Origin of the sequence: Mesorhizobium huakuii, from assembly GCF_030160235.1 — a bacterium.
GTDB lineage: Bacteria > Pseudomonadota > Alphaproteobacteria > Rhizobiales > Rhizobiaceae > Mesorhizobium > Mesorhizobium huakuii.
The window spans coordinates 1-57,671 of sequence record NZ_BSNY01000026.1 but is presented as its reverse complement, the minus strand read 5'-3'; the positions used below and the strand labels follow the sequence as shown (position 1 = coordinate 57,671).

Sequence of the window (57,671 nt, the reverse complement as noted above, 5' to 3'; positions counted from 1 at the left end):
CATCCTTTTTGAAGTAATCTGATTTTTCAGCATCCATTATGGCCGCGCGGGCCTCGGCAACGTCCACGGGCTGCCGCCACAACGCTCGCTGCGCTCGTACGATCTCGGAATTGGCCGCCAGCATTTCCTCAAACAGCGACGCGTCGTAGAACTGGTCCTCGTCGATCAGGCGAAGCAATTGATAGAGATTATCGCTTTTGATCTGGATCGGAGTCGCGGTCAGCAGCACCAGATGGCGGGACGCTTCGCGCAACAAGCGGCCAAGGCGATTGTTCGCTGTCGATGGATTGCGCAGATAGTGAGCCTCGTCGATGATGACATGGTCGAAGAGCGCGAACTCCTCGGTCGCCGTATTCTGGTCAAGCAGCCTGGCAAACCGCGCCCGCGTGCCACCAACGCTTTCATCGAGGAATCTCGCAGGCGGCCGAAGGCCTTCCAAGCTCGTAATGTAGACGAACGCATCGGAAGACCGACGACCGGCGATATCCTCTCCCTTCTCTAGGAGATCCTTTGCAGAGATAATCTCTCCGGTGATGTTGAACCGCTTGCGCAGATCGCCACGCCACTTTTGCCTCAACATGGCCGGACAGACTATCAGCAGCCGCCGTGCTGAATGTCGTGCCTGGATTTCCTTCCATATGTATATTGCTTCAATGGTCTTCCCGAGACCAACCTCGTCGGCGATCAGCATGCGGCCAACGGGCGATTCGATGAACCGCATCACCGGCTTGAACTGGTGCGGATAGAAATCGGTATTGCTGGCCTCCATCGAATAGAAGACGTTGGTCAGGTCCCCCTTGATCTTCTCGAATGTCAGGACCCGCCGCAGATCGCTTGGGGTTCCGAACCTTCCAGCCTTCAGAACGTCGATGAGATCCGTCTCCTCGACGACGGGCTCCAGTTGCAAATAGCGTTTGAACTGTTTTTCGTTTGGGCCGAAATCCACTTCGACCATTAGGAAAGTTCCGGCCATCCTTGTCCGGCCCGTCGTGGCGCCCTGGCGGCCCGGATTGTCCCGCAGGCAAACCTTCACTCCGCCTTTTTCCGGATCCCAGCCGGTTGGAGATTCCGCAGCCGTCGTTTCCACGTCGCTACTCCACCTTCTTATCGACGAACCCCAACGTCGTTGCGTTCTCCATCAAGGTCCGGATCTTGCCGCGGTCCAATCCGGAAGGAACCTCGGCGTCGATCTCGAGCTTCAGGGACACGTCGCTCCCCGGCAACGTTGTCAGCTGCTCGATGATGCCCTCGACGATCTGGCGGAATTCATGTGCTGGTCGTCCCGGCGAGATCATCACAGTACCGATGAAGCGTGTCGGCTTCCGCACCTCGGTGACCGTGGGCGCTGTCGCCCCTGCGCCCAAGGCTCCAGGAGCCTCTTCCATCCCGCCGGCGCCGCCTCCACCAGCAGGCTGCACAACGGTTTCATCCTTCGGCTTGGGTCGATTTGCCTCGGCCACGTCGGGCTTGATGATGACGCTGTCGCTGTCGATCACAACCGCGGAATTCGCCGCGTTCTCGATCGCCAGCCCCACATAGGACTGCGTCGCGTCGTCGAACCGCTCGGCGTAGGCGAAAGGACCTGGAATCATGTTCGAGATAGCGGCCCTTACCGCGTTGACTAGCACTGTGCGGTTTTTGACGCGGGGGAGGTAGGTATAGCGATTCAAGTACTCCCACAGGTCCTTCAGGGAGAGGTGCGGCTTGCCGTTCCAGATGTATTTCTGCAGGTCGCGATCGAGCCGACCGGGCCCCAATTCGGGCATCAGTCCTTCCTCGCTCACCAGTTTTTTGCTGGCGCGCGACAGGACTCCGTCCTGTGCCGCTATACGGCCGGTCATCCATTCGATGTCCTTCGTCGCGTCCTCCTGAATCGGGTAGATCACGTAGCACCAGGTTTCGCGCAGGCGCGTTTTCATCGTCTCCTGCGCCTCGGCTAGCTTGGCTTTGGCCAACGCTTCGTCGCTCTGCGTCAGGTTGAGCCGATCGGTGTCCCGCACTATCTCGCCCCAGGCCAACGCCGAACGCATGGCTTCCTTCAATCCGTCGATCTGCTTGGTCTCGGCCGCCAGGAACACGAGCGTGTTGCGATAGACGCGAGGCACGGAGCCGCGCTGCAATAGAACATCCTTGGCCTCGGCCATAGCCTCGGAACCTTCGCGTCCCGAATGAGGGTGCGCCACGCCCAGCACTACGCATCGCACGCCCCCTGCTTCGTCCGGGACGTCGCCCGAACTAGCCGGAGCAACCTGCACGGCATCGAAGAGGCCGCGATCGGCGATGCCGTTGATGTATTTCGTCAGTTCCTTATCGATGGTGACCAGAACCAGTGCCTCTTCTATCTGTCCGGCGCGATCGGCCGCGATACGGTTGAGGCTCGCCGACATCGAGTACCAATGCTTGCCAAGATCCGAGTGCATGAACTTGGACTGGTTGGTTAGCCGCCGCAGCGCATCGCCGAAGATCGCCGGGCGTTCGCCGGGCTGTACTACGCCGAGATTGATCTGGCGATCGTCCAGCCCCTTGTTCTGCTGGCCGTGCATGGGCGCGGAGCCCATGAAGATGGTCCGTGCCACGCGTCGCGTCGCCGAGTAGCGATTTAGATTCGGAGCGGACTGGTCGATCTTGTAGGGTGTGGACATTGTGCCATCGACGTCTCCCGCGATGATCGCCTGCCAGGACGGCTCCAGATAGTGCAGCAGCTCGGGTTCAACGCGTGCCGAACTGATCGCCACGCTGCCTGGCATGATCATCACGGACGGGTCATTGTTCATCCACAGTTCGTGGATCGCCTGAGCCATCAGCCGCAGCACGCCGCGGGTACGCTGGAATTTTTCCAGCGATCCCCAACTGACATAGAGCTGGTCGAACAGTTCGGGATGAATCGGATATGCCTTCTCCAGCTTGCGGCGATAATCCTCGTCGGCAACGCCCTGTGGGAAGTCGTTCGCGTTCTCGCGATAGAGCTTGGCGAACTGCTTCAGCGTGTTGTCACGGTGATGGAAGCGATCGCCGGGGATTTCCTTGAACAGGCGCCGTCGCACGATCTCATAGCTCTCCTCCTGGCTGGCCGGCCGCCATGAGGATTCGACGCGGGAAAAGGTCTGCTTGAGCCGCGCGAGCGCTTCCTGTCCGCCTTCGCCGCCGACCTCGATCTGGCTCGCTGGTAGTGAGGCGACCAGCAGCGTACCGGGGCTGGTCTTCACCGCCTCCGTCAAGGATTGCACGAAGGACAGGTTCGCGTCGAACGAGCCGGACGGGAGCCCCTCGACCTTGTAGATCTGGCGCAGATACGCGACCCACTCGTCGATCAGGATCAGGCAGGGCGAGAACGTCTTGAACAGGGATTCGAGCAGGTTCGAGCCAGGCGCGATTCCTTTGGCGTCATTGTCGGCGACCATGGCGAAGCCTTGGGCGCCGCCGAGCTGGTACGCGAGTTCGCCCCAGGTCGTCTTGATTTCCAGCCCGTCCTTAGTCTTCAGCACGTCCTGTGGACCGCGCGAGGTACCGACGAGCACGGCGCGGCTGATCTTTTCGGGAACGGTCAGCCCTTCCTTCTGGAGGAGTTGGTCGAGACCTGGCAAATCGCGCGCCGGCGTGCCGCCCGCCATGTGATAGAGGGCGAGCATGGAGTGTGTCTTGCCGCCGCCGAAATTGGTCTGCAACTCGACGACGGGGTCGCCGCCCGTTCCTGAAAGCCGTTTGGCGGCGCCGACCAGAAGCGCGGAGAGCCCGTCGGTCAGATAGGTTCGGGCGAAGAATTCCTTCGGGTTGGAATATTCCGACGGTGCCGAGCCGTTGTGGACCTTGCCGAGATCGGCGGCGAACTCGGCTTGGGTAAACTCGCCAGTGGCGACATCCTGATGAGGCTCGACCACCTCCCGCCATGGCAGGAGTCCTGCGACGGTCTCCACCGAGATGTCGGAGCGTTGCGTCTTCCGGCGCTCCTCGTTGCGCTGCAGTTCCGTGAACTTGGTGCGCAGAATCGAGTTGCGCATTAGGTCTAGCTTGTCGGCGGTCTCGCCGGCGCTGATTGCGGTCATCATCCGCCGCATCGAATCTAATGCACGCTCGGCATCGTCATAGGTAAAATCGCCGTTGTGCGAAAGTTTGTTGCGGACATCGACGAGTTCGTTGACGATCGACCGCTCGGCACGACCGAGAACGGTCTTAAACGCTTCTCCCCAGAAGCGGTCCATCACGTTGAACAGGGCTGTCTGATCCCATCCGACCTCGCCTTTGCTGTTCGGTCTGAGGTTGGGGTAGCGTTCCAGAACCTGCAGTTGCCAGTGCCCGGTCAGCGAGGTTTCGAGCCGCTTCTCCACGAACGGGATTAGGGCTTCGGGCAGAAGTTCCATTCCCTCGAAAACATGCTGTCTTGCGCTTTTCGCCATTGTTCTTGCCCCTCGGATCATCGTTTTCAAGTTACGGCAGGACCGCCAGTCCTGCCGAGGAATCAGACGGCCAACGTGAACTGGCCGCCACGCCCTGCCGTTTCGGAACTAGCCGCGAGACGCGTCAAATCTGACCACACAGCGATCAGTGCGTTGTAGGAAGTCGCCTCCTTGGCGTCTTTGCGCTTCTCGCAAATATTGTAGAGGCAGTAGGCAAGATCCTTGACGTTCTCGGACATAGCTGGACCGAGTGCGCGGATGAGAACCGCCGCCTCGTATTCGCCACCTGTTTCCAGCGCGCGCACAACGTGTTGGCAGCTTTCCCATACCGTCAGATGCTTATCGGCAACAGGATCCCAGCCTTCGGGCAGTTCCTCACGCTTTAGGATGCGTACCTTCCCGGCTGAGGTTTCTAGAATGCCGGCATGCCTTCCGCTTTCGACGGAGATGCCGCGTGCAGTGGCGATATTATTGGCGGTGCCGTAATCGCCCGCCTTCAATCCGTTCTGCTCGAACCAGGTGATGGCAAAACGGGTATCAGCGTCGAACTCGCCCTGAATGCCGCTGAGGTATTCGTCTAGCTCGCGGTTGATTAGTTGCAGCGCGGCCTTCACGCTCATCGGGCTGTCATCCGATTCTAGCACGGCGCGGTAGCGGGAGAACACACCCATACCGGGGCCGATGGCTGATTGCGGCATGTCGGCAGGGGCGATGTTGGCGGCCTGAAGTTCAGCAATTGCCGGAGGCAGCTCGCGTTTTAGCGTACGGATGAACTCCGCGCGAGTAATGACTTCGGCCGTGGCTTCTCTCTTGCGGCAGACGAGAACGACAGAGTTTGCGAGCGCGTTGGTGCCAACTGCAACCATTCGGCCCGGCTTTTCAGTGCGGACCGGCCACGTGGCAACCACGGAAAAGCCTGCGTTGAACACTGCCTGCAGGAAAGTCGCCCAACCGGTCGATGCAATCCCATCGCTTTCAACCTCACTCTGTTTGAAAGCATAGTAGATGGTTGCAGGGTAGCTCGTGGAGGTCTGCGCAACCATATTTGAAATGGCCTTCGACATACCGTTCAAGAAAAATTCCTCAGCAGCCTGATGACTACCGTGACGGTAGACCGTGGCCACCAATTCGTCTGCCTTTGGAACTGTTAGGGTGCTAAGTATATCAGGATAGAAAATTCCTATATTCTTACGAAGCCAGACATAAAAAAAATCAGAAAGATCAGAGTAAAGTATATTGTCGTAGTAAGGTGGATCTGTTGAAAGAACGCAACCTGCAGGTGTTTTAACAGTTTGAGCGTCTGCCTGAATTATTTTACCTTTAGATCCTGGTGAGAAGGCCAGAAGTGATTTATAGACCCATTCTAGGCAAGCATCATTCCAGTTTCCATTCTTTTCACTGAATGGATTTACCTCAACGTAATCCCAAACCATAGCAATACCCTGCCGGGCATAGGTGCTACGTGTCGCCTCAACCGTGTTTCGCCAACTTACTAGGCTGCTCCACGCGTCGGCCGCTCTATCAACCGCAAACGCAAGATATGTGGCTACGGCCAGTGCATAATCGTTGGAAGACGAGCGTTCCTTATCAGTGCCAGATTTTTGCGACTCTGCATCAGAAGCGATCGCATCGTGCACCTCTCGGATGAGATTCGAGAATGTGCCTAACGCTACAAGCTGCCTCGGGCTGAAATAGTCGCGGAATGTGTTAAAGCCATATCGTCTGCCGAGCGCATTGCTGGCGTAGGTCCCTCTACATGGAACCTCAACGGAAGAAAGATCGATAGATGATAATTCGCCGGCGGCCTGAATTGCAGCAGATTGTTGAAGATCGTCATGAGGAGGTAGATAGACGCGCCCGTTTTTTCCCTCGACGGCGATAGCCAAGAGCGTCGCCGCCATCGTGCCTTCGGTCGCACACTTATCGATGTACTCTCCTGAGATGGGAGAATTGGAAAATATGCACCGGAACACGGCTCTGCCAGCCTTTGTCCCCTCATTCGCATGCTCGATCTCAGCTTTTGTACCGCCCTTTCGAACACGGAACTGCAAGGTCTTGTTCTTTTTATCTACAATCGGATCAAGCCATGTTTCTTTCCCCACCTTCGCAGAAAGCAAGAAACTTGAAGCGATGGGTACGTTTACTTCCGCGAATGCTGGGTCCGGGCTTGGCACCGTCCGCGCCCAAAACCAGCCAATTACCCTTCCGTTGCCGCTCCCGTATTCTTTCGGTAGCTGCACTTGCGGATAGAGGTGTCCTATACGGTCCCAAGCCTTCTGACGCATCCATTCGCCGTAGTATTTCACATCCTCCGCCAACCCCTCGGCGTTACGATAGTGGTTGCGCTCCTTGCCGCCCGGATGGATCGGCGGCATATCCTTGAACATCGGCGGGATCTCGATCATCGCCTTGCCGATCATCACGGCGACAGGATTCAAATCGCTGCCATAAGCTGGGAGGCCGAGCCTCTGCGCCTCTAGCGGAATCGAGCCGCCTCCTGAGAACGGGTCGTAGATTGGCGGCAGCTCGGTGCCGCAGCTTCTTCGGATTTCCGTCCGCGCGCGCTCCAGCACCTCCTCATTGGTTGAATTTTCCCAGATCACAAGTTCCTCGATGATGTCGAACAGCCGCTTGCGCTCGATCTCGATGGCAACCTCCTCCAACGTGATCTCCTTGTCGTCCGCCGGAAGAGCCTTGCCCTCCTGGCGCCTCTTCTCGCGGTCGCTCAGGCGTGCGTTCAGTTCCCGCTCCGCGGCGGTCCTGGTCTCTGTCTCATTGAGGAGGTCGTTGACATAACCCGAGGGGTCATCGACCAACTGCGCAAACAGCACCGCCCGGCACGCCGCCAGCGGCCTCCGTGCCCACCACAAATGTAGTGTCGAGGGATGGCCGTGCCGGATCGACTTCTCCCGCGCCGACGCCTCGTTGATCTTTTCCAACGGGATCGCGACTTCGATAAGTTTCTTCTTGTAGGTCATGGCTGTACCGGAAATTGGATGGTTGAGGGTACGGCGACCAGTTCCGGTCCCCGTGGCGGCGCATTCTTGCGCCAGCCGCCCTTGACGGTCTTGATGGCCGAGATCGGCAAATGCTGCGCCTTCGGCAGTTCGAAGAGGCCCTTTACGTGCCAGAACACTGCCCAATAGCCCTGGTTGTCGGCGGCGTACTGTTCGGTCGTCGGCGGACGATGGGCCATGCCGAGCGGGTGCTCGCCGCTGTTGCTCTCCTCGCAGCCGATATACCATCCGCCCCAGCAGACCTTGAACGAAACCTTGGCAGGCAGGTGCTCATCAGAGGGATAGATCAGCACGCGCACGGGCGTGCCACCGCGCATTTCTTCTACATTCCGGAACAGCTCCCATTTCCGCGAGCCGAAAGCGACGAACCCTTGCTTCTCGGCGATACCTTTTCCTGATTGCAGGTGCTCCAAGGGCACTGGCGCCAGGATGGCAAAATCTCCCGTGACGGTCATAAATTCTCCCCTGCCGGCTACCTTACTAGGCTGATGCAATATCGGTAGGCCGCTGCCTCTTCGATCCGCACCTTGTCACCAGCTTTGGCACGATTGAGCTTATAAAAGTCGCCAACCCAACCCCTACGGCGAAAGAATTTTTTCTGTCCGTCGAGGTCTGTTCGAACCAGCTCCGGCCCGCCCCAGTCCACGATCAGTTCGCGCCTTGCAGTTGTCGAGTCGTTGCTACCACCGATTGCATCACGTGGAAACTTGTCCATCAGCTTGGTCAGCCGGATATAGCTATTCTTCAGTGCGCCATCGGTGACCTCGCACTCGCCAATCAGCCGACCACCGCCATTGTGGAACTTGGGAGGAGCCACATTGGCCGGAAACACTTTTTTCGGTGCGGGAGCAGGTTGAACAGGCGCGTTCGACTTCGAAACCCAGTTCCCGGCAGCAGCCGTGCTGGCTGGCTGAGGTTTCCCAATGTCTACAGAACGGTCTGCCAACTGGCGGGCAATCCCATCCGATGTCTCAGCGTCCAAGTCCACCTGGGTCACAGCGCCAGACTTGTGACGATACGGAACAGGCGACGAGAGTTTGCGGACATCAGCCAGCTTCCACGGCGTGGTCCACTTCGCGACGGCGCCGCTGCGGATCATGTCAGGAGGGATTCGGTGCTTGTCAAAGGATGCAATCATTTCCTCCTCCGACAACGGGGCGCCCACGTCCACCAGACGGGCAACAGCCCATACTGCTCCAGTTCCCTTCCGGATCAGTCCGATCCAGCCACGGTGTCCCCATGTCCTGGACCGCATCTCCCAAGTCTTGGATCCATCCAGGATGTAGCCGATCCAAGGATCGTCAATGATCAGCCCCTTGGTGACATTCACGATGGTCTTTCCCCCCTCTCGAGCAATTTCTTCAGGTCGACCTGGATTGCGGTGATGCCGAACTCAGGCTCCTGGCTGAACGGTCTGCGTACGTAGATCGGTTCGCGCGCGAATCCTGCTTCGACCTGCACGACGGCCAGGATGAATTTCTCGGGCTCGTGCAGCGAAGTGATCACCTCCTGCCGCGTAATCATGACATTGTCGGCACCGTCGATCCGCCCCTTTACTTCGATGAACCGCATATGGTTCGCGCCGCGCGAGGCGATGTCGTACCCAAGCTTCTGCGCGGATACGTCATCCGGTTCGTTACCGAGCGCGCGTTCGGCGACCATCACGGCATTCATCGCAGCGATCTCGATCTCGCGGCGAGCGACTGGGTCTTCAGAAAAGCCCTTGCCCACACCCGACGCTGGCTGCAGCGACCCCAGCAGCCCGCGCGGGATGACCACCATGCCACCGCGAATCCTTGGCGGCTGTGCGCCGATAAACTTTTCCTGCTCCAACAGAACTTCCCGACGTTTGCGTCGCTCGGCGAGATCCTCGGCGCGGCGCTGGGCGTTCTGCCAGTTCAGTCGCGTCTTCTTTCCAGCCCGCTCTTCCTCGCGCAATTCCGCGGCCCGGTTGTCCCAGTAGTTGATCTCCTTCGCCAGCCGGGCCTTCACTTCCTGCTCGACCTTGGCAATTTCCGGAAGCCGCCGTGCCTTCACCTCGCCGACGTGGCGCTGCGCCATGTCTACGGTGGCGAATCGAAGCGCGGTCTTTTCAAGATCGGAACTCAACCAGTCCTGTTCGAGAACATTCTTCACCAGCGCCGATTCCTCTGCCGAGGCGGCGCGCAGGTTCAGATGTGGCGCGATGCCTGCATCGTGTGCTTCCCCGTTCTTACGAACGGCAGTGAACTGGAGTTTCTGCGACACGATATGCGGCTTGCCGAGACTCGTCTGGCGTCCGTCCTGCACACTGTGTTCCAGCAGGAAGATTGCCGTTACGTCCTGGCTGTCGTCGGTCTCGTCGACGAGCACGGCGCCTTGCTTCAGGACATGGTCGTACTCTTCGCGGATCAGTGAAATGACTGCCTCCAACAACGGGTGTCCTGGGCACACGAAGCTGGCGACCGGCTGCTGATTGATCCGCCCCTTTTCGAAACAGATACGCTCATATTTCTTCTGGAGCGGAGCGCCCATACCGATCTGGCGATCACGCTCGCGTACGCGAAGTGGGACATGAGTTATCTCGAAACGCCCTTCCTCACGCTTTCTGATCTGGCCCCCGAGCCGCTGGAAGGCTTCGATGAAGAAGCTCTGTATATGATGCGGCTGCAGGCGCTGAGCGCCTGCGCGTTCCATCTCCAACCGAAGTTCATGGACCTGCGCCTCGGGCATCGTGTCGTTCGTCAAAGCCCGACGTTGCAGCAACTCGAGAAGATGCTTTTGATCGACGGCACCGTCGACCTGCCTGAACAACCGCGCCTTCACGTCATCCTGCTCTCCATATTGGATCGCCTCGAAGAGGAGGTCTTTCAGCGCAACACCTTGGAACAATTCGCCAAGCACGTCATAGACCCTACCGCCAAGGGCCTCGCGAGCAGCCTCGAGCTTCTCCAAGAGTCGGCCATAGACCTCGCCCTCGCGCGTATCCGCCGCAACGAGATTCCAGAGATGGCAGACTTCCGTCTGGCCGATGCGGTGGATTCGGCCGAAGCGCTGCTCGATCTTGTTGGGATTCCACGGCAGGTCGTAGTTGACCATCAGATGACCGCGCTGAAGGTTCACACCTTCGCCGGCTGCATCGTTGGCCACCAGGACGAGCAGGTCGCGGTCCTGCATGAACCTTTCGATGACCTTCCTACGCTCGTCACGAGACACGCCGCCATGGATCACTTCGACTGCCTCTGGATTGCCCAGGCGGCCGCGGATCTTGTCGGCAAGATAGTGGAGCGTGTCCTTGGGCTCGGTGAAGATGATCAGCTTGCGGCGGTTGCCGGCGGCATCCGTCATCAGGTCGTCGTCAAGGATTCGATTGAGCTGCGACCATTTCGTGTCGACGCCGGACTGGACGACGGACAGCGCCATCTGCTCCAGCCTTTTGAGCGTGCCGACCTCCATGCCGAGCTGCTCGACCGTTTCTGCCGTGGTCGCGCCGGTGGAAATCAAATCCTCGAATTCGTCTATCTCCTCCTGGCTAAGCTCCTCCAAGTTTCGGAGGGTGTCGCCGTTCCCTTCAATGCTTGCGAATCCTCCGCCGCGCCCCTTCGAGGTCAGGCGGGCTTCGGCGAGATCGTTCTCCAGCCGCTCCCGCCGACGCTTCAATGATTGGTAGATCGCGGCGGGTGACGAAGCGAGCCGTCGCTGCAGGATCTGGAGCGCGAAGCCGACATTGTTGCGTTTCCTCCCATCGTCAGCAAAGCGCTGCACGCGGTTCATCTCGGTCCGGACATACTCGGTCACGGCCGAGTAAAGTGCGGTCTCGCCCTCCGAAAGCTCGTATTTGACCGTTCGGGCGCGTCGCTCCGGGAACAGAGGACGACCGTCAAAGCGAAGGAGTTCTTCCTTGGTCAACCGCCTCATCATGTCGCCCGTGTCGGCATAATGCACGCCGTCGCGGAACCGGCCTTCGAAACGATCGCCGTCGAGGAGCGCCATGAAGAGCTGGAAGTCCTCTTCCTTTCCGTTGTGTGGTGTGGCCGACATCAGGAGAAAATGCCGGCAGAGTTCACCGAGCTTTTGTCCGATCTGGTACCGTTTTGTGTATTTGACCTCGCCTCCGAAATAGGTCGCCGACATCCGATGGGCCTCATCACAGATAATGAGGTCCCACTCCGTCGCCTTCGTCAGTTTCTCCTGCAGGTCTTCATTGCGGGCGAGCACGTCGAGGCGAACGATCAGCCTGTTGCGATCTTCGAAAGGATTCCCGGACCGGGAGTTCTCAATCATGTCCCGGGTGAGGATGTCGAACTCAAGATTGAACTTTTCGCCCAACTCGTCCTGCCATTGCTCGACTAAACTGCCAGGGGCAACCACGAGACAGCGCTCGAGATCGCTGCGCGCGATCAATTCCTTGATGAGCAGCCCAGCCATGATGGTCTTCCCGGCGCCGGGATCATCGGCCAGCAAGAATCGCAAGGGTTGGCGCGGTAGCATTTCACCGTAGACAGCGGAAATCTGGTGCGGCAGCGGATCGATGAGACTGGTGTGAATGGCAAGATAGGGATCGAAGTAGTGGGCGAGCTTGATGCGATTTGCCTCTGTCACCAGTCGCAACTGGCCACCATCCGCGTCGAACGACCAAGCTCGTCCGCGCTCATCCACCTCCAGGCGGTGCTCGTCGTCCCGGTACAGCGTGCTTTCGGCGACGGTGCCTTCCGGATCGCGGAAGACCACATTGATCGCCTGATCGCCGATCCAGTCCACCGATACGATTTGGACGCCGCGGCCCGGAGCAATTCCGCGCACGTGCGCGCCACCGCGAATGTCTTCAAGCCTGGTCATCCGGCCGTCTCCCGCCCCACCGCAGCATCCCTAACGATACGACCAGAATTTGCGAGTTCTAAAACCCGCTTTGCATCGGCCTCGTTCAACAGGACGATGTGTTGTCTTCTTGGATCTTCGTTGACAGCGTCATTCAATAGCCCGAGTCTTTTCATGACATAAAAGAGCATCGCGACGCGGACCCGAAGAACACATTTGCGCCCTTTCATGCCGTAATCCTTGGCCACGACTTCCTGTTGCGAACTCGTAAGCGCAGGATGGGGCGCGATTTCCAACGGATAGTATTCATGCCAGAAGTGATCGGCCTCACCCGACGCACCGGGCTCATCCTCACGGCGTGATTTCAGGATGCGCGGCAGGAGGAAGTCCTTAAACGTTTCCTCCAGATGACAGAAGGCACGGGCGTGCCACCGAAATCCGTCATAGCCGAAAGCGTGTGGTGTTATGCGCCGCCATTTCGGATCGGGGCGCAGGGGGTTCATCGATTGATACATGATCTCGATTGAACGCTGATTTCGGATGGCGTTCAAAACCGCCCGTAACACATCACCGTCGACATCACGCTTCGGCGTCAGGGCGACATCTGCGTCTGGTGCTGCTGATATCCATGAGTCCCGTTGCCAGTCCGCTCCTTCAACCACGGCCTGTAACCTAGACAGGAATGCATCAGGATCGGGATTGAGGAACTGCGGCTTGAATCCATCGGCCGCAATGTAGCGCTTGGCGCTCTTGTCATACGCCACATTTCCGGGGGCTCGCTCTTGATAGAGCGTCAGATCCTTCGATGCCTGCGGGACGGAAACTCCGAAAGAGTTAATGATATCGGACCGATTGACGCCACCTTCCCACAGGAGCCGGAACTCGATGAATTCGAGGCGGCGCTCCACGCCCCACTTCAATCCCGCCACCGCTTCCGTCATCCAGTTTCTCCACATGCAGATAAAAAGTATATGGACATATCTATAATACCCGTGTAATTTCTATCCTCATCATGGAGTCGCGTCAAGCGGAACCATGACCGGCAACAGGAGAATGCGATGACAAAGCGTGGTTCCAGGGGCGAAGTGACCAGCAAGAAGGCGGCGACCGCCGCTTCTCAGGTGCTGCGCGACCCGAAATCGAGCAAGGCGGCCAAGTCCGCAGCCGCTTCGGCGCTCACCCAGCGTCCCAACAAGAAGTAACTGGGGGAAGATCGGCCATGAGCATGTCAGATCGACGGACCATCGTCGCCCATGGCCGAATCGCGGCGCGCGAGATTCGCCTCGACGCCGCGCGGCGTCGCCAACATGGCATGCAGATTATGTCGTTCGAACAATTGGCGGTTCGCCTCGCCGGCGGGTTCGCCAGGCCGATCGACGATGAGAGTTTGCGCGGCGCGATACAGGCTGTCTTGCCATCCACCCCGCTCGGCGAATTGGAAAGCATCAAACTGCTTCCCGGGATGGTCGATGCATCGGCCGACACCCTTCACAAGGTGTGGCGGGCGGGAATCGACCTGGCGGCGCGCGCGGGGGATCATCCCCGCCTCGACTCCATCGCGCGGCTTGAAACCGCGGTACTGGCGCAACTGCCACCGGGGATGATGCGCCCGATCGATCTCGTCGCTGCGGCCATTCTGCACCTTGGTCACGCCAAGGCCGTAATTGGTCCGGTCGAGATCGTGGGTATCACCGAGCTTTCGCCCTGCTGGCGACCGCTCCTTCAGGCGCTGACCGCGCATACTGCGGTGACCTGGAGAGCGGGACCGCGTCCCACGCCCGCGTGGCTCGAAGCAACGGACGTGGCCGTCAACCGGACGGGTCCCCAAACGCCCGCCATCAACGCCGTCAGCGCGGCCACGGCCTATCATGAGGCCATTGAAGCCGTCCGCTGGGCGCGCAGCCTGTTGGCCACCGGCGAGGCCCAGCCGGCGGACATCGCCATCGCAGGCGCCTCGACGGCCGAATATGATGACCACTTCCTCTCACTTCGCGCCGAGGCCAATCTCGATCTGCACTTCGTTCACGGGATCAAGGTTACGACATCGCGCGAGGGCCAAGCCGCCGCTGCGCTCGCCGACATCCTCATCCGAGGCCTGTCGCAGACCCGTATGCGCCGTCTGGCTGCGCTTTGCGGATCGGAGGCGGGCCCGTTCCAGACCTTGCCCCAGGGCTGGATGCGCATCCTGCCCTCGGACGCGCCGCTGGCCTCTGCCACCGCCTGGATGCGCTTACTCGATCGCTTAACGCCGGCTGACTGGCCCGACGCGCAGGATCACGCTGCGACACTGCGCACCGTCGTCGCGCTCCTCGCCAAGGGTCACGTCGCCGCCGAGGAAATCGGCGCCGCGCTTCTCAACGGTCGTGCGCTGGCGATCTGGCGCAAGGCGCTTTTGGCCGGTCCCTCCGGATCGCTCGACTCGACACTTGAAACCTTGAAACAGGATGACGGCCTCGAGGCTTGCGTCTCCGTCGCCTGGATGCCGGCCAGCGCGTTGGCTGCGTCGCCGCGCCGGTTCGTTCGGCTGGTCGGTCTCAACTCGGCGCGTTGGCCGCGCGGCATTTCGGAAGATCGCCTGATCTCCGATCACATCATTCCGACCGTCGAACTCGATCCGCTCCCGGTCGGCGCGGCCGACCGGCGGGATTTCGAAACCATTCTCGCGACGACCGAGCGCCAGATCATTCTCTCGCGGTCTCGCCGCGACAGCGAAGGCAGACTTCTCGGGCGCAGTTCTCTGCTTGGCGATCACGCTGGCGAGACCTACATCCGGCGCAATGCGGTCCCGCTCCACGCTTTCAGCGAAACCGACCGGCTGATGGCGCGTCCGCAAGAGTTTGCGCATGAACCGCAGGCGATCACCGCGACGACATGCTGGCGCAACTGGCACCGCAAGGAGATCACGCCGCACGACGGCCTGGTTCGGGCGGACCATCCTCTCCTGCTGACCATCCTGGCACGAACGCAGTCGGCCAGTTCGCTCAAGCTCCTTCTGCGAAGCCCGCTCGGCTTCCTCTGGAAATACGGGATGCACTTGCGGATGCCTGAGAGCGGGACCGATCCTCTGGTTCTCGATTCGCTCGGCATTGGCGACCTCGTCCACATGACGCTCGACCTCGCGCTCCAGAAGGTGGAAGCGGCAGGTGGCCTCGCCAATGCCGACGAAAACCAGATCGCAGCGGCGGTGCAGAACGCTGCCGACGAGGTTTCGTGTGTCTGGGAAAGTGAACGCGCCGTCCCGCCCGCTGTCATCTGGCGGCGGACGCTGGACGAAGCGCGCCTGCTCACCAGCCGCGCGCTGACTTATGGTGATGAGCGCCTGCCGAACGCCCGGTCATATGGCGAAGTTGCGTTTGGCGGGAGTAGCTCCAAATCGGCCGCCGACAGCCCGTGGGATTCGGCAACGGTCGTCGAAATCCCCGACGCCGGGTTTCGCATTGCCGGCTACATCGATCGTCTCGACATCTCAGGCGATGGAAAGCGCGTCCTGGTCCGCGACTACAAGACCGGCAGGCCACCGAAGGACAACATCGGCCTAGACGGCGGCCGGGAATTGCAGCGCTGCCTCTACGCTTTTGCCGTGAAGGCGTTGCTTGGCGCGGATGTCTCGATTAGCGCGTCGCTGCTCTATCCGCGCGATCAAATCGACCTGCAACTCGACGATCCCGAAGCTACGCTGGTTGAGATCACCGGATATCTCCAGGCGGCGCGCATCAATCTGACGGCTGGCAACGCCCTCATCGGACCGGATACGGGCGGGACCTATGACGACTTGGCCTTTGCGCTGCCGGCGAACGCGGGCGCCACCTATTGCAAGCGCAAGCTCTCGGCCGCGACCGAACTGTTTGGCAACGCCGCACAAGTCTGGGAAGCGCAGTAATGACTGCTGTAACGAAAGACCTTCGCGATGACGCGGCCCGCCGCAACGCGATCAGTGTGCATGATCGCTCGATCTTGGTCGAGGCTGGCGCTGGGTCCGGCAAGACGGCTGTCATGGCTGGTCGCATTGCGGTCATGCTGGCCGAAGGCATCGCGCCCAAATCCATCGCGGCGGTGACGTTTACGGAATTGGCGGCCAGCGAGCTTCTGATCCGTGTGCGAGACTTCGTCAGCGACCTCTCCGCCGGACAAATTCCGCCCGAACTGCGGATCGCCTTGCTCGGCGGTCTGTCGGACACGCAGAAAGCCTATCTCGCGGCAGCGAGCGCCGCGATAGACGAGATCACCTGCTCGACCATCCACGGCTTCTGCCAGCGCCTGATCAAGCCCTATCCGGTCGAGGCTGATATCGATCCGGGCGCCAGTGTGATGGATCGCAATCAGGCCGACCTCGCCTTTATCGAGATCGTCGAGGCCTGGCTGCGAGAGCAACTCTCAGGTGGCGAAGGCGGCATCATCGCCGAAATGGTGCTTCAGAATCCCGGTGAGACCGTCGGGCTGATCCACAAGATCGTGGCGAACCTGCGCCGCCGTCGAACGGTGTCCGCCCCGGCGGTCACCCCGCTGGCGCCGCACCTTCAAACCTTCCTCACCGCAGCGGACTTCTTCGCCGAGTTCATCCGCACCGCACCCGCAGTCGAGGAAGAAACAGCGACGATCGCGGAGCGGTTTGCCGAAATGGCGCAGGCCCTTGATGACGCCTCCGTTGCCGAAACGCCGGCTGGGCTGGTCCGCCTGCTGGTATCGCAGCCGCACCGCGATCTTTGCAACAAGAGCGGAGCCTTCTCCGCGTTCAAGAAAAAGGGCAAATGGGTCGACGCGGCCAGGCGCGAGGGCTTGACCAAGGCTGATGGCGAGCGCCTCAACACGGCAGCCGAAGGGCACTATGTGGCGTGCTGCGAGGCATGGCAGACAATGCTCCAGAATGCCGCCAGCCGCGTGCTCGCCGATCTGATCGCCCAGGTGCAGCCGGTTCTGCACCGCTTCCGCGACCACAAGCGTTCAGCGGCTCTGCTCGATTTCGACGACTTGATCTTCGCGGCACGCGGCTTGCTGCGCGATCATGATGATGTTTGCCGGTCGCTGGCGACGCGTTTCGCCCATGTCCTTGTCGATGAGTTTCAGGACACCGACCCGCTACAGACCGAGATCTTCTGGCGCCTCTGCGGCGAACCGCCCGCAGACGGTTCGACCACCGACTGGTCGGCTTTTCAAATCCGTCCCGGCGCACTGTTCCTGGTCGGCGATCCCAAGCAGGCGATCTATCGTTTCCGTGGCGCTGATGTCAGCGCCTATGTGCGGGCACGTGAAGCGTTTCTCGCCCAGAATCCGGACAGTGTCCTGTCGATCTCGACCAACTTTCGCTCGTGCGCGCCCATTCTCACTTATGTGAACGAGCGCTTCGAGACATTGCTATCGAGCGAGGGACAGCCGGGCTTCACCGCGCTCGACCCGTTCCACTCTGATCGCGGAGAGGCGCTGTGTGTCGCAGCTCTGGACGTCGTGGTCGCCGACGAAAACGGTAAGGCCACGGCCGAACAGCAGCGTGACGCCGAAGCCGAAGCGGTCGCCGAAATGTGCGCCCGCCTGATCGGCAGCGAGATGATCCTCGATCGCCGGAGCGGCGCCAGCCGGGTCTGCCGGCCGGGCGACATCGCCCTACTTGCCCCTACCGGCAGCGATCTGTGGCGCTATGAAGAGGCGCTGGAACGGCACGGCATCCCGGTCGCGACCCAGGCGGGCAAGGGGCTGTTTCGCCGCCAGGAAATCCAGGACCTCATCGCCCTGACCCGCGTCCTCGCCGATCGGCGCGACACCCTCGCTTTGGGCGCACTGCTGCGCGGCCCGCTCGTCGGCCTGACAGAGGAAGAGGTTCTCGACATCATCTGGGCGCTGCCGCGCTCCGAGGACTACCCGGACGCACTGCCCCGGCTCGATCTCGGGGTCGATGCCAGCGGCATCGAACACACGCTTGCCCGGACGACCATCGAGAAGCTGCAAGCGCTCTACCGTCGGACCAATAGCACCACGCCGCACAACCTCCTGTCGCAGGCAGTCGATGTGATGCGGGTACGCCCGATCCTGCTCGAACGGCACCGGGGACAGGCGGAACGCGCACTCGCCAACGTTGATCTCTATCTGAGCCTGACGTCCGCCTTTGCGGTTCGGGGTCTTCGCGCCTTTGCCGAGACCATGACGGCGGCCTGGACCGACGAATCGCGTGCCGTCGAAGGACGACCCGACGCCCAGGAAGAGGCCATCGCCCTCTACACCATGCACGCCGCTAAGGGCCTAGAATGGCCGATCGTCGTGCCCGTCAATACGATGACGGGGATCATGGCGCCGGAAAGCGCGGTGACCGATCGCGACAGCGACATTTTCTATTGCCCAGTCTTTGGCGTCCGACCGGTCGGGTATGACGACGCCCGCGACGCGGAAAAAGCCGAGCTCGATCGTGAGCGCATCCGGCTCTGGTATGTCGCCGCCACCCGGGCGCGCGAGCTGCTTGTCCTGCCTCGACTTGACGCCGCGCCGTCGAAATCGGCATGGATCTCCCTCCTCGATCCATCGCTCGGCGAGCTTCCGGCGCTCGCTCTGTCCCACCTCTCGCCGGACGTGGGAGCAGCACCGGACGGCCAGAGCAACCCGCAGACACGGGAGATCTTTGCGGCCGAAGCTGCTGCCATCACAGACCGTCATCGCCGCCTGACCTGGCTAGCGCCAAGCCGCGACGAAACCAGCATCGGGCCTGTTGTGACACCCGAAGCGGCAGAAATCTGGGCAGCAAGCGACGCAGGTCAGCCTCGTGACGATGCCACCCGCGCCAGCGTCCAGGGCGGACGCGAACGTGGTCTGATCCTGCACAAGCTTTTCGAGGAGGCTCTAACCGGAGAAACGCCGGACGATGTGGCGTCTCTGACCGAACGCGCGCAGGTGCTTATCGCCGCGATCGACAAGCCAGTGGTTGATGATCCCGCCCAAGGTCTTTCGCCGGTCGAGCTAGCGGGCTGCGTGGCCCGCACCCTCGCCTTGCCCGAAATCGCCGAGCTTCGGCCGACCCTTGCGCCGGAGTTTCCGGTCTATGCCTCGGCGTTTGTCGACGACCTTGAACAGGCGACCGCAGGCATCGCGGACGCCATCAGTTTTGGGCCTGACGGAAAACCGCAGGTCGTCGTCGACTGGAAGAGCGATGTTCAGCCAAGCCCGGAGGCCATCGAGCACTACCGCGCCCAGGTACGGAACTATCTGGATATGACCGGGACACAACGGGGACTGATCGTACTGGTGACGTCGGGCGAAATCCTCACGGTTGCGCCTTCGCCAGTTGCCGCGGTCGCGGCGTAGGCGGCAGGCGCTCGGGGGATCGATGCACGAACGAACAGACGCCACCGCTCCAGGACAGGACGACCTCTTCACCGAGGAGGTGTCGCTGCTCCTCCCGGCGCGAATGGCCGTCGAAGGCAGAGTCTTGGGCAGCACGACGCGCCAGCAGGCGGAGCCGTCGATACAAGCCATTTGCCGGCTCAAGCCTTTCACGGTTCGGCGTGTCGGTGGATTTGAGACGACGCTGTCAAAAGGGCAGACCCTCATTATACTCAGCGGAAAGACAGCGACTAGGCTGGATTCTGACCTCATCCTGCTCGTACCCGATGCCCAGCACCCAAAGGAAATCAAGGAAGCGCTGGAACGCGGAGAAGGGCGTTGGCTCCGTCCTACGCCCCTCAATCCCGCTCTGTTGAGCGTTCGAGATATGACGACCCGGCTTGTGGCCGTTACCATGTCCTGGGATGACGCCTTCCATCTGCGCGAAGGCCGAGCGGCCATGGACGGCAAGCCCGCCGTGCCGGGGCTGAGGCGACCCCAGATCGGCGCACTCCACGCGGCCCTCGCGCACGCGACACGCTCGACCGAGCCCGCGACCATCGTCATGCCAACCGGCACTGGCAAGACAGAGACTATGCTCGCCCTGAACGCCCGCCAGCAGTTTGACCGGTTACTGGTCGTGGTTCCAACCGACGCACTCCGCGAACAGATCGCCGGAAAATTCGAAACCTTTGGCGTCCTCAAGAGCCAGGCGTGCCTCGACGCATCGGCCGACTATCCCGTGGTGACCCGTCTTGCGCACATCCCCTCGTCTGTTGCCGAGGTCGATCAGATCTTCGACGCGGCCAACGTCATCGTCACAACCATGCACATCGCCGGGCGGGCAAACCCCCAAGTTCAAGAACAGATGGCGGCGCGAGCCGCAGCGCTCTTCATCGATGAGGCCCACCATATCGGCGCCCGGACATGGTCGGAATTTCGCAGTCTCTTCGTCGACCGCAAACCACCGATCCCGATCGTCCAGTTCACCGCTACCCCGTTTCGCGAAGATGGGCGGCGTGTGGACGGCGAGTTCATCTATACCTATCCCCTGAAGAAGGCGCAGGAAGAAGGCTATTTCAAACCGATCCGGTTCGAGGCCGTCTTCGGACTTGATCGTCCCGACGCCGACCTGGCGATCGCCGAAAAGCTTGGCGAAGTCCTCGCCGAGGACCTCGCGGCTGGCCTCAACCACCTCGCCATGGCCCGTTGCAGCACGATCGAACGCGCAAAGCACTTGCACCGGCTCTATACCGAGAGCTATCCGGAATATCGGCCAGTCATCGTCCACAGCCAGCAACCGCTGCGGGAGAGACGCGAAAATCTTGCAGCGCTTCGACGATTCGAGAGCCGGATCATCGTCTGTGTCGACATGCTGGGTGAAGGGTTCGACCTTCCCGAACTGAAAATCGCGGCTCTGCACGACCACCACAAAAGCATCGCGGTCACGATCCAGTTTGTTGGCCGCTTCACTCGCCAAGACCCGACTTTGGGTGATGCGACCGTCATCGCCAACACCGGCATCGACGACATCGATCGATCGCTGGCGAAGCTCTATGCCGAAGACGCTGATTGGAACGCGCTGGTTGAGGCGCTGAGCTCGGCCAAGATCGAGCGCCAGGTCCGGCGTGCCGAGATGTTCAAAGGCTTCGCCGGCGATCTCGACGACATCCCGTTGCAAACCCTCGAGCCGAAGATGAACGCGGTCGTGTACCGGACTTCGTGCGAGAGCTGGGATCCCTTCCAAGCCGAAGATCTATACGACCCTGGCTTCTACCTCGGCATGAAAATCAATCCGCACCAGCGCGTGGCGATCTTCGTCACCCGGGCGGAGGAACAGGCCCGCTGGACGACGGCCCAGCACGCCATCAACGTGAAGTGGGACCTGCATATGCTGCATTGGGACCAGGCAAGCGGCCTGCTTTATATCAGCAGTTCGGCCAAGGGACCGTTCGACCGCCTGGCCAATGCCGTTTGCGGCGAGACGGCCCGCCGCGTCGAGGGCGAAGATGTCTTCCGCAGCCTGCACGGCTTCAAACGCCTAATCCTGCGCAACCTCGGCCTCACTCACCATCAGGGCCGCGGCGTTCGCTATTCCATGTACATGGGCGTCGATGTGGCCGACGGGCTGGATAGCGCCAAATCCCAGTCACGGATCAAGAACAACGTGTTCGCCACCGGGTTTCTCGACGGCGCGCCGGCCTCGCGAGGCTGCTCGGCTAAAGGCAAGTTCTGGTCGATCTCCAAAGTGCGTGATCTCACCGACTGGGTCGACTGGTGTCAGGATGTCGGCCGCGCCGTGAATGATCCCGGCATCACCACCGACGGTGTGTTCAAGAGCGCTATGCGACCGCGCCAGATCAGTGATCGCCCGGCGGTCCCGCCCGTGGCGATTCATTGGCCGGAATCGCTTCTGATGCAGATCGAAGACCGCATCGAAATCACCTTCGGCGACAAACCAGTCCTGTTCACCGAATGCGACATCGAACTGCTCGACAATACGCGAACGGGGCCGCTGCGCTTTGCCGTGCGAAGCGAAGACCAGTCCGCCGAGTTCGAGATCGTCTTTGCCGATGGCGGAGCGCGCTACCCCCAGCGCAACGGCCCCAAGGCGACGATCAAGGTCGGCAGCAAGATCCAGACGCTTTCGGAGTCCTTCGCCGATGATGCGCCGCAGATCGACTTCGGTGACGGCTCCCTGCTGATCTACAGCCACCTCTACGCCCTGCCCGAAGGCGAAATGGTCCAGCCCTATCCGTCCGAGAAGATCGAGGTGTGGGACTGGTCGAAAACCAACATCCGCGCCGAAGCGCAGGGCGTCGAGAAGCGGGTAGATTCGGTCCAGCGGCTCGTCATCGAAACCTTGTTGGCCGACACCGATCCCTATGACGTCATCTTCGACGACGATGGCAAAGGTGAAATCGCCGATGTGGTCGCATTGCGCATCACCGACAGCGTCGTGTCGGTGACCTTGTTTCATTGCAAATATTCGAGCGCCGCAACGCCCGGTGCTCGGCTCAATGACCTATACGAGGTGTGCGGACAAGCTCAGAAATCGGCCAGGTGGCGTGATCGTCCCAACCGGATGCTCCAGCACATGCTGAAGCGGGAACAGATGCGGCGTGACAGGGGGCTCAGCTCGCGGATCGAGCGGGGTTCGGCGGCCATGATCAAAAAGCTGAAAGCCGGCTGGCAGGACCATCGCTTCGAATACGACGTTCGCATTGTGCAGCCCGGTCTTTCCCGCCAAGCGATTGGCGAGGAAGGTCTGCACCTGCTTGCTGGCGTCGAGACATATCTGCTGGAGACCCGTGCCATGCGCCTGCGGATCATCGGTAGCGACTGATGCCCGGGTTCGTTCAACAGCGGCGCTGGTCGCCCAAAAACAAGTTGCGGCGACCAATGTCGTCACTTGCATTGGCTCAGGAAAGCCTATTCCCGGAAGATGCGCACAAGGCGCTCGCCGCAGACCTGAACCGAATCCGGTTGACGGGATGGAGGATAAACTCGCGCGGCATGGCGATACAACGGCGATCACCGGAAGGATCAGCACAGCCCCGGGCAGCGTCCTGATCCCCGGTATGCATTACGCCGAGGCCGCCGCCAGATCGAGACCAACATAAACCGTTGAGGTCAGCGGCCCCGTTGCGATGCCGGAGGTTTCGATGCAAAAAACGAGCGGAACCTTCCCGATGGACGGCAGGTGTTCCTGCAGGACATCGAAATCGTCGAACTCCTCGTCGCCTCCGGCCGCTTCCAGTTCTTGGCGCTTCCTGTCGATCTCTTCCTTGAGCTGCGGCCGGATGAAGTCGAACTCGCCCGTCTCGGGCGTGTAGTGAAACAGAACCGTGGGGATGTTTTCCCACTCTGGAACGTGCTCTCCGTAACCAAACTCCCCGGTCGTCGGATCGTATCCTGCAGCGACGACTTCACCCGTGATGGGGCAGCGCAACACGAGAAGGTTTTCTCCCTCCCAGTCGATCGTGACGAGAGCCTTCGAGAATGCGGTATCGGCCATAATTCTTTCTCCGGCTGCTTAAGTGTCTGGCTGCGGATATCGCGGCAATAGTACGCACGTGCAACAGCCAATTTCAGTCAGATTGTCGCATTGGCGGCGTTGAACACCGCAGTCGCGTCCTATGAGGTGCGGTGCTCAGAGCGGCCAATGCGGATGCGCCACTCAGCTCCCCACCTGCGTTCAAATTTCATCCAAGCAATTCAATGAATCCATTAAGATCAAAGCATGAGTCGTATCGATGTTCCGGTGCCCTTGCATAAACTGCACCTCCGGAAGGCGCATAGCATTGCACCATCGATTTCAGACTTATCCGTGCGGAAAGCTACACACCCGCATATCCATATCAGACGCAGGAGATGTCATTGACGCTGTATGACCACATCTATGGCTGCCTGTTGGGAGGCGCGTGCGGGGACGCTCTTGGCGCTCCCGTAGAATTTCTCAAGCTGGAGGAGATTACCGCTCGATATGGCTCGCAGGGTATCTTGGACTTCGATGCAGCCTACGGCGTCACTGGTGCGATCACTGACGACACGCAAATGACCCTTTTTACGGTTGACGGGTTGATTAGGGCTGCCATTCGAATGTCTGAGAAGGGTATCGGACATCCGCCGGCTGTCGTGCATCATGCCTACAAGCGCTGGCTCGTCACACAGGATCATCCATTCGAGCAACTCTCATCCGACGACGAACTCGACGGCTGGCTGATCCGCGAGAAGAGGCTTTGGACGCGAAGGGCACCTGGAAATACCTGTCTGTCTGCACTTCGGGAAAGCAGGTCATTCGGCAGCGCCGCGAAGAACGACAGCAAAGGCTGCGGGACGGTCATGCGGGACGCGTCCTTCGGCTTTTTCGCAGTCGATAACCCGCACCACGCTTTCAGTCTCGCGATGGAGACAGCAAGAACCACGCATGGGCATCCCTCCGCTGCCTTTTCATCCGGAGCGCTCGCGGCGATCATTGCCGTTGTGGCGCAAGGACAGGGACTTCCGCATGCCGTCGAGCAGGCACTATCGATCCTGCAGAGCGAACACGACGCCCGCGAGGTCCGGGACGCGCTCCGGCACGGGGCGCAACTAAGCAGTGCAACAGATTGGCGCGATCGGCTGTCCGAGCTTGGCGAGGGCTGGGTTGCAGAAGAGGCGCTCGCGATCGCCGTTCTTTGCGCGCTCGCCGCTGAAGGCCCTCGCGAGGCGATCATCGCGGCGGTCAACCATAGCGGCGATTCCGACTCGACTGGCGCGATAGCGGGAAACATCGTGGGGGCTTTGCATGGACCCCGATCCCTACCGACAGCGTGGGCGGAACGTGTGGAGCTTGGCGATGTGATCGAGACGTTGGCGAGGGACTTCGCGGCTATCATCGAAGGTCGCTATGAAAGCGAAACCTTCTGGGACCGATATCCAGGCTGGTAGGTGAACCAGAGGACATCCCAACAAATTAACCATGTCGGCTTCTTTCATTTGAGATCTGTCTCGGATCCCGATCGGTTACGGCCGTTCACGCAGCGGCATGAACGCAAGCGGCCCCCGATGGTGCGTCAACACCGAACGGAGGCCTGACCCGCAACCTGGTGAGAGGTCTTGGGCTATGAGAATTGATAGATGGCATTTCCGCCGTCCGGAAGGGGACCGCCGGAATTCGACGGTGCGGCTGGCGGGTTATCGACGCCATTTTGGACAATCGACAGGATCGCTGCCGCCTGGAGCCTTCGACAACGACGTCGACAAGCTGGTCGACGAAGCGATGAAGGCGGCGCTCGCCGGAGAGGTCCGGGGCGACATTACCTTCGGCGAGTACGCGTCGCTCTTCGGCTTCTTCCGGTCGGCGGTGATGCAGGAAGGCCGGCTGCTGGAACTGGCCATCGGGCAGGCCGTCCAGAAGAACCCCGACCTCAAACTCCTGCCGACAACGGCGATGCCGATCGTGCCCGCCGCCCAGGAAATGCTGAAGCGGACACCATCCGACGAGATCAAGGGAGTACGCTTTCCGTCGCGGGTGCATTCGACCGAGACCTACAAGCCTGATCTCTTCGTGGTGAACAGAACAAAACACAGCGGGCTAATCCTGGATATCAAGCGAAGCCTCGGCTCCTACCGTCCTCAGGAAGTGGACCGGCTGCGGTTCAGGATGCTGGCGGTGGCGGCGATAGCGCCGGAATGGGTGGCTGAACACCGGGGACCACTCCTAGTGAAGATCGAGACCGCGATCGTCGACGGAGCCGATCAGGTGTCCGACCCCGAGCGGGGCGTCTTCCGGTCATTTTCAATGCCGAAGCAGCTTTCCGTAGCCTTTCGTCGGCAACACCGAAGCAGAAGATACGCAGTCGCCGGATTGCTGCCTCCAACGAACGGCCATCGCTGCAAGCAAGGGTCAGCGCGGCTGAGAACGCCATGGAGGGCCTTCTGGCAAGCGTGCGGATTGCTCCAGGGCTGGCTCAGGATCCACTGTTCCAGAAAAACCTGCGAATGGCCAACGAGGAGCTGACATGCGCTCGGAACCGGATGACCGAGACGGTCGCCCAGGCCGCGGAGCACGAAGAGGTGACCGAAGGCGCGATTGAGATCTTCAGGACTAAGATGATGGAGCTGCTAGACCGGAAGCGTGCGGCTCGTGCGAAGATTTATCTCGCCACGATCGTGGAGCGGGTCGAGGTTGGTGAGCGCTATGTGCGAATCTTTGGCCACGTCGATGACCTGAAGAATGGTGTTCTCAGCACCAACCCGCCTGACGACGGATTAGATGGCGCCGGGGTTCGCAAATATGTTCGCAGATGGCGGAGGGAGTGGGATTCGAACCCAGTCGCCGAAAATAGTCAGCTGCGCTCGGACATTTCCCAGGCAAGGTCTGTTTTTGGAGGTCGGTCAGCGTAGTTCTAACGACCTACATGAGGCGCGAAGCCGCTGTTCGGAATGAGTGCACCAAGCCGGTTTTCAGGATCGCACAGCTCTAGTGCGATCAACCAAGATGAGCCGGAAGCGACGCATGCTGTGCCGTTCGCTATGGCGCTGCTTGGGCGCGCGCTCGGGAGCGGCCAGTCGCGGGCGATTCATAGCCGACACGCTAGACAGCGCTAGCTGTCTTCAACCGGCTTTACTAATTCGACGTGGCTGACACCCAACGCCTGGGAGAGTTCGAAAAGGGTGATGACAGTAGGATTGCGTCGACCACGTTCCAGACTGCTTAGGTATTGCTGGCTGTAGCCCGACCGGGCTTCCACCTGCTCCTGCGTCAGGCCTTTCTCCCTCCGAAGTCGGGCAAAGTTCGTTCCGACCAGTTGACGCATATCCATGCGCCACATTCGCCGTTTACATACTTTAAGTTTATCAACTATAGTATGTATTTTCGGACCAGTCGAATGACCGTGCCGGAATTGGTTAGGAGGTGTTCGATGCTGCCAAAGACCACACACACGTTCTCTGATCCCATCGCCCGGGCGGCTGCCATCCAGAATGCAAATGATCCCGCTTTGAGCCTGTGGACCGACTGGCACCGCGCTCGGCACGTGTCGCTGGTCCTGTGTCGGGTGCAGCAGCGGTTGGAGACGCGAATGATGGTCAATCCCGGAATTCCGGTATTGACCGATGGAGAAAAGAAAACGCGTCGAACTTCGGTGGCCGCGTCGGAGGAGGGATCGGAATATGCGGTGGTTCGCGAGGCCGAGGTGTTTGCGATGACCGAGGCTCTCCGACTTCAGGATGCGATTCCCAACGTCGCGGCTCAGTCTCTCGTGGGTATCGTGGCAAAACTGGAAATAATTGTTGGCGCCGACCGGGACATTGGCGACCCGACGGATTTTCCATGGCCGCACATCGCGTCCGTTCTGCGCGATCTGAAGGCGATTGCTGGCGATCTGCCGGCCTACCGGTTAAACCGGGCTGCTACCCGCGCGGATGTTGCGCGGCATCGGAAAGAAGCAACCAAACTCGTCGCGGCCTTGGAGGCGCACGGTTGAACGGCTCAAGTACCTATATCGGCAGCGATCAACGCCAACACGGAAAACAGCGATCCGATCTTGAAATGTTCGTAAGACTAATGGTTCGCCTTTAACGCGTCTAGCAGATCTCCCCACTCCTGCATTAGCGTGATCCGCTGCTCCCAGTAGGTCGCTCGGTTGTAGGTCCGCCGGATGGCGTTCTTGTCCTGATGCGCCAGGACAGCTTCAATGACGTCTGGATCGTAGTCGCGGGCGTTGAGGATGGTGCTGGCGGTCACCCGGAAACCATGGGCGGTCACTTCGTCCTTTCCGTAGCCCATACGTCGTAGCGCGGCGTTCATGGCGTTCTCGGAAAGCGGCCGTTTTGTGGAGCGGATCGAAGGAAAGACCAGGCCGCCGTCCTCCGAGAGATGCCAGACCTCTTCCAAGACCGAAAGCGCCTGTTTGGACAGTGGTACGTCGTGCGGGGCACGCATCTTCATGCGCTCGGGCGGAATATGCCAGACGGCCTTCTTTCGGTCGAACTCGTCGCGCGTAGCGCCCCGTACTTCGCCGGGGCGGACACAGGTGAGGGCAAGAAACTGGAGGGCGGCTTTGATGGTTGGCCAGCCGTCGTATTCGCCGACCGTCATCAGGAGCTTGCCGAACTTCTTTTCATCGGTGATAGCGGCACGACCGTTGACTTTCGGCGGCTGGAGAGCGCCCCGGAGGTGTAGGGTTGGGTCGGCTTCTGCCCGTAAGGTGACAATGGCCAAACGGAAGACGCTGCCTATCACGCCGCGTAAACGCCGCGCTGTCTCTCTTCGACCACTCTTTTCGATCTTCTGGAGGAGTTGGAAAATTTCGGCCGGAGTGATCTCGTTAATGGGGCGCTTGGCGAGTGGGCCGGCCAGATCTTCCAGGAGCCATTTGGTTTTGGTGATGGTAGCCGCCGCAGCGTCCCGTTCCTCCATCCGCGTGACATACTCCTCGGCGATCAAGGCGAAGGTGGAGCGCGCTTCCGTGATGGCGGCAGTCTTCTCCTCTTTGCGTTTGGCGGAGGGGTTGATGCCGGCGATCAACAGCCTCTTGGCGTCGTCGCGCTTTCCTCTCGCGTCCAGAAGTGACACCAGCGGGTATTTTCCAAAGGAGAGTATATTTTCCTTCTCCAGGTAGCGGTACCGCAGTTGCCAGAGTCTGGAGCCGTTGGTGCGGACGAGGAGATAAAGCCCGTCGCCATCCGCAAGACGATACGGCTTGTCTTTGGGCCTAGCGTTCTTGCAGGCGAAGTCAGAGAGAGACATGGGTAACGGACCTCCGGGTAATGGGTAACGCCGAAATCGTTACCCACAAACCGATGCGTTGCAACGGTACGCGGTGGGTCACCATAAACCGCCAAACCAGGCTAAGTCATTGATTTGTATTGATTGGTGAGACGTCGTGAGAAGCGATGGGAAAGTGAAATGGTGCCCAGAGGCGGATTCGAACCACCGACACGCGGATTTTCAGTCCGCTGCTCTACCAACTGAGCTATCTGGGCCTGTTCCGGCAAACGAAAACTCGTGAACCGGATTTCTTGAAGGCGCCGTGGGGCGCCCCTTGAAAGCGCGTGGGTTATAGCACGGGAATTTAGCCTGTCCAGCGCCTAGGTGGCGATTTCCGGCAGGAAAAGACAGGCTGTGGAAAGGCCGGCTTCCTCAGGCGCTTTCATCGCCGCAATGGCGCGCGGGCTGGCCTCCTTCGGCCCTTTGGCCTCCGTCGTGGCGCCGCCATGGCGCGCTGCAACCGCCGGGATACGTCCTTAGCCGACGGTTGAGATGCCGCGATGCCGACAGGCACGGGGCAACGGGCTGTCGCGCTATCTCGCGCCGGCCACGCCCTTGCGAAAATCGGAAGGGGTCATGCCGGCCAGCTTGCGGAAGGATTTGTTGAAGGCGCTGAGCGAGCCGAAGCCGGAGTCCATGGCGACGCGCAGCACATTGGCATCCTGATGCATCAACAGCGCCTGCGCGTAGCTCAGCCGCAACAGGTTGACATATTCGTTGAGCGTCATGCCGGTCGATTTCTTGAACAGGCTCATGGCGTATTTGGGATGGATGTCGGCGGCCGCCGCTATGTTCACGCAATCGATGTCGTAGAGGAAATTCTCGGCGATGAAATCGCACATGCGCCCGACATTGCGCGACGATTGCTGGTCGAAGGCACTGCCGGCTTCCTGCCCGGCCGCCGTCTCGGGCACCAGCCGGTAGGGTTCGAACCGCACCCGCTCCAGCCGCAGCAACAATTCGTTGACGGCGTGCTCGGCCTTGGCCGGATCGCCCGAGCGGGCGTAGCGGTTCCAGCGGGCGAAATTATCGTTGTCGGATTGGTCGGTGGCGCTGGTCACCAGCGTCGCGCCCGTCATCAGCCGGTGGCGCACGTCGGCCGGCAGGTGCAGCCGGAAGAAATGCACCAGCGGCAGATGCGCGCCGGCATAGATGGCGTCGTCACTGAGGTCGTCCATCTGGTGCGGCAGGCCGCCCCAGAAGAAGCACATCTCGCCGGCCGAAAGCGCGATTTCGTGCTCGTTCATGCGGTAGTGCACGCTGCCGCGGACGATGAAATTCACCTCGACCTGCGCATGCCAGTGCGGCTTGAGCATCATCAGCGGAGCGGTGTGAAACATCTGCAGGAGCAGCGGCAGGCCTTCCACACTGCTGGCGCCTGGCTGGTAAAACGGCCGTTCCGGCATCTTACTTTCCGCCAATTCCGTATTCCCTTTGTCGGCGACAAGCCTTCCGCGCCGAATAGTGTAGCCACGCTCGCAGAGAGAGCAAATGAAATGGGAGGATTTCAATGCGCATCACACTGTCCTGCGCCGCGCTCGCGCTTGTCCTGGGCTCAGCCCCGGCCTTCGCGCAATCCGGCGAAATCACCATCTGGAGCTGGAATGTCGCCGCTTCGTCGCTGAAGGCGACGGTCGCCGGCTTCAACAAGCTGCATCCCGACATCAAGGTAACGGTTCAGGATCTCGGCAACCAGCCGACCTATGACAAGTCGATCGCCGGCTGTGCGGCCGGCGGCGTCGGCCTGCCCGACATCGTCACCATCGAGAATGGCGAGGCCGAGAATTACTGGAGCCAGTTCCCCGACTGCTTCGTCGACCTGCACACGCTGGGCTATACGGCGGAAGACCAGAAGAAATTCCCCGATTTCAAGCGCACCGAGCTCGAGGTGGGCGACAAGGCCTATGCCATGCCGTGGGATTCCGGCCCGGTCGCCGCCTTCTATCGCCGCGACTTCTACGAAAAGGCCGGGGTGGATCCGGCATCGATCAAGACCTGGGACGACTTCATCGCCGCCGGCAAGAAGATCCAGGCCGCCAATCCGGGCGTCTCCATGACCAACGCCGATTTCAACGGCGACACCGAATTCTTCCGCATGATCTCCAACGAGCAGGGCTGCGCCTATTTCGCCGAGGATGGCCAGTCGATCACGGTCAGCGAACCCAAATGCGTCGACGCCCTGACCAAGGTCAAGGAGATGAAGGACGCCGGCATCGTCTCGTCCGCCGACTGGGGCACCAAGATCACCAACAACACGGCGGGCACCGTCGCCACCCAGGTCTATGGCGGCTGGTATGAAGGCACCATCCGCACCGAATCGGCCGGCGAGAACGGCAAATGGGGCGTCTATCTGATGCCGAGCCTCACATCAGACGGTCCGCGCGCCGCCAATCTCGGCGGGTCGTCCCTGGCCATCACCTCGGCTTCGAAGAACAAGGAAGCGGCCTACGAGTACCTGAAATACACGCTCGGAACCAATGAAGGCCAGATCACCATGTTGAAGGAGTTCGGCCTTGTCCCCTCGCTGGTCTCGGCGCTGAATGACCCCTATGTCAGCCAAGGCCTGCCCTACTGGGGTGGCCAGGCGGTGTGGAAGGATATTCTGGGCACATTGCCCAAGGTCGTCCCCAGCCGCGGCACGCAGTTCCAGAGCGATGCCGAAATCATCGTCCGCGCGGTGCAGACCAAATATCTGGCCGGCGGCTATCCCGACGCCAAGGCAGCGCTCGACGACGCAGCAAAACAGATCGCGGCGGCGACCGGATTGCCGGTCAAATCATAACCTCCCAGGGACGGGGTCCGGGACGGCTCTTGCCGCCCGGACCCTGCGCCTGCGAGCTTGTCTGAAACACCGGATATGAAGGAGGAGGAGGAGCAGGATGCGCAACCGCAACGCCACGGCCTATCGTTTCCTGGCACCCTATCTCTTGATCTTCTCCGTCTTCTGGGTGTGGCCGATCATCTCTTCGTTCATGATCTCCTTCCAGGCGACGCGCACCGTGCCCTGGCGTTTCGCGCCGGGCTTCAACTGGGGCCGGCTGATCGGCGATCCGGCCTTTTTCAACGCGCTGAAGAACACGCTGCTCATCCTCGTCATCCAGGTGCCGGTGATGATCGCGCTGGCCATGGTGATGGCCGTGCTTTTGAATTCGCCGCTCCTGAAGGCGAGAGGTCTCTATCGCTTCGCCTTCTTCGCCCCGGTGGTGGTCGGCGAGGTCGCCTATTCGGCGGTGTTCCGGCTGATGTTCAGCCTCGATTTCGGCATCGTCAACAAGCTCCTGAACAGCATCGGGCTGCCCAAGATCGACTGGTTCTCCAACGTCACGCCGGCCATGGCGCTGATCATGATCGCGGTCACCTGGCGCTGGGCCGGCTACAACGCCATCATCCTTCTGGCCGGCATGCAATCCATTCCCGAGGATGTCTACGAGGCGGCGACGCTCGACCGTGTCAGCAAGCTCAAGCAGTTCTTCCACATCACCTTGCCGCTCTTGAAGCCGGTCATCGTGTTCTGCCTGGTGCTCTCGATCATCGGCACCATGCAATTGTTCACCGAGCCCTTCCTGATCACCGAGCGCGGTGGGCCGGGCGGCGGCACCGAGACGCTCGGCCTGCTGCTCTACCGCCAGGGGTTCCGGTCGCTCAATTTCGGCTATGCCTCGGCCGTCGCCTACACCATGGCGGCGCTGGCGATCGCGATCACACTGGTGCAGCTGTGGCTGACGAGGGAAAAGCAATGAGTTCGCTCTCCTCGGCCCGCCTGAGGCGCAGCATCGCGTTGCATCTCTTCCTCACCCCGCTGGCGCTGATCTGGCTGTTCCCGCTGTGGATGATGGTGGTCTTCTCGACCATGCCCGACAACGGCATCTTCAGCCCCGGCATAGAGCTTTTGCCGCACGGCAATTTCGTCGACAATTTCAACAATCTGCAGCGCGACACCAATTTCGTCGGCGCCATCGGCATCTCCGTCTCGGTGGCGGTGACCTACACCTTCCTGTCAGTGCTGTTGACGTCGATGGCCGGCTGGGCACTGGCGCGCTACCAGTTCTTCGGCAAGGGCGTGGTCGTCGGCATCATCTTCGGCACCATCACGCTGCCCTATGCGGTCGTGCTGATCCCGCAATTCATCATGGTGGCGCGCGACTTCCAGCTTGCCAACACCTGGGTGGCGCTGATCGTGCCGCCGCTGTTCAACTCGCTTGGCGTGCTGTTCATGCGCCAGAGCTTCTCGATGATGCCGGACGATCTGTTCGACGCCGCCCGCGTCGAAGGCGTGAAGGAGTGGCGCATCTTCCTGTTCGTCGCGCTGCCGCTGGCGCGGCCGATGCTGGCCGCACTCGCCATCATCCTGTTCCTCGCCTCCTGGAACAATTACCTCTGGCCGCTTTTGATCAACAGCCAGCCCGGTTCGATGACGGCGCCGGTGGCGCTCGGCACGCTGATCGGTCTCACCAAAGTGTCGTGGGGCGGTATCATGGCGGGCGCCGTGATGCTCACCGTGCCGATGCTGATCGTCTTCGTGCTCCTGCAGCGCCATTTCATCGCCGGCATCGCCGCCGGCGCAGTCAAGTAAGAGGCAGCATGGCAACCGTTACGCTGAGCAATGTGGTCAAGCGCTTCGGCGCCTTCGAGGTCGTCCATGGCGCCAATATCGACATCAAGGATGGCGAGTTCGTCGTCTTCGTCGGCCCGTCCGGCTGCGGCAAGTCGACCCTGCTCAGGATGATCGCCGGGCTCGAGGACATCAGCGGCGGCGAGATTGCCATCGGCGGCAAACTGGTCAACGATGTCGAGCCGGCCGATCGAGGCATCGCCATGGTCTTCCAGTCCTATGCGCTCTATCCGCATATGAGCGTCGAACAAAACCTCTCCTTCGGGCTGCGCATGACCGGCAACCCCAAGGCCGACACCGACCGGCGGGTGAAGCGCGCGGCCGAGATCCTGCGCATCAGCGAATTGATGGACCGGCGCCCGAAGAAGCTCTCCGGCGGCCAGCGCCAGCGCGTCGCCATCGGCCGCGCCATCGTGCGCGAGCCGCAAGTGTTCCTGTTCGACGAGCCGCTTTCCAATCTCGACGCCGAACTGCGCGTCCAGATGCGCGTCGAGATCTCGCGCCTGCACAAGGAACTCGGCGCCACCATGATCTACGTCACGCACGACCAGACCGAGGCGATGACGCTCGCCGACCGGATTGTCGTGCTGCGCGCCGGCCATATCGAACAGATCGGCCGGCCGCTCGATCTCTATGACGATCCCGACAATCTGTTCGTGGCCGGTTTTGTCGGCTCGCCGAAGATGAACTTCATCAAGGCGCAGATCGTCGGGCGCGATGCGCATGGCGTCGTGGTCGAGCTGGCGGGCCAGGAGAAAACCCGTATCACCCAGCCGCTGGCTGGCGCCGCACCCGAAGCGGGCAGCAAGGTCATCGTCGGCGTGCGGCCCGAGCATTTCGGCAGTGCCGGAGAAGGGGACACCGACCTTGTCGTCGCCATCGACGTGGTCGAACATCTCGGCGGCACGAGCTTTCTCTACGCCCGAACCGCCCATGGCGAAGACGTGGTGATCCAGCGCGACGCGGCGAAGGTTCCCACCACCTCCGAGGTCACCGTTTCCATCCGCAAATCTTACCTGTTCGACGAAAAAGGGCTGCGGCTGCGCTGACCGGCCGCCCCCTTCCAGCCTTCAAGGAGAATGACAATGACCGCAACCACGCCCATTCGCTGGGGCATTCTCGGCCCGGGCAGCATCGCCCAGGCCTTCGCCGGCGGCGTGGCCGCTTCGCGCACCGGAAAACTGGTCGCCATCGGCGCGCGCAATCCCGACAAGCCGGGCCTCGCCGAAAATTTTCCCGGCGCCCGCATCGTCGATGGCTACGAAGCTCTGCTTGCCGATCCCGAGATCGACGCCGTCTACATTGCGATCCCGCATCCCGGCCACGCGCAATGGGCGATCCGGGCCGCGGAAGCGGGCAAGCATGTGCTGTGCGAAAAGCCGCTGGCGCTGACCGCCTTCGAGGCCGACGCCATGATGCACGCCGCGCGCAAGGCCGGCACCTTTCTCGGCGAAGCCTTCATGTACCGGCTGCACCCACAGACGCTGAAGTTGGTGGAGCTGATCCGGTCCGGCGTCATCGGCGAGGTCAGGATGATCAAGTCGAGCTTCGGCTTCGCCATGCCGGGCTTCATGCCGCAGCACCGTCTCTATGCCAATGATTCCGCCGGCGGCGGCATACTGGACGTCGGCGGCTACACCGTCTCGATGGCGCGGCTGATCGCCGGGGCGGCATCGGGGCAACCTTTTGCCGAGCCCGACAAAGTGGTTGGCACCGCCCATCTTGGCCAGTCCGGTGTCGACGAATGGGCCTCGGCGCTGCTGCATTTTCCCGGCGGCATCGTTGCCGAGGTTTCCTGCAGCATCTCGCTGAACCAGGACAATGTGCTGCGCATCCTCGGCACCAAGGGCCGCATCGAAGTGCCGGACTTCTGGTTCGCCGGGGGAAATCGCGATGTCGGCCTCGGCCGGATCGACGTGATCGGCGCCGACGGTTCGCGCGAGACGATCAGCGTCGACGAAAAGCGCCATGTCTATTCCTTCGAGGTCGACGGCGCCGGCGAGGCCATCCTTGCCGGGCGGCAGGAATTCGCCTGGCCGGGCATGGATTGGGCCGACAGTCTCGGCACCTTGCGGGTGCTCGACAGATGGCGCGCTGCCGTCGGACTGGAGTACGAGATCGAAAAGGCCCCGCTGCGCACCAGCACCATTTCCGGCCGGGCTCTGCGGTCCGGCGGCACGGCGATCGGCAAGCGCGCCATTCCGGGCCTGGCGAAGCCGGCATCGGTGGTGGCGCTCGGCTTCGAGGATTTCCGCACCTTCTCCTCCGGCTCGATCCTGCTCGATGCCTTCTTCGAGGCCGGCGGCAACCTCTTCGACACCGGCTATGTCTATGGTGGCGGCTACACCGAGACGCTGCTTGGCCAGTGGCTGCGGAACCGCGGCGTGCGCGAGCAGTCGGTGATCATCGCCAAGGGAGCGCATTCGCCGCTCTGCTATCCCGACGTGATCGGCAAGCAGCTCGCCCAGTCGCTCGACCGCCTGCAGACCGACCATGTCGACATCTATTTCATGCACCGCGACAATCCGGACGTGCCGGTCGGCGAATTTGTCGATGCCATGGACCGTGAGGTGAAGGCCGGTCGTATCCGTGGCCCGTTCGGCGGCTCGAACTGGACGATGCAGCGCATGGATGAGGCGATTGCCTATGCCGAGCGCACCGGCAAGCAGAAGCCCGGCGCGCTCTCCAACAATTTTTCGCTGGCCGAAATGCTGGAGCCGATCTGGGCAGGTTGCGTGGCTTCGTCCACCGACGACTGGAAGGCCTGGCTGACATCCAGGCAGATGCCGAATTTCGCCTGGTCGAGCCAGGGCCGCGGCTTCTTCACCGAGCGCGCGGGGCGCGACAGGCGCGACAGCGAGGAACTGGTGCGGGTCTGGTATTCGGAGCGCAATTTCGGCCGCCGCGACCGCGCCATCGAACTCGCCGCTCGACTGCGCAAGAACCCGATCCACGTTGCTCTGGCCTATGTGCTCAACCAGCCGTTCCCGTCGGTTCCGCTGATTGGGCCGCGCACGCTGGGCGAGTTGGAAGACAGTCTGCGGGCGCTGGACATCGCGCTTTCGCCTGCCGATCTCGAGTGGCTGGACGGCGGCAGCCTGCACGCGGCCTGACAGGACAGGCCTCAAATCGGCGTCAGGTCTCGTCGTCCGACACCCTGACGCCGCGCCTGGCCGGAGTCCGCAGATTGGCATACATGCCGGTGGTGCGGAATTGGCTGGGCGTGGTGCCGTAGAGGCGGCGGAAGACCTTCGAAAAATAGTTCGCATCCTCGAAGCCGCACAGGATGGCGACTTCCTTCACCGGCAGGAAGTCCGCCTTGGTCAACAGCTTCGCCGCCCGCTGCAGGCGCTGCTGCAACACGAATTCGGCGGGCGGCAGGCCTTCGCTCTCGGCGAAGCAGCGCGAGAAATGGGCCCGGCTGAGGCCGCTGATCTGGACGAGCTCCGCCACCGGCAGCGGCTTGTCGAGATGGGCGTTGATATGATCGATCACCGGCTGCATGGCGCTCAGTTTTTCGGCAAAGGCATGCGAGCCGAAGACATCGTCATAGAGCGCCATCGCTGCCTCGTAAGCGATAGCGGACGCGGCACCCGGTGAGGCCGCCCCCTTGATGAGGCGCAGGCTGCAATCGGCAAGGTGATCGATTGTCGCCGGCTGCAGCCGGAAAACCGGACCGGAGATGCTGAGGATCGACTTGTGGATACGCAGCGCCTCCTCGCCGTTCATCGAGATCCAGAAATATTCCCAGCGCTCGTCGCTCGCCAGCCAATAGCGGTGGTTGTGCGGCACCAGCACCAGCAGCGTGTCGTTCTCTTGCAGGCGGTAGTTGCGGTTCTCGTAGCGTAGCCGGCCAGTGCCGCTGATCGTATGCTGGAGCACGGTGAACGGCGTCTGGCCGCGTTTGCGTCCGTCCCAGTCATAGATCTCGTCCTCGCGCACCTCATAGCCGGTGCTTGTCGGCATGGCATGCAGGCGCTGCCGGCCGCGCGGCAGCGAGATCGTGCGCATCGACTGTCCGTTGGCGATCAAATCTCGTAGCACAAAATTACCCTTGAAAGCATAATCCTTCTCTGGCCGCGCTCGTGAATAAGGGCATAATCCCGCTCGAAAAGCGAGAGAGATCCGCAGGCGAGGAGCGGACAGGGAGGTTGACAGGCCGGAATCCGGCTTGTCCCGCCGACATGCCATGGCATGCGGCTGCGACCTATCCCTGTCATTCCCGGCCTGTCACTGGAATAGGATGAGGTACGGCTGATGAGTTTCAAAATCGCTATCATCGGTGCCGGCAGTGTCGGATTCACCAAGAAACTGTTCACCGACATCCTGTGCGTGCCCGAATTCAGGGATATCGAATTCGCGCTGACCGACCTCAGCGAACACAATCTCGGGATGATCAAGGCTATCCTCGACAAGGTCGTCGAGGCCAACGGGTTGCCCACCAGGGTGACGGCGACAACCGATCGCCGCAAGGCGCTCGACGGCGCGCGCTATATCATCAGCTGTGTGCGGGTCGGCGGTCTGGAGGCCTATGCCGACGACATCCGCATTCCGCTGAAATATGGCATCGACCAGTGCGTCGGCGACACCATCTGCGCCGGCGGCATCCTCTATGGCCAGCGCAACATCCCGGTGATCCTCGACTTCTGCAAGGACATACGCGAGGTCGCCGCGACGGGCGCCAAATTCCTCAACTATGCCAACCCGATGGCCATGAACACCTGGGCGGCGATCGCGTACGGCAAGGTCGACACGGTCGGCCTCTGCCACGGCGTCCAGCATGGCGCCGAGCAGATCGCCGAGGTGCTGGGGGCGAAGTCCAGGCACGAACTCGACTATGTCTGTTCCGGCATCAATCACCAGACCTGGTTCATCGATTTGCGGCTGAACGGCCGCAAGATCGGCAAGGATGAACTGGTTGCGGCCTTCGAGGCGCATCCGGTCTATTCGCAGCAGGAAAAGCTGCGCATCGATGTCTTGAAACGCTTCGGCGTCTATTCGACCGAGAGCAACGGCCATCTCTCCGAATATCTGCCCTGGTACCGCAAGCGGCCCGACGAGATCACGCGCTGGATCGACAGCCACTTCAACGTGAGGAACAATGGCGTGATCACCAATTTGCCGCAGGACGCCATCATCGAATCGCCCGGCTTCGTCGACCGTTTCGGCATCAACATGGCCGCCGGCATCACGCTGCCGGAAGCCTGTGCGGCCACCTGCATGTCCTCGATCAACGTCCAGCGCATGTCGGTCCACGCCGCGGTATCAGGCGACATCGATCTCTTGAAACTGGCCGTGCTGCATGACCCGCTGGTCGGTGCGGTGTCGACGCCGGAGGAAGTCTGGCAAATGGTGGACGAAATGGTCGTCGCCCAGGCTCAATGGCTACCGCAATATGCGCATGCGGTTCCGGCCGCCAAGGAGCGGCTGTCGAAATCAGCGGTCAAGACCCGCGAATGGGCCGGCGCCGCACGGCGAAACGTGCGCTCGATCGAGGAATTGCGCGCCGAGAAAGCCGCGCTCAAGCAGGCCGGCTGAAAACCCGGACGCGGCGGCGGAGCCACGGGAGGCAGGTCCACCGCAGTCAGCATTCCGGGCAGAAGACGAGCAGCAGAAAACGTCTGAACATGAGGGAGGAGACTATGAGAAACCTACGCAGCATTGGCATTGCCGCCGGACTGGCGCTGAGCGTCTCGATTCCGGCACTCAACGCTTTCGCTTCAGAGCCGACAGTCCCGCCGGTGCCGGCGACCTTTCCGGCCGAGGGCAAGATCAAATACGTCGCGCGCGACTCCATCCTGGAGTTCAAGGCCCTGCCGGCATATCATGAGCCCGATTGGGTGACCGAGAAGTACGTCAAGACCGGCAAGCTGCCGCCGGTGAAGGACAGGCTGCCGAAGGAGCCGCTGGTCTTCAAGACGGCCAACATGCCTGACGGCATCGGCGTCTATGGTGATACGATGCGCCATGTCATTGGCGGCCGGCCGGAAGGCTGGAACTATGGTGCTGGCCAGACGCAAGGCTGGGGTGGCATCGATATCGGCCTCTCCGAATGCCTGACGCGCACCGCGCCGCTGTTCCAGGTCGAAGCCAAGGACACCGAGCCGCTGCCGAACCTCGCCAAAAGCTGGGATTGGTCGAAGGACGGCCACAAGCTGACCATGCATCTTGTCGAAGGCGCCAAATGGTCCGATGGTGTGGCCTTCAACGCCGATGACGTCATGTTCTATTGGGACGACGAGGTGGTCGACCCGAACGTCTCGCCGCTCAATGGCGCGACGCCGGAAACCTTCGGTGTCGGCACGACGCTGAAGAAGATCGACGACTACACCGTCGAGTGGACGTTCAAGGACGCCTTCCCGAAACAGTATCTCTACGCCATGGCCTACGGCACCTTCTGCCCCGGCCCCGCGCACATATTGAAGCCGCAGCACCCGAAATATTCGAAGAACACCTACGACCAGTTCAAGAACGCCTTCCCGCCGGAATATATGAACATGCCGGTGATGGGCGCCTGGGTGCCGGTCGAATACCGGCCGGACGACATCATCGTCATGCGCCGCAACCCCTACTACTGGAAGGTCGACGAAAAGGGCAACCAGCTGCCCTATCTCAACGAACTGCAGTACAAGCTGTCGACCTGGGCCGACCGCGACGTCCAGGCGGTCGCCGGCTCGGGCGACTTCTCCAACCTCGAGCAGCCGGAAAACTTTGTCGCCTCGCTGAAGCGCGCCGCCGAAGCCAACGCGCCGGCACGGCTCGCCTTCGGTCCACGCCTCATCGGCTACAATCTGCGCCTGAACTACTCCGCCAATGGCTGGGGCAACCCGGACGAGCGAAGCCAGGCAGTCCGTGTTCTGAACCGCAATGAGGACTTCCGCAAGGCCGTCACCATGGCGCTCGACCGCAAGGCGCTGGGCGACTCCCTGGTCAAGGGGCCGTTCACCGCCATCTATCCCGGCGGCTTCTCCTCGGGCACCAGCTTCTATGACCGCAAGTCGACCGTCTATTATCCGTTCGACCTCGCGGGCGCCAAGGCCGAACTCGCCAAGGCCGGCCTCAAGGATACCGACGGCGACGGCTTCGTGAACTTCCCGGCCGGCACCGCCGGCGGCAAGAACGTCGAGATCGTCATGCTGGTCAACAACGACTACGGCACAGACAAAAGCCTTGCCGAAGGTGTTGTCGCCCAGATGGAAAAGCTGGGCCTGAGGGTCGTGCTGAACGGCCTCAACGGCACCCAGCGCGATGCCTCGCAATATTCCGGCCGTTTCGACTGGCTGATCCGGCGTAACGACCAGGAACTGACATCGGTCGTGCAGAACACCGAACAGCTAGCGCCGGTCGGCCCGAAAACCAGCTGGAATCACCGGGCGCCGGAAAGCGGCGAGGTTGACCTGATGCCTTTCGAGAAAGACCTCGTCGACATCGTCAACAAGTTCGTCGCGTCTGAGGACAACGACAAGCGCGCCAGCCTGATGAAAGAGTTCCAGAAGATCTCGACCGAACACGTCTACAATGTCGGCCTGACGGAATATCCCGGCGCGCTGATCGTCAACAAGCGCTTCTCGAACATTCCTCAGGGCACGCCGATCTTCATGTTCAACTGGGCCGAGGATTCGATCGTCCGCGAACGCGTCTTCGTCGCGGCCGACAAGCAGGCGAAATACGAATTGTTCCCGCAGGAACTCCCGGGCAAGCCCGGAGACAAGGGTCCGATGTAAGTTTACCTCCCCTGACCAAGAGAGACCTGGCCGCGCCGCTGGCGCGGCCGGGCCAAACCAACCCTCCGAACGACCCTCAATGGGAGCGTCCGGCGAAATGAGGAAGCCGACCGTCCATGCTGCGATTCCTGCTTATGCGCATAGCGTCGGCAATACCGGTCCTCGCAATCCTGAGCCTCGTCACCTTCGCCATCATCCAGGCGCCGCCTGGCGACTATGCCGACTACATCCGTTCGCAGCTGATCAACCAGGGCGGTGCCTCCTTCGCCGAGGCCGATGCGCAGGCGCAGGCCTACCGCGTCGAACACGGCCTCGATAAGCCACTGCCCGTCCAGTATCTCAACTGGATCGGCGGCATCATTACCCGCGGCGATTTCGGCTACAGCCTCTACTACAACAAGCCGGTGGCCGATGTCGTCGGCGAGCGCCTGCCGCGAACGCTGCTCCTGGCGCTGGTCTGCCATCTGCTCGCCTCGGTGCTGGGCATCACGTTCGGCATATGGGCGGCGACAAGGCAATACACGTGGATCGACTCGACGCTCTCGGCCATCGCGTTCCTCGGCATGACCGTGCCACGCTTCCTGATGGCGCTGATCATCGTCTACCTCCTCGTCTTCCAGTTCAACCTGTCGGAGATCGGCTCATTCTTCTCGCCGCAATATGGCGGCGCGCCATGGTCGTGGGCGAAGTTCGTCGACCTGGTCAAGCATGTCTGGCCGGTGGTGGCGATCGCCACGTTCGGCGGCCTCGCCTACAATATGCGCGTCATGCGCGGCAATCTGCTGGATACGCTCAACGCGCAATATGTCGAGACGGCGAGAGCCAAGGGCCTGACCGGCAGCGCCGTCGTCATGCGCCACGCCGTCCCCAATGCGCTGCATCCGCTCGTGATGTACCAGGGCGTGGTGTTGCCCTACATGCTCACCGGCGAGATCGAGACGGCGATCATCTTCGCGCTGCCGACAGTCGGCCCGGCAATCGTCGGTTCGATGGCGGTCGGCGACGTCTATGTCACCGCCACCTTCATGATGGTGCTGTCGGCGACGCTGATCGTCGGCAACATCATCGCCGACATGCTGCTCGTCCTGCTCGACCCGCGCATCCGCCAATACGGAGAGAGCTAGATGCTGGCCCGCGATCCATCACCTCCGCCGCTGCCGGCCGAAGGACCCATCGTCGCCAAACCGGCGCGCGGCAATGAGAGCTATATCGCGCTCGTCTGGCGCCGGCTGAAGCGCTCCTGGACCGGCATGGCCGGGCTTTGGCTCGTCGTCCTGCTGCTGGTGATGGCCGTGTTCGCAGAATTCGTGGCGCCGATGGATCCGAAGGCGACCGATGTCGGCTTCGCCCCGCCGCAGCTGCCGTCCTTCCACGACAAGGACGGCAATTTCGTCATGCGGCCGAGGGTCTATGCGCTGGCCGATTCGGCCGACCTCGATCCGGTCACCTTCCAGCCCATCGTCGGCCCCGACTACGACCATCCAAGGCTGCTCGGCTTCTTTACCGAGGGTGAGCCTTACAAGCTCTTCGGACTGATCCCGGCGGACCGGCATCTCTTCGCCTCGATGGACGGCCAGCCCGTGCATTTCCTAGGCACCGACAAGTTCGGTCGCGATATCCTGTCGCGCGCCATCCACGGCTCACGCGTCTCGCTGATGATCGCGCTGACGGTCGTCTTCATCATCACCGTCATCGGCACCACCGTCGGCATGGTTTCCGGCTATTTCGGCGGTCGGTTCGATATCTGGGTGCAGCGCTTCGTAGAGCTGGTGCTCGCCTTCCCGCAGCTGCCGCTCTATCTGGCGCTGACGACGCTTATCCCGGTCACCGCGCCGACCAACGTCTTCCTCGCCTTCGTTATCATCGTCATGTCGGCGCTGGGCTGGGCGCAGATGTCGCGCGAGGTGCGCGGCAAGACGTTGGCGCTGGCGCGAATCGAGTATGTGCGCGCCGCCATGGCGGTCGGCGCCACCGACCGGCGCATCATCCTGCAGCACATCTTGCCCAATGTGATGAGCCACGTGATCGTCGCCGTCACCCTGGCGATCCCGACGGTGGTGCTGCTCGAATGCTTCCTCGGGTTCCTCGGCTTCGCGGTCAAGCCGCCGCTGATCTCGTGGGGCCTGATGCTGCAGGACACCGCGACCTATTCCGTCATCGGCACCTATCCCTGGATCCTGTCGCCGGTCGGTTTCGTGCTCGCCACCGTTTTTGCCTTCAACGCGCTGGGCGACGGCCTGCGCGATGCCGTCGATCCGTATTGAGGTGGCTGGGATGACCGTCGTACTCGCCGAGTCCTTCGCACCCATCGTTCGTCATGACCATGACGGGCGCCAGGACCAGCCCATCATCGACGCCCGCAACATCGAGGTCGCCTTCAAGGTCGAGCACGGCGTGGTCGAAGCGGTCAAGGACATCTCTTTCCAGCTCTATCGCGGCGAGACGATTGCCATCGTCGGCGAATCCGGTTCCGGCAAGTCGGTGACGGCGCGCGCCGTCATGGGGCTGCTGTCGCGCCGCGCCACCGTGTCGCCGAAATCGAGCATCTGTTACGACGGCCAGGACATCTTGAAATTCCCCGAGAGCGAGCGGCGCAAGCTACGCGGCAACCGCATCTCGATGATCTTCCAGGAGCCAATGAGCTCGCTCAACCCGATCTATACGGTCGGCAGCCAGATCGTCGAGGCAATCCGGGTGCACCGCAAGGTGAGCCGCCGACAAGCCTGGGCGCGGGCGCTCGAGCTGCTGCGGCACGTCCAGATCCCCGAGCCGGAAGCGCGGCTGAAGCAATACCCACACCAGCTCTCGGGCGGTCAGCGCCAGCGCGTGATGATCGCCATGGCGCTGGCCAACGATCCCGACGTGTTGATCGCCGATGAGCCGACCACCGCGCTCGACGTCACGGTCCAGGCACAGATTCTCAACCTGATCCGCAATCTGCAGAAAGAGCTGCGGATGGCGGTGATCCTGATCACACACGATCTCACCGTGGTGCGCAAATTCTCCGACTATGTCTATGTCATGCAGCATGGCGCGATGTGCGAGCACAACGTCACCGAACGGCTGTTTGCGGACCCGCAGCACCCCTACACGCAGCGGCTGCTCGCCTCGGAGCCGCGCGGGCGTCCGCAGCCGCTTCCTGAGGGCAGCGGCGCCATCCTCGAGGCGAATGACGTGCGCGTCTGCTTCATGCTGCGCCACGGCAGTTTCCTGAAGCCGGACTGGCGCGAACTGGTCGCCGTCGACGATCTCGGCCTCAAGCTTTGCCGCCACGAGACGCTGGGGCTGGTCGGCGAATCCGGTTCCGGCAAGACCACCTTCGGCCAGGCGCTGCTGAGACTGATCGACGCCAGGCGCGGCGAAATCCGTTTCGACGGCCAACCGATCCAAGGCCTGTCGCGCAGCGAGATGCGGCCACTGCGCTCGCGCATGCAGATCGTTTTCCAGGATCCTTTCTCGTCGCTCAATCCGCGCATGACGATCGGCCAGATCATCGAGGAAGGGCTGGTCGTCAACAGCATCGGCGCGACGCGGGCGGAGCGGGTCGACCGGGTGCGCGAGGCTCTGATCAGCGCCGGCATGCCGGGCGATATCCTGTCGCGGTTCCCGCACGAATTCTCCGGCGGCCAGCGCCAGCGTGTCGCGATCGCCCGTGCCATCGCGCTCGAGCCCGAATTCATCCTGCTCGACGAGCCGACATCGGCGCTCGACCTCTCTGTGCAAGCGCAGATCATTGACCTCTTGCGCAAGCTGCAGGATGAGCGCGGTCTGAGCTACCTCTTCATCTCGCACGATCTCAAGGTGGTGCGTGCGCTGTGCCACCGCGTCATCGTCATGCAGCACGGCAAGATCGTCGAGCAGGGACCCGTCGACGAGGTCCTCACCAATCCCAAGACCGCCTACACCGAACGGCTCGTCCGAGCCGCTTTCGACGTGGCTTGAACATATGCCGGAGGTTAGCATGGCAAGACATCCCAGGATCACTTTCATCGGCGCCGGCTCGACCGTGTTCATGAAGAACATTGTCGGCGACGTGCTGCAGCGGCCAGCCCTCTCGGGCGCGACGATCGCGCTGATGGACATCAATCCGCAGCGGCTGGAAGAGAGCGCCATCGTCGTCAACAAGCTGATCGCGACGCTCGGCGTAAAGGCGAAGGCCGAGACCTATTCCGACCAGCGCAAGGCACTTGCCGGGGCCGATTTCGTCGTCGTCGCCTTCCAGATCGGCGGCTACGAGCCCTGCACCGTCACCGATTTCGAAGTGCCGAAGAAATATGGCCTGCGCCAGACGATCGCCGACACGCTCGGCGTCGGCGGCATCATGCGCGGCCTGAGGACCGTGCCGCATCTTTGGAAGATCTGCGAGGACATGCTCGCCGTCTGCCCCGAAGCGATCATGCTGCAATATGTCAACCCGATGGCGATCAACACCTGGGCGATTTCAGAAAAATACCCCGCCATCAAGCAGGTCGGGCTCTGCCACTCGGTGCAGGGCACGGCGATGGAACTGGCGCACGATCTCGGCCTTCCCTACGAGGACATCCGCTACCGCTCGGCCGGCATCAACCACATGGCCTTCTACCTGAAATTCGAGCACCGCCAGCCCGACGGCTCCTACCGCGACCTTTATCCGGATCTCGTGCGCGCCTATCGCGAAGGTCGCGCGCCAAAGCCCGGCTGGAACCCGCGCTGTCCCAACAAGGTGCGCTACGAGATGCTGACCAGGCTCGGCTATTTTGTCACCGAAAGCTCGGAGCATTTCGCCGAATATACCCCCTATTTCATCAAGGAGGGTCGCCCAGATCTGATCGAGAAATACGGCATTCCGCTCGACGAATACCCCAAGCGCTGCATCGAGCAGATCGAGCGCTGGAAAGACCAGGCGCAGGCTTACCGCTCAGCCCAGCGCATCGAGGTCGAGGAGTCCAGGGAGTATGCCTCCTCGATCATGAACTCGGTCTGGACCGGCGAACCGTCGGTGATCTACGGCAATGTCCGCAACAATGGCTGCATCACCTCGCTGCCCAGCGACTGCGCCGCCGAAGTGCCATGCCTGGTCGATGCCTCCGGCATCCAGCCGACCTACATAGGCGATCTGCCGCCGCAGCTGACGGCGCTGATCCGCACCAACATCAACGTCCAGGAACTGACGGTGCGGGCGCTGATGAGCGAGAACCGCGAGCACATCTACCATGCGGCGATGATGGATCCGCACACGGCGGCCGAACTCGACCTCGACCAGATCTGGTCACTGGTCGATGATCTCCTGGCCGCTCACGGCGAATGGCTTCCGGCCTGGGCGCGGGTGAGCCGCAAGACCGAGGCCGCCTGACGGCCGATCCCGGGCTTACTTGGGCTCGTCGGCGTCGGGTTCTTCCTCGTCGTCGCGGGCCTTGATGACATAGGCGCCCTTCAGCCAGCGGTTGAGGTCGATGTCCTTGCAGCGGGCCGAGCAGAACGGAAAAGTGTCGCGCGCCGACGGCTCGCCGCATTCGGGGCAGGGGCGCTTCGGCCGCAGCTGCGTGATTTTGGAGTCGGAATTCATGGCCGTGCGGTCAGCCAGCTCTGATGGATCTTGAAGCCTTCGCCGGAAAGCAGGGCAACCGTCTCATAGAGCGGCAGGCCGACAATGTTGGTGTAGGAGCCGACGAGCTTGACGACGAACGAGCCGGCGAGGCCCTGGACGGCATAGCCACCGGCCTTGCCCCGCCATTCGCCCGAGGCGACATAGGCTTCGATCTCCTCGCGCGGCAGCCGCTTGAAACGCACCCGCGTCTCGACCAGCCGCTGGCGCAGCTTGCCGCCCGGTGTGATCAGGCAGATGCCGGAATAGACCCGGTGCGAGCGGCCGGATAACAACCCGAGGCAGTTGGCGGCATCGTCCAGCGTTTCGGCCTTGGGCAGGATGCGCCGACCGACCGCGACCACCGTGTCCGCCGCCAGGACGAAGCTTGGCGCATAATCCGTCTCTGTCTTCAGCGACGCGAACGCCTTCTCGGCCTTTTCCTTCGACAATCGCTTGGCCAGCGAGCGCGGGTGCTCGGCACGCAGCGGCGTTTCGTCGATATCGGCTGGCAGGATACGGTCCGGCTCTATGCCGGCCTGCTGTAACAGTTCGATGCGGCGCGGCGAACCCGAGGCAAGCACAAGCTTCTGCAAAATGCTCATCGCGTTCCGGCCAAGCCTTGATCTTACTTGAAGCGGTAGGTGATGCGGCCCTTGGTCAGGTCGTATGGCGTCATCTCGACCAGAACCTTATCGCCGGTCAGCACGCGGATGCGGTTTTTGCGCATGCGGCCGGCCGTATGGGCGATGATCTCGTGTTCGTTTTCGAGCTTTACCCGGAACATCGCGTTCGGCAACAATTCCGTCACGACACCCGGAAACTCGAGGACTTCTTCCTTCGGCATTCGATACCTTTGCTTGGATGGCAGTTCCAGCGCCCCGGCTGGAATTTCGGCGGAACCTATATGATAATCGTCCGCTTGTGAACACGCTTAATCCGTCGCGTTTTTTGCTTCTGAAGCCAAGAAACGTCGACTTATGCGCAACTTCAGCCGTTCGCGCACGTCGCGGTAAGCCGCCATGATCTGTTCGCGTGTGCCGCCGGCATTGGTCGGGTCCTGTGTCGGCCAGTATTCGACCTCGACGGCGAGCGAGCGGGTGAGCTCCAGCGCGGCATGGTGCGCCTCCGGCGCCAGCGTCACGATCAGGTCGAAATAGTCGTCCTCGAGATCGTCCAGCGTCCTGGGATGACGCTCGCCCAGCGACAGGCCTTCCTCCGCCAGCACGGCATCGACGAACGGGTCGCGCTCGCCGGCGCGCACGCCGGCCGAGGCGACGAAGATGGTGGCGGGCAGCATCCGGCGCGCCAGCTGCTCGGCCATTGGCGAACGCACGGCATTCATACCGCACACGAACAGGATCGAGCGGGGCAGGGCGCCGGGTACCAGGGCTAGCCCCGCCAGTGCAGCACGCAGACCAGCGTGAACAGCCGGCGCGCCGTGTCGAAGTCGATGTCGATCTTGCCGGACAGCCGGTCCATCAGCGTCTGCGAGCCTTCATTGTGCAAGCCTCGCCGGCCCATGTCGATCGCCTCGATATGGCTCGGCGTCGAGGAGCGGATAGCGTCGTAGTAGCTTTCGCAGATCATATAGTAATCCTTGACGATGCGCCTGAGCGGCGTCAGCGACAGGATGTGAGTGATCACCGGGGTGCCGTCCTCGCGGGCAACGGCGAAGACCAGGCGCTGCTCCGCCAGCGACAGTTTCAGCCTGTAGGGGCCGGCGCCGCTGTCGTTGACGGGCTGAAAACTGTTCTCTTCGATCAAATCGAAGATCGCGACCGCCCGCTCATGCTCGACATCGGGCGTCGAACGGCCGATCGATTCATCGAGTTCGACATCGATCAGTTTTGCGCGGGTTTGATCGGAGCCCGTCATCTCGGCCTACATGTTCAACCGGATAGCGACGGAGCGGCCATGCGCGTCGAGCCCTTCCGCCTTGGCGAGCGCGATCGCCGCCGGGGCCAATACGCGCAACTGCTCCGGCCCGAGCTTCAAGATCGAAGTCCGCTTGACGAAATCGAGCACGGACAAGCCCGAGGAGAAGCGCGCCGAGCGGGCGGTCGGCAGCACGTGGTTGGAGCCGCCGACATAGTCGCCGATGGCTTCCGGCGTGTGGCGCCCGAGAAAGACGGCGCCTGCATTGCGCATCCGCGACAGGAAACCTTCGGCATCGTCGATGGCCAGCTCGACATGTTCGGCGGCGATGCGGTCGACCAGCGGCAACGCGGCCTCGACGGTCGCGACCTCGATCACCGCGCCAAAATCGCGCCAGCTCGCCGCGGCCGTTTCACCGCGCGGCAGGGTCTGCAATTGACGTCCTACCGCCTGTTCGACCGCCATGCCGAAGGCCGGATCGTCGGTGATCAGGATCGATTGCGCCGACACATCGTGTTCGGCCTGGGCGAGCAGATCGGCGGCGATCCAGTCGGGATTGTTGTTGCCGTCGGCCACGACAAGCACTTCCGACGGGCCGGCGATCATGTCGATGCCGACCGTGCCGAACACCTGGCGCTTGGCCGCCGCGACATAGGCATTGCCCGGTCCGACGATCTTGGCAACCGGCTTTATGGTCTCGGTGCCATAGGCAAGGGCCGCGATCGCGTGCGCGCCGCCGACGCGGTAGATTTCGGTAACGCCTGATATGTCGGCCGCCACCAGCACCAGCGGATTGATGATGCCACCCGGGGCCGGCACAACCATGACAACGCGCTCGACGCCGGCCACCCGGGCCGGCACGGCGTTCATCAGCACCGAGCTTGGATAGCTCGCCGTGCCGCCTGGCACATAGAGCCCGACCGCCTCGATCGCTGTCCAGCGCCAGCCGAGCTCGACGCCGGCGGTATCCGTGTAGCGATCATCCTTCGGCCGCTGCCGCTCGTGGTGCGAGCGGATACGATCGCGCGCGAATTCGAGCGCTTCGATCGCCTTTGGGTCGGCCGTCTCGTAAGCGGCCGCAATGTCTTGCCTCGACACGGCAATGCCGAGGCTCGCCAAATCGGCCCGATCGAATCGTTGCGTGTAGTCGATCAGTGCCGCGTCACCTTCGGCGCGCACACGCGCGATGATCTGGCGAACCGCTGCGTCGACGTCCTCGGACACCTCGCGCTTGGTCGTCAGGAAAGCGGCGAAGCGCTGCTCGAAATCGGCGTCGGACTGGCGAAGCGTGATGGCCATGGGGTGCTCAAGCCTTGTGGACGGGCCGTGACGTGGCTTCCCACGCGCCGCCAATGTCGGCAAGGCGGGCCTCGATGCACTCGACATCGAGCATGATGGTGCCGCCGCCCGAAAAGATGAGTTCGACGATGCCGGCCGGCTTGCTGATCTCGATGAAGCTGATCGCCAGCAGGGACAGCACCTCGGCCGGCTTGTCGCGGGCAATGCCGTTGGTCTTGGCCCCCAGCACCCGGTCGAAATGCAGCACGGCCTGCCGTCGCTCATTGTGCTGGCGGAACAGGCCGGATTTGGCCTCCCAGACGAAACGGTTCATGGTCAGCACGAAACGCTTGGCCGCAGGCAGGAATTCGAGGTCCGACACCTTCATCACGGCGTCCTGGACATGGGCCGAGACGATGCTCAGATCCTGGTCGTCGAGCGCGATAAGCTTGAGGGCAGTCATGCGGATTTCGCACCTAAGGTTGGTTTCAGCCCTCTGTTAGGCGGTCTTTCCGGCCGGTGCAACCGCGACACGACTTCCACCCGAGGCAATTGCCTCGGGTTGGCGGTGCTGGCAGGGTGATGAAGGCCCTACGGGGCAATCTCCGTCCGAAGTTGCCGCCGTCCGATCGTCAGGCGGAAATCCGCTCGATCACCGCACCGCAGTTGGACAGCTTTTCCTCCAGCCGCTCGAAGCCGCGGTCGAGATGGTAGACGCGGTTGACGGTGGTCTCGCCTTCGGCGGCGAGGCCGGCGATGACCAGCGAGACGGAAGCGCGAAGGTCGGTGGCCATGACAGGCGCTCCCTTCAGCTTCGCCACGCCGTCGACGATCGCCGTCTGGCCCGAAAGCGTGATGTGGGCGCCGAGCCGGGCCAGTTCCTGGACGTGCATGAAGCGGTTTTCGAAGATCGTCTCGGTGATGCGCGACTTGCCCTTGGCCATGGTCATCAGGCCCATGAACTGCGCCTGCAGATCGGTCGGGAAGGCCGGGAAGGGCGCCGTCGTCACGTCGACCGGCGAAATGCCGGCGCCGTTGCGCTTCACGCGGATGCCGGAATTGGTCTGGGTGATCTCGGCACCCGTCTGCGAAATCACGTCGAGCGCGGTCTGCAGCAGCTCCGGCCGCGCACCTTCGAGCACGACATCGCCGCCGGTCATGGCGACAGCCATGGCATAGGTGCCGGTCTCGATGCGGTCGGGAATGACGCGCACGCGCGCGCCCGACAGCGATTCGACGCCGTCAATGGTGATGGTCGGTGTGCCGGCGCCGGAAATCCTGGCGCCCATGGCGTTGAGGCATTCGGCGAGGTTGACGATTTCAGGCTCGCAGGCGGCGTTTTCGAGCACTGTCTCGCCCTTGGCCAGCGAAGCCGCCATCATCAGCACATGGGTGGCGCCGACCGAGACCTTGGGGAAGACATAGCGGTTGCCGACCAGGCGGCCATTCTTGGTCTTGGCGATGACATAGCCGGTGTCGACGTCGAGATCGGCGCCAAGCGCCTGCAGGCCTTCGAGGAACAGGTCGACGGGGCGCGTGCCGATGGCGCAGCCACCGGGCAGCGACACCTTGGCCTCGCCCATGCGGGCCAGCAGCGGGCCGATCACCCAGAATGACGCCCGCATCTTCGACACCAGCTCGTAAGGCGCCGTCGTGTCGACGATGTTGCGGGCGGAGAAGTTGATGGTGCGCGAATAGCCTTCATTCTGCTTCTCGCGGCGGCCGTTGACGGAGTAGTCGACGCCGTGATTGCCCAGGATCCGGATCAGTTGCTCGACATCGGCCAGATGCGGCACGTTTTCCAGCGTCAGCGTGTCGTCGGTGAGCAGCGAGGCGATCATCAGCGGCAATGCGGCGTTTTTCGCGCCCGAGATCGGAATGCTTCCGGCAAGCTTGTTGCCGCCGACAATTCTGATGCGATCCATTGGAGAACGTCCCTCTCGGCCAAAAAGGCCGGTTCAATCGTTTGAGTATCGGCCCGTCTAGACCATTGGCCGGTGTGGTTCAAGAAATAGGATTTCCCAGCATCCGGGCCAAGAGTGGCTGATTTGAGTTAATCTTTCCGTATTTCCTTGGCCGAACCGAGCCCGTCCGGCCTTTGATCGGCTTCCCCTGTGCGGCGCGAGCGCGACTGCGCCTTGCGTTTCTGCAGATTGGCGCGCAACTGCTCGGCCAGCCGCTCCTTGCGGTCCGTGCCACCCTTTTTTGCTGGAATTGTCTTGTCGCTCATCGTCCCGTCCCGGCCGGCGACCCGGCCAAACCTGCCGTTCAGGGATAGCCAACATTGTGGCGCCGCCATGTCATGGAAAGCTATCCGGCAAAGGCTTTCACAGAAGCGTTGTTCTTGGCCTTGCGCTTGCCGGTTCGATATGGCAGAAGCCCCGCCATCAGCGGCTGCGGTAGCTCAGTGGTAGAGCACTCCCTTGGTAAGGGAGAGGTCGAGAGTTCAATCCTCTCTCGCAGCACCAGATTTCCCTCTAGATCCCCGAACTGACCCGCTTTCACGCCCGGCTGATATCAGCTGTGGAGATGCGTCAGTTCGAAGCCGGCGTCATCCTGGGCGTCGGACAGGTGCTGTTCGGCGGACCGGAACATGTCCGAGAACTCCATTTCGTTCTCCAGCATCACACCGCCGACCTTGATGGTGAGGACATCCTCGGTGCCTTTTGGCGCGAAGTAGACTTGCGCGATGCGCTTGCGGATGCGCTCGCCGATCTCCTTGGCCTCCGCTTCGGTCGCGCCAGAGAGGAAAACCCCGAACATCGAGGCGCCGATGCGCCCGATCAGGTCCTCCTCGCGCACCGACGACTGGATGGTCGAGACGATGAGCCGCAAGGCCTCGTCGCCCCATTCAAGGCCGAAGCGCATGTTGATGGACCGGAGGTGTTCGGGATGGATGATCAGGAAGGCGCCCGAGCGCGGTCCTGGCCCCGGTCGCCTGGCTGCCCGCCGTTCGACCATCGACGTGAAGACCGGCCCGTTCAGGCAGCCCGTCAGCCTGTCATACGTCCCGGACCTGTTGAGTTCCTGTCGGTAGCGGTGGATTTCGACCCGATTCCAGCCGATCAGCGCGAAAAGCGGCAGGCCGATGATCACCGGCAGCAGCCCCGCGGTGATCATGCTGCGGGCGAACGGGGTCAGCGCGTCGCTGAACAGCAGCAGGTAGTTGATCCCAAGGGAAAGGCCGAGGCTCCCGGCGGTTCCCAGCAACGTCAGCCACGCAACCTGCTTCCAGGGCCGGGCAGTGGTGGTCGCCATTGGTCTCGTCATTGGCCGATCTCCTGTCAGGTCTGCTGGTATAAGGCCTGCCTGCCGTAATTTCGGTTTCGCCGAACTGTACAATTTGATGGAAAAAGGCCGAATGGTGTTTTTCCATACCAGGACGAAGCCGGTTTGCGAAAAACCCTGCGCTTTGACGGTCAACTTCTGCCTATTGCGGCGGCCCGAAGATGCCCATCCCGGCATTCCTGGCAATTGCTTCCGCCTTGCCATAGATGCCGCCCGGCAGCGCCATCGCCCAGCCATTGGCGACGAGCCAGGCGCCGACATCCTGCTTGCCTAGCCGGCACGGCGCGGCGATGGCAAAACGCTCGGTTTCCGGCGGCAGGAAACAGTTCAGCGCGCGCCCCCGCAGCCAGGCATTGAAGGCCGCGCGGGCGCGCTGGCCGCAGGGCCAGGTCTCGTCGCGAAACGAACAGGTCTGGTCAGCGCCGATGTCCTGAGCTCCGCTGATGGCCACCTTCCAGCCCATCGATTCGAAAATCGCCGACGACGTTGCAATCGGGCGGTAGAGCAGGGTTTCGTGCCAGTCCTGCGGCATGGGTGTCTTGGGGCGGACGGCGAGACCGAGTTCTCCGAGCGGCGGTCGGGCTTCGACCCGCTCGATTTCCAATACGTCAACCGGCGGTGGAGCGATAAGGCTCTCGGCAATCCGCCGCGCCGGTTCCCGCAACTGTCCGCCAGGAATGGCCGCGGCGGCCGCGGTTGGTTGCTTGCCGTCAATCCCCAGGGATGGTGCACGGGCGGGCCGGTCGAGAGAAAGCAAGGCTCCGGCCTGCAGGATCAGCACAATTCCGAGCACGAGCTCGAGGCCCCCGATCGCGATCACCAGGCAGGCCCGCCGACCCATCAGTCCGGCGACGCGTTCGCGCAAGGTCCCGCCGGCAACCGGTCAGAAACCCGACGTCGATTTGGCAACCAGTTTGAGCGCACCCTTTTCTATCCGGTAGAATGGCATCGATCTTTGGCTGGAACCGTCAGCGCGAAAACGGAACAAACCCGTCGATCCGCGAAACCCGTTCGGGTTTTCCAGCACCTGTTTGCTGAAGCCGTCGGGTCCGACCGCGCTGGCAATCCCTGCCGTCAGGGCAACCATATCATAGGCATAGGCCACATTGACGTCGGCAGGGTAGTTATATGTCGTCCTGAAACGGTCGGCGATCGGTCCGGTTTCGCCTGGATCGAGCGTGGCGATGTATGCCCCCTCGAACAGCGGATCCATGGGGCGCTCCAGCCAACGGTCGGTTCCGACGACTGAAACGGCTTTTCCCGGAATGCCCTTTGATTTGAGGGCGGCAAGGACGGGCGCGGGGCTGGCATCGCCGCTGGCAACGATGACCGCGTCGGGAGCGTCGACGAGTGAACCCATCTGGTCGACCGCCTTGGCGCCGCCATCGCCGGCCGAATAGGGCAAGGTGACCGCGAGCGTCGCGCCATAGATGCTGAGGCCGTTCGCCACCCGCTTCTCCACGGCGCTGGCGTTCGAGCCTTCCGCGACAAGCAAGACGAACTTCTTGCGGCCTTTTGCGGCGAGCCCCGCGGCACCCGCCGCGGCGCTGTCGGCTTCGCTGAGGCGCACGGCATAAACCCCCGCGCTGCCCGCGAAATTGTCGGCAAGCGCCAGAACCGGCGGGCGTTTCGAGCCGGACAGCGTGGCAATATGCTGGGCAGCCGGCAGTTCGGTCGGACCGATGACGACCTTGGATCCCGTGGTGATGGCTTGCACCGCCAATTTGCCGGCCTGGGTGCTGTCGCCTTTCGTGTCCTCTATCGTCAGCGTCAGCAAGCCATTGCCGATATCCGTCATCGCCAGCTTGGCGCCGTCGCGCATCTTCCTGCCGGTTTCCCCTGATGCTCCGGGAGCGGACAAGGGCAGCAGCATCGTGACTTTGGCCGAACCGGTGCCGAGCGACTGGGTTGCCTGGGCCGGACTGGTGCCAGCGCCGCCATTCTGTCCGCCGGGAGCGGCAATCGCCCCGGGATCGAGCACCTCCGAAACGCTGCCTTTCGACTGGCAGCCCGACACGACCAGGGCGAGCGCCAGGGCGATTGCCCATTTCTGCGGACTGCGGCCCTGCCGGACAGCTGCCATGATTGCTCCACCCCGTCTGCCGCCGGTATTTCCCGGTCTGGTCCTCAATTCATCTTATGGCGGACTCGCCGTGCCGTCTTGCTGTTCTTTAGCCGCCGGAAAGCCGGGCTCTCAGCGCGCTATGATCTGTCTGGGGGGCACAGTGGGCGCCTTGGTCGCAAAACGGACCAAGGCTGGCCAAGGCGATCGTTGCGGCGATCGCCCATGAAATCGATCCGTCTGGTGTCATGATGGCCAACAGGCGCGGCTTATATCCAGTCAGTGCATGTATTCGACCATGCGATCGTGGAAACACTCGCATTTGTTGAGCGTGTCTTCGTCCTTGTAGTTCGTCTTCAGATAGCCATAGGCCATGCCGCAGGCGACCTTGGCTTCCGAAGCCCAGACGAAGGCAGGCCGGGATGAATTGATCCATTCCGAACTGTTGGCGACGGCAACCGATTCGTCCATCAGCTTCACCACCTGCGCCTTGAGGTCGACGATGTTGTCGTTCAGCACCAGGTTGGACGTCCCGACGGTGCGGCAATAGTCGCCTACCGGTTCCCCTATGATGTCGGCGGCGAACCCCGTCGATCCCGCCAGCAGCAGCAGCGCGGCCGAAGCCAGCATTTTTGCACAACGCTTCATTTAAGTCCCTCTCCAAACCGCCATTTTATACTTAGCTAATGTATAGCATGCCAGAACGGCCACGCATAAGTGCTAAATCGTGGCCGTGTGCTGCACGTGGTTCGAGTCGTCGTAGAGAATGTTGATTGTGCCGGCGGCGGCCGGGCCGTTCTGCAGAACGGCGACATCCACGAAGTTGGCCGCATTGCCCGTACCGTCGGTGTCGACGCTCAGAGCCTTGGTGCTGGTATCGTAGTGGACGTAGTCGGTGATGGCACCGGCGGGCGCTTTTTCGAACAGCGCGGTCAGGTCGATCTGGTCTCCTTCGCCCTTATTGTAGTCGGCGATGAGATCCTTGATGTTCAGTTCGAGGTGATCGAGCTTGAACGTGTCGGCGCCGGTGCCGCCGGTGAGCGTGTCCGCCCCTGCGCCGCCGATCAAGAGGTCATTGCCGGCGTTGCCATTGAGCGTGTCGTTGCCGGCTCCCCCGATCAGCGTGTCGTTGCCGCCGCCCCCGTTCAACGTGTCGGCCCCGGCTCCGCCGTACAACGCGTTCGCAAAACCGTCGCCCGTTATCGTGTCGCCGTAGGCAGACCCGATAATATCCGGCATGGCCACCGTCGACGTGTAGATGTGGGACGCGGCCGCGGCGTCTGCTGAGTGATCCTGAAATTCGGTCCCACCCAGCGTCACGCCGATCGCACTTGTCGCCTTGTCGCCGTCCCCATCCACAATCTCGATTGGCAGGTGGAAGTTGACGGGATCGGTGGTCTGGACAGCCGCGCCAAACCCGGTGATGGCGAAGTCGTTGCCGCTGTCGACAGACGGCGATGCGTTCAACAGCTCCAGGCTATTGTACCCATCGGCGGTAAACGTCGCGATGGAAACCTGCGTGTCGAGCACGCCCGTTATCTGGGCGGCATAGTGACCGCCACCCAAATCGACGAAGTGAACCGAATAGCTTCTGTCCGTCAGCCCCCCCGGGTTGCCTACTATGTATGACGTTGCCGTGGTGCCAATGTCCGCGAACGCGACTAGCTGTGTTTCCCCGTCATAGGTGATTGCGATTGACGAGACCGAATCGAGGTGGCCGTCGCCAACTGTCGTGTTGCCGTCGGTGCCGGTAGTGGCGTTGTCGTCGCGGGCGATGATTTGAAGGATGGTGTTGCTGGTTCCATCGCCAAAGGTGAAGCTGGCGCCATTGGCCAGATAGTGATTGTCAAAAATGTGGTTGCCGGGGGCGGCTCCAGTCAAATCTTGGACAAAGTCGACCCGTATACCTTCGCCCGCGCCGATATTTTGTCCGCCAGCACCACCACCGACGCCAAAGGAGTTCGCGTTTCCATTGATCGTCGTACCGGTGCCGAAGGGCGTGAAAAGCACGTCATGCGAGTTATCGTTGACAGGATTGGTGTCCTGATTCGTCGGCACCAAGCCGGCCCAAGACTTGTTGCTGCCGTAGAAGGCATACGTTCCGTCAGTGAACGTCACGTTGGTCGGGCTGTCGACTGTTCCGTTCATGTCCACGGAATAGGTCGGATTGGCGTTCTGGGGGTCGAGCGTGACCGTGAACACATTTGCGCCGTTGGCGGTTCCTGACAGGATATGGCCGTCCGCCGATACCGTGTAAATGATGTGCGCGCCGCCTGACGTCAGGCCGCTGTCCGTGTTGTTGAGAGACGCATCGAACCGGACGGTACCAGGGCCGTCTGCCCCGTAGTTATTAGAAAGCGTGTGGTCTTCGTCCAAGGCGAATGTGACCTGATTGCCAGCGCCATTCGAAAGGACCGCGTAGTCCGGCGAGACTGCTGTCGGGCCGTCGTCATTGATGGTGATCTTGGAGCCCAGGTCGATGCTGGCCGTCGCCTTG

At 61.8% G+C, this 57,671-nt stretch carries 45 protein-coding genes and 2 tRNA genes (1 of these 47 running past the window's edge); 20 read left to right on the top strand and 27 right to left on the bottom strand.

Features of this window, described 5'->3' with window-relative positions; genetic code table 11:
• The 7 genes from QQK95_RS13630 to QQK95_RS13600 all read right to left on the bottom strand — a co-directional run.
• On the bottom strand, nucleotides 1-1,087 hold the beginning of the coding sequence (locus tag QQK95_RS13630; RefSeq protein WP_284273144.1) for an SNF2-related protein. 2,072 nt of this gene lie to the left of the window's left edge; the window shows 1,087 of its 3,159 coding nt (coding positions 1-1,087); it begins with the start codon at nucleotides 1,085-1,087; its stop codon lies beyond the left edge, outside the window.
• Nucleotides 1,088-1,091: 4 nt separating this feature from the next.
• Nucleotides 1,092-4,394, bottom strand: coding sequence for a DUF499 domain-containing protein (locus QQK95_RS13625; RefSeq protein WP_284273142.1), 3,303 nt, complete (start codon nucleotides 4,392-4,394; stop codon nucleotides 1,092-1,094).
• 62 nt (nucleotides 4,395-4,456) lie between these two features.
• On the bottom strand, nucleotides 4,457-7,372 hold the full coding sequence (locus QQK95_RS13620; RefSeq protein WP_284273140.1) for a DUF1156 domain-containing protein: 2,916 nt from the start codon (nucleotides 7,370-7,372) through the stop codon (nucleotides 4,457-4,459).
• Complete coding sequence (locus QQK95_RS13615; protein WP_284273138.1) at nucleotides 7,369-7,866, bottom strand: hypothetical protein; 498 nt, start codon at nucleotides 7,864-7,866, stop codon at nucleotides 7,369-7,371. Before QQK95_RS13615 ends, QQK95_RS13620 begins: the two co-directional genes overlap by 4 nt.
• Before the next feature lie 17 nt (nucleotides 7,867-7,883).
• Nucleotides 7,884-8,741 (bottom strand): ASCH domain-containing protein, encoded by an 858-nt coding sequence (locus tag QQK95_RS13610; RefSeq protein WP_284273136.1) that lies wholly within the window; start codon nucleotides 8,739-8,741, stop codon nucleotides 7,884-7,886.
• Nucleotides 8,738-12,229: a helicase-related protein gene (locus tag QQK95_RS13605; protein ID WP_284273134.1), complete on the bottom strand. Its 3,492-nt coding sequence runs from the start codon at nucleotides 12,227-12,229 to the stop codon at nucleotides 8,738-8,740. The genes QQK95_RS13610 and QQK95_RS13605 overlap by 4 nt, the downstream gene beginning before the upstream one ends.
• Nucleotides 12,226-13,149: a WYL domain-containing transcriptional regulator gene (locus tag QQK95_RS13600; RefSeq protein ID WP_284273132.1), complete on the bottom strand. Its 924-nt coding sequence runs from the start codon at nucleotides 13,147-13,149 to the stop codon at nucleotides 12,226-12,228. Before QQK95_RS13600 ends, QQK95_RS13605 begins: the two co-directional genes overlap by 4 nt.
• 117 nt (nucleotides 13,150-13,266) lie before the next feature.
• On the opposite strand from QQK95_RS13600, the gene QQK95_RS13595 reads away from it, so the two are divergent.
• The 4 genes from QQK95_RS13595 to QQK95_RS13580 are packed head-to-tail and all read left to right on the top strand — an operon-like array spanning nucleotide 13,267 to nucleotide 22,856.
• A complete protein-coding gene (locus QQK95_RS13595; protein WP_284273130.1) occupies nucleotides 13,267-13,410 on the top strand; it encodes a hypothetical protein in 144 nt (47 codons plus the stop codon).
• A 17-nt stretch (nucleotides 13,411-13,427) separates the two neighbouring features.
• Nucleotides 13,428-16,088: a PD-(D/E)XK nuclease family protein gene (locus QQK95_RS13590; RefSeq protein WP_284273129.1), complete on the top strand. Its 2,661-nt coding sequence runs from the start codon at nucleotides 13,428-13,430 to the stop codon at nucleotides 16,086-16,088.
• Nucleotides 16,088-19,492, top strand: coding sequence for a UvrD-helicase domain-containing protein (locus QQK95_RS13585; protein ID WP_284273325.1), 3,405 nt, complete (start codon nucleotides 16,088-16,090; stop codon nucleotides 19,490-19,492). Before QQK95_RS13590 ends, QQK95_RS13585 begins: the two co-directional genes overlap by 1 nt.
• Nucleotides 19,493-19,514: 22 nt before the next feature.
• Nucleotides 19,515-22,856, top strand: a complete 3,342-nt coding sequence (locus QQK95_RS13580) for a DEAD/DEAH box helicase (protein ID WP_284273128.1) — start codon at nucleotides 19,515-19,517, stop codon at nucleotides 22,854-22,856.
• Between the two features lie 240 nt (nucleotides 22,857-23,096).
• On the opposite strand, the gene QQK95_RS13575 is transcribed toward QQK95_RS13580, so the two are convergent.
• Entirely contained in the window at nucleotides 23,097-23,528 is a 432-nt protein-coding gene (locus QQK95_RS13575; protein WP_284273126.1) for a hypothetical protein, read from the bottom strand.
• A 362-nt stretch (nucleotides 23,529-23,890) separates the two neighbouring features.
• Between QQK95_RS13575 and QQK95_RS13570 the strand changes: the two genes are divergently transcribed.
• From QQK95_RS13570 to QQK95_RS13560, 3 genes are all read left to right on the top strand, one after another.
• A complete protein-coding gene (locus tag QQK95_RS13570; protein WP_284273124.1) occupies nucleotides 23,891-24,943 on the top strand; it encodes an ADP-ribosylglycohydrolase family protein in 1,053 nt (350 codons plus the stop codon).
• A 175-nt stretch (nucleotides 24,944-25,118) separates the two neighbouring features.
• Nucleotides 25,119-26,015, top strand: coding sequence for a hypothetical protein (locus tag QQK95_RS13565; protein ID WP_284273122.1), 897 nt, complete (start codon nucleotides 25,119-25,121; stop codon nucleotides 26,013-26,015).
• A 17-nt stretch (nucleotides 26,016-26,032) separates the two neighbouring features.
• A complete protein-coding gene (locus tag QQK95_RS13560; RefSeq protein ID WP_284273120.1) occupies nucleotides 26,033-26,401 on the top strand; it encodes a hypothetical protein in 369 nt (122 codons plus the stop codon).
• 200 nt (nucleotides 26,402-26,601) lie between these two features.
• Here QQK95_RS13560 and QQK95_RS13555 read toward each other — a convergent pair whose 3' ends face one another.
• Nucleotides 26,602-26,820 carry a helix-turn-helix domain-containing protein gene (locus tag QQK95_RS13555; protein ID WP_284273118.1) on the bottom strand — a complete coding sequence of 73 codons (219 nt, stop codon included), beginning with the start codon at nucleotides 26,818-26,820 and terminating at the stop codon, nucleotides 26,602-26,604.
• Between the two features lie 99 nt (nucleotides 26,821-26,919).
• Here QQK95_RS13555 and QQK95_RS13550 point away from each other — a divergent pair, with 99 nt between their 5' ends.
• Nucleotides 26,920-27,483 (top strand): hypothetical protein, encoded by a 564-nt coding sequence (locus QQK95_RS13550; RefSeq protein ID WP_284273117.1) that lies wholly within the window; start codon nucleotides 26,920-26,922, stop codon nucleotides 27,481-27,483.
• Nucleotides 27,484-27,560: 77 nt separating this feature from the next.
• Here QQK95_RS13550 and QQK95_RS13545 read toward each other — a convergent pair whose 3' ends face one another.
• From QQK95_RS13545 to QQK95_RS13535, 3 genes are all read right to left on the bottom strand, one after another.
• Nucleotides 27,561-28,748 carry a tyrosine-type recombinase/integrase gene (locus QQK95_RS13545; RefSeq protein WP_202360802.1) on the bottom strand — a complete coding sequence of 396 codons (1,188 nt, stop codon included), beginning with the start codon at nucleotides 28,746-28,748 and terminating at the stop codon, nucleotides 27,561-27,563.
• 160 nt (nucleotides 28,749-28,908) lie between these two features.
• Nucleotides 28,909-28,984, bottom strand: a tRNA-Phe gene (locus QQK95_RS13540).
• Between the two features lie 318 nt (nucleotides 28,985-29,302).
• On the bottom strand, nucleotides 29,303-30,175 hold the full coding sequence (locus QQK95_RS13535) for a helix-turn-helix domain-containing protein (protein ID WP_284273112.1): 873 nt from the start codon (nucleotides 30,173-30,175) through the stop codon (nucleotides 29,303-29,305).
• Nucleotides 30,176-30,279: 104 nt separating this feature from the next.
• Here QQK95_RS13535 and QQK95_RS13530 point away from each other — a divergent pair, with 104 nt between their 5' ends.
• From QQK95_RS13530 to QQK95_RS13510, 5 genes are all read left to right on the top strand, one after another.
• Nucleotides 30,280-31,551 carry an ABC transporter substrate-binding protein gene (locus tag QQK95_RS13530; RefSeq protein ID WP_284273110.1) on the top strand — a complete coding sequence of 424 codons (1,272 nt, stop codon included), beginning with the start codon at nucleotides 30,280-30,282 and terminating at the stop codon, nucleotides 31,549-31,551.
• Nucleotides 31,552-31,648: 97 nt separating this feature from the next.
• On the top strand, nucleotides 31,649-32,509 hold the full coding sequence (locus tag QQK95_RS13525) for a carbohydrate ABC transporter permease (RefSeq protein WP_038644534.1): 861 nt from the start codon (nucleotides 31,649-31,651) through the stop codon (nucleotides 32,507-32,509).
• Nucleotides 32,506-33,342, top strand: a complete 837-nt coding sequence (locus QQK95_RS13520) for a carbohydrate ABC transporter permease (RefSeq protein WP_019860421.1) — start codon at nucleotides 32,506-32,508, stop codon at nucleotides 33,340-33,342. The genes QQK95_RS13525 and QQK95_RS13520 overlap by 4 nt, the downstream gene beginning before the upstream one ends.
• Nucleotides 33,343-33,350: 8 nt before the next feature.
• Nucleotides 33,351-34,430 carry an ABC transporter ATP-binding protein gene (locus tag QQK95_RS13515; protein WP_284273105.1) on the top strand — a complete coding sequence of 360 codons (1,080 nt, stop codon included), beginning with the start codon at nucleotides 33,351-33,353 and terminating at the stop codon, nucleotides 34,428-34,430.
• Nucleotides 34,431-34,466: 36 nt separating this feature from the next.
• A complete protein-coding gene (locus tag QQK95_RS13510) occupies nucleotides 34,467-36,494 on the top strand; it encodes an aldo/keto reductase (protein WP_284273103.1) in 2,028 nt (675 codons plus the stop codon).
• Between the two features lie 22 nt (nucleotides 36,495-36,516).
• On the opposite strand, the gene QQK95_RS13505 is transcribed toward QQK95_RS13510, so the two are convergent.
• Entirely contained in the window at nucleotides 36,517-37,572 is a 1,056-nt protein-coding gene (locus QQK95_RS13505; protein WP_284273101.1) for an AraC family transcriptional regulator, read from the bottom strand.
• 66 nt (nucleotides 37,573-37,638) lie between these two features.
• Between QQK95_RS13505 and QQK95_RS13500 the strand changes: the two genes are divergently transcribed.
• The 6 genes from QQK95_RS13500 to melA all read left to right on the top strand — a co-directional run bounded on the left by QQK95_RS13500 (nucleotide 37,639) and on the right by melA (nucleotide 46,437).
• Nucleotides 37,639-38,919 (top strand): family 4 glycosyl hydrolase, encoded by a 1,281-nt coding sequence (locus QQK95_RS13500; protein WP_284273099.1) that lies wholly within the window; start codon nucleotides 37,639-37,641, stop codon nucleotides 38,917-38,919.
• Between the two features lie 104 nt (nucleotides 38,920-39,023).
• Nucleotides 39,024-41,105: an ABC transporter substrate-binding protein gene (locus tag QQK95_RS13495; RefSeq protein ID WP_284273097.1), complete on the top strand. Its 2,082-nt coding sequence runs from the start codon at nucleotides 39,024-39,026 to the stop codon at nucleotides 41,103-41,105.
• A gap of 116 nt (nucleotides 41,106-41,221) precedes the next feature.
• Nucleotides 41,222-42,229 carry an ABC transporter permease gene (locus QQK95_RS13490; protein WP_095088651.1) on the top strand — a complete coding sequence of 336 codons (1,008 nt, stop codon included), beginning with the start codon at nucleotides 41,222-41,224 and terminating at the stop codon, nucleotides 42,227-42,229.
• The gene (locus QQK95_RS13485; RefSeq protein ID WP_284273092.1) at nucleotides 42,230-43,369 is read left to right on the top strand and encodes an ABC transporter permease; all 1,140 of its coding nucleotides are present in this window, start codon (nucleotides 42,230-42,232) and stop codon (nucleotides 43,367-43,369) included.
• A 10-nt stretch (nucleotides 43,370-43,379) separates the two neighbouring features.
• Nucleotides 43,380-45,047, top strand: a complete 1,668-nt coding sequence (locus QQK95_RS13480; RefSeq protein ID WP_284273090.1) for an ABC transporter ATP-binding protein — start codon at nucleotides 43,380-43,382, stop codon at nucleotides 45,045-45,047.
• A gap of 19 nt (nucleotides 45,048-45,066) precedes the next feature.
• Nucleotides 45,067-46,437 (top strand): alpha-glucosidase/alpha-galactosidase, encoded by a 1,371-nt coding sequence (gene melA / locus QQK95_RS13475; protein WP_284273088.1) that lies wholly within the window; start codon nucleotides 45,067-45,069, stop codon nucleotides 46,435-46,437.
• A 15-nt stretch (nucleotides 46,438-46,452) separates the two neighbouring features.
• Here the strand turns inward: melA and yacG are convergent, their stop codons facing one another.
• From yacG to QQK95_RS13430, 9 genes are all read right to left on the bottom strand, one after another.
• Nucleotides 46,453-46,650, bottom strand: a complete 198-nt coding sequence (gene yacG, locus QQK95_RS13470; RefSeq protein WP_284273086.1) for a DNA gyrase inhibitor YacG — start codon at nucleotides 46,648-46,650, stop codon at nucleotides 46,453-46,455.
• Complete coding sequence (locus QQK95_RS13465) at nucleotides 46,647-47,273, bottom strand: Maf-like protein (RefSeq protein ID WP_284273084.1); 627 nt, start codon at nucleotides 47,271-47,273, stop codon at nucleotides 46,647-46,649. The genes yacG and QQK95_RS13465 overlap by 4 nt, the downstream gene beginning before the upstream one ends.
• Before the next feature lie 23 nt (nucleotides 47,274-47,296).
• Nucleotides 47,297-47,515, bottom strand: a complete 219-nt coding sequence (gene infA / locus QQK95_RS13460; RefSeq protein WP_006200926.1) for a translation initiation factor IF-1 — start codon at nucleotides 47,513-47,515, stop codon at nucleotides 47,297-47,299.
• A gap of 87 nt (nucleotides 47,516-47,602) precedes the next feature.
• Complete coding sequence (locus tag QQK95_RS13455; RefSeq protein WP_284273324.1) at nucleotides 47,603-48,073, bottom strand: arsenate-mycothiol transferase ArsC; 471 nt, start codon at nucleotides 48,071-48,073, stop codon at nucleotides 47,603-47,605.
• The gene (locus tag QQK95_RS13450) at nucleotides 48,061-48,546 is read right to left on the bottom strand and encodes a UPF0262 family protein (protein ID WP_284273082.1); all 486 of its coding nucleotides are present in this window, start codon (nucleotides 48,544-48,546) and stop codon (nucleotides 48,061-48,063) included. Before QQK95_RS13450 ends, QQK95_RS13455 begins: the two co-directional genes overlap by 13 nt.
• Nucleotides 48,547-48,552: 6 nt before the next feature.
• Nucleotides 48,553-49,845 (bottom strand): histidinol dehydrogenase, encoded by a 1,293-nt coding sequence (hisD, locus tag QQK95_RS13445; protein ID WP_284273080.1) that lies wholly within the window; start codon nucleotides 49,843-49,845, stop codon nucleotides 48,553-48,555.
• Between the two features lie 7 nt (nucleotides 49,846-49,852).
• Complete coding sequence (locus QQK95_RS13440; RefSeq protein ID WP_284273078.1) at nucleotides 49,853-50,287, bottom strand: DUF2948 family protein; 435 nt, start codon at nucleotides 50,285-50,287, stop codon at nucleotides 49,853-49,855.
• A gap of 169 nt (nucleotides 50,288-50,456) precedes the next feature.
• Nucleotides 50,457-51,749, bottom strand: a complete 1,293-nt coding sequence (gene murA / locus QQK95_RS13435; RefSeq protein ID WP_010914066.1) for a UDP-N-acetylglucosamine 1-carboxyvinyltransferase — start codon at nucleotides 51,747-51,749, stop codon at nucleotides 50,457-50,459.
• A 128-nt stretch (nucleotides 51,750-51,877) separates the two neighbouring features.
• Nucleotides 51,878-52,123, bottom strand: coding sequence for a DUF2721 domain-containing protein (locus QQK95_RS13430; RefSeq protein WP_407660585.1), 246 nt, complete (start codon nucleotides 52,121-52,123; stop codon nucleotides 51,878-51,880).
• 94 nt (nucleotides 52,124-52,217) lie between these two features.
• On the opposite strand from QQK95_RS13430, the gene QQK95_RS13425 reads away from it, so the two are divergent.
• Nucleotides 52,218-52,292, top strand: a tRNA-Thr gene (locus QQK95_RS13425).
• Nucleotides 52,293-52,341: 49 nt separating this feature from the next.
• Here QQK95_RS13425 and QQK95_RS13420 read toward each other — a convergent pair.
• The 5 genes from QQK95_RS13420 to QQK95_RS13400 form a co-directional block, all read right to left on the bottom strand.
• Nucleotides 52,342-53,094, bottom strand: coding sequence for a GGDEF domain-containing protein (locus tag QQK95_RS13420; protein ID WP_284273072.1), 753 nt, complete (start codon nucleotides 53,092-53,094; stop codon nucleotides 52,342-52,344).
• Between the two features lie 160 nt (nucleotides 53,095-53,254).
• Nucleotides 53,255-53,977, bottom strand: coding sequence for a thermonuclease family protein (locus tag QQK95_RS13415; RefSeq protein WP_284273070.1), 723 nt, complete (start codon nucleotides 53,975-53,977; stop codon nucleotides 53,255-53,257).
• A gap of 18 nt (nucleotides 53,978-53,995) precedes the next feature.
• The gene (locus QQK95_RS13410) at nucleotides 53,996-55,195 is read right to left on the bottom strand and encodes a type 1 periplasmic-binding domain-containing protein (protein WP_284273068.1); all 1,200 of its coding nucleotides are present in this window, start codon (nucleotides 55,193-55,195) and stop codon (nucleotides 53,996-53,998) included.
• 258 nt (nucleotides 55,196-55,453) lie between these two features.
• Nucleotides 55,454-55,822, bottom strand: a complete 369-nt coding sequence (locus tag QQK95_RS13405; RefSeq protein WP_284273066.1) for a hypothetical protein — start codon at nucleotides 55,820-55,822, stop codon at nucleotides 55,454-55,456.
• Nucleotides 55,823-55,894: 72 nt separating this feature from the next.
• A partial coding sequence (locus QQK95_RS13400; protein ID WP_284273064.1) for a type I secretion C-terminal target domain-containing protein occupies nucleotides 55,895-57,671 on the bottom strand: 1,777 nt, incomplete at its 5' end.

Coding starts and splice junctions, on each gene's coding strand:
- QQK95_RS13485 (WP_284273092.1), top strand. CDS start 42,230: ATGCTGGCCCGCGATCCATCACCTCCGCCGCTGCCGGCCGAAGGACCC.
- QQK95_RS13525 (WP_038644534.1), top strand. CDS start 31,649: ATGCGCAACCGCAACGCCACGGCCTATCGTTTCCTGGCACCCTATCTC.
- QQK95_RS13600 (WP_284273132.1), bottom strand. CDS start 13,149: ATGACGGAAGCGGTGGCGGGATTGAAGTGGGGCGTGGAGCGCCGCCTC.
- QQK95_RS13560 (WP_284273120.1), top strand. CDS start 26,033: ATGACCGAGACGGTCGCCCAGGCCGCGGAGCACGAAGAGGTGACCGAA.
- QQK95_RS13440 (WP_284273078.1), bottom strand. CDS start 50,287: ATGACTGCCCTCAAGCTTATCGCGCTCGACGACCAGGATCTGAGCATC.
- QQK95_RS13550 (WP_284273117.1), top strand. CDS start 26,920: ATGCTGCCAAAGACCACACACACGTTCTCTGATCCCATCGCCCGGGCG.
- QQK95_RS13490 (WP_095088651.1), top strand. CDS start 41,222: ATGCTGCGATTCCTGCTTATGCGCATAGCGTCGGCAATACCGGTCCTC.
- QQK95_RS13555 (WP_284273118.1), bottom strand. CDS start 26,820: ATGGATATGCGTCAACTGGTCGGAACGAACTTTGCCCGACTTCGGAGG.
- QQK95_RS13505 (WP_284273101.1), bottom strand. CDS start 37,572: ATGGCATGTCGGCGGGACAAGCCGGATTCCGGCCTGTCAACCTCCCTG.
- QQK95_RS13625 (WP_284273142.1), bottom strand. CDS start 4,394: ATGGCGAAAAGCGCAAGACAGCATGTTTTCGAGGGAATGGAACTTCTG.
- QQK95_RS13515 (WP_284273105.1), top strand. CDS start 33,351: ATGGCAACCGTTACGCTGAGCAATGTGGTCAAGCGCTTCGGCGCCTTC.
- QQK95_RS13405 (WP_284273066.1), bottom strand. CDS start 55,822: ATGAAGCGTTGTGCAAAAATGCTGGCTTCGGCCGCGCTGCTGCTGCTG.
- QQK95_RS13595 (WP_284273130.1), top strand. CDS start 13,267: ATGACAAAGCGTGGTTCCAGGGGCGAAGTGACCAGCAAGAAGGCGGCG.
- yacG (WP_284273086.1), bottom strand. CDS start 46,650: ATGAATTCCGACTCCAAAATCACGCAGCTGCGGCCGAAGCGCCCCTGC.
- QQK95_RS13585 (WP_284273325.1), top strand. CDS start 16,088: ATGACTGCTGTAACGAAAGACCTTCGCGATGACGCGGCCCGCCGCAAC.
- QQK95_RS13520 (WP_019860421.1), top strand. CDS start 32,506: ATGAGTTCGCTCTCCTCGGCCCGCCTGAGGCGCAGCATCGCGTTGCAT.
- QQK95_RS13535 (WP_284273112.1), bottom strand. CDS start 30,175: ATGCCGGAACGGCCGTTTTACCAGCCAGGCGCCAGCAGTGTGGAAGGC.
- QQK95_RS13465 (WP_284273084.1), bottom strand. CDS start 47,273: ATGAGCATTTTGCAGAAGCTTGTGCTTGCCTCGGGTTCGCCGCGCCGC.
- QQK95_RS13605 (WP_284273134.1), bottom strand. CDS start 12,229: ATGACCAGGCTTGAAGACATTCGCGGTGGCGCGCACGTGCGCGGAATT.
- QQK95_RS13495 (WP_284273097.1), top strand. CDS start 39,024: ATGAGAAACCTACGCAGCATTGGCATTGCCGCCGGACTGGCGCTGAGC.
- murA (WP_010914066.1), bottom strand. CDS start 51,749: ATGGATCGCATCAGAATTGTCGGCGGCAACAAGCTTGCCGGAAGCATT.
- melA (WP_284273088.1), top strand. CDS start 45,067: ATGGCAAGACATCCCAGGATCACTTTCATCGGCGCCGGCTCGACCGTG.
- QQK95_RS13620 (WP_284273140.1), bottom strand. CDS start 7,372: ATGACCTACAAGAAGAAACTTATCGAAGTCGCGATCCCGTTGGAAAAG.
- QQK95_RS13530 (WP_284273110.1), top strand. CDS start 30,280: ATGCGCATCACACTGTCCTGCGCCGCGCTCGCGCTTGTCCTGGGCTCA.
- infA (WP_006200926.1), bottom strand. CDS start 47,515: ATGCCGAAGGAAGAAGTCCTCGAGTTTCCGGGTGTCGTGACGGAATTG.
- hisD (WP_284273080.1), bottom strand. CDS start 49,845: ATGGCCATCACGCTTCGCCAGTCCGACGCCGATTTCGAGCAGCGCTTC.
- QQK95_RS13500 (WP_284273099.1), top strand. CDS start 37,639: ATGAGTTTCAAAATCGCTATCATCGGTGCCGGCAGTGTCGGATTCACC.
- QQK95_RS13545 (WP_202360802.1), bottom strand. CDS start 28,748: ATGTCTCTCTCTGACTTCGCCTGCAAGAACGCTAGGCCCAAAGACAAG.
- QQK95_RS13510 (WP_284273103.1), top strand. CDS start 34,467: ATGACCGCAACCACGCCCATTCGCTGGGGCATTCTCGGCCCGGGCAGC.
- QQK95_RS13430 (WP_407660585.1), bottom strand. CDS start 52,123: ATGGCGGCGCCACAATGTTGGCTATCCCTGAACGGCAGGTTTGGCCGG.
- QQK95_RS13580 (WP_284273128.1), top strand. CDS start 19,515: ATGCACGAACGAACAGACGCCACCGCTCCAGGACAGGACGACCTCTTC.
- QQK95_RS13575 (WP_284273126.1), bottom strand. CDS start 23,528: ATGGCCGATACCGCATTCTCGAAGGCTCTCGTCACGATCGACTGGGAG.
- QQK95_RS13450 (WP_284273082.1), bottom strand. CDS start 48,546: ATGACGGGCTCCGATCAAACCCGCGCAAAACTGATCGATGTCGAACTC.
- QQK95_RS13615 (WP_284273138.1), bottom strand. CDS start 7,866: ATGACCGTCACGGGAGATTTTGCCATCCTGGCGCCAGTGCCCTTGGAG.
- QQK95_RS13480 (WP_284273090.1), top strand. CDS start 43,380: ATGACCGTCGTACTCGCCGAGTCCTTCGCACCCATCGTTCGTCATGAC.
- QQK95_RS13565 (WP_284273122.1), top strand. CDS start 25,119: ATGAGAATTGATAGATGGCATTTCCGCCGTCCGGAAGGGGACCGCCGG.
- QQK95_RS13410 (WP_284273068.1), bottom strand. CDS start 55,195: ATGGCAGCTGTCCGGCAGGGCCGCAGTCCGCAGAAATGGGCAATCGCC.
- QQK95_RS13590 (WP_284273129.1), top strand. CDS start 13,428: ATGAGCATGTCAGATCGACGGACCATCGTCGCCCATGGCCGAATCGCG.
- QQK95_RS13420 (WP_284273072.1), bottom strand. CDS start 53,094: ATGACGAGACCAATGGCGACCACCACTGCCCGGCCCTGGAAGCAGGTT.